The organism is Massilia brevitalea, assembly GCF_030711405.1.
GTDB lineage: Bacteria > Pseudomonadota > Gammaproteobacteria > Burkholderiales > Burkholderiaceae_D > Telluria > Telluria brevitalea.
This window is the reverse complement of the sequence record NZ_JAULSI010000041.1, coordinates 1-50,493: the sequence shown is the minus strand read 5'-3', so window position 1 is coordinate 50,493 and position 50,493 is coordinate 1. Positions and strand designations below refer to the sequence as shown.

Below are 50,493 nucleotides of genomic sequence, written 5' to 3'. Positions count from 1 at the left end.
GGAGTCCATCACATTAGGGTGGGCACTCCGTGCCCACGCGGAACGCCGCGTTATCAGCGGCTGTTGCAGGATGGTTGGCAGACGCTTGTTGATCAGGTTCGAAAGAGATACGTTAGCGCTAATCCCTCCATACGCCAACTCGACGCAGCCTTCCTGGCGAGCTCCAGTGAATTGTTGTGCACGCTTCCGCGTGGGCACGGGGTGCCCACCCTACAGCCGAGTCCGCGTGCTCCGATTAATGCGGGATTGGATCGAAACGTGCGATTCCTAGCGCCGCAGCGCCGTAAACGCCGCAAACTCCCACGACCTGAACCCTACCACCAGGCTCATCCCATCCCGCTCATCGGCCGGTAGCCGGCGGTCGTGCTTGTGCAACCTTGCCAGCTCGGCCGCCAACTGGGCGATCTTCTGCGCCACTTCAGCGGCGCTGGCGGCCGACAGCCGTGCAGGCAAGCACATCAGCGTCTCGCCCGGCCCATCGAAACGGCCCGCAAAATAATCCGGCACCATGTGTTCGCGGAAGAATTGTTGCACCGGCCCATCCGGCAGCCAATGGAAGGCATGCGAGACGCGCATGCCGTAGCGGTTCAGCGGACGCAGTTCGATCAGGCCCAAGCGGTCGAGCTCGGCCATGGCGGCGATGCATTCGGCCTGGGTCAGACGGTAATTCTCGACGATCTGCTCGAAGGTCCAATGGCCCAGGCAGCAGATCGCCACCAGCAGCAGGTGAGGCTTGGCAACCAGCGCGGTTTCCTGGGTCAGGGTCAGGGCATCGGCCTGCGGACGAGCATCGGCTGCGCGGCGCAGCACGTCTTCCAGCGCAATGCCCCCCGCCTGGCAGATCTGCGCCAGGCGCGACAGCGGCATGTCTTTCTGCCCGAACAGGCGCTTGACGCTCGACTCGCTCATGTCGATGCGCTCGGCCAGGGTTTTATAGGTAAGATTCGCCGCACGCAGCTCGGCGCGCAGCACATCGACGATCAGCTCGGGTGAGCTCATGGGGGTCCTGTTGGGTGGCGGTTAGCGCCGCACAATGTACAGGTGAATTGTTAGACAGGCAAGATGGTGGGGGCGAAGATGGCAGCGCTCGCGACCGGAGTGTAGTGCGCCCCTGTTCAAATGATGAGACCGCGTGGGCTCAAGAGCCCACCCTACAAAATCGTACGTAGGGTGGGCACTCGTGCCCACGTGGTCTTCGTGTCGATGAAAAACCCGACGATATGCAAGGTACCGAATACCGGGAGCCGAAACTCCCAGTGAACTCACTCGTCCTCGTCCACCGTCAGCTTCGCCTTCTTCAACTGCCGCTTGGCATCCTGGCGCTCGCTCGACAAAGGCTTGGCGTGCGGTCCGGCGGCCCGGGCCTTGGCCAGCGCGGCGATCGGGTTGCGCGGCTTGCCGAACTGCTGCGACGGTTCGATGCGCAGCCGCATCTTTTGCCGGGTTGCGAGTGCCTTGTTCGCCATGCTCGCCTCCGTTACAGCACGTAGCGCGACAGGTCTTCGTTGGCCGACAGCACGTCCAGGCGCAGATTGACGTAAGCCATGTCGACCGTTACCAGCTTGTCCTGCCTGTCGCTGGCGTCGAAGGACACTTCCTCGAGCAGCTTTTCCATTACCGTGTACAGGCGGCGCGCGCCGATGTTCTCGGTGCGTTCGTTGACCGAGAAGGCGATCTCGGCCAGACGGTGAATGCCGTCTTCGGTGAAGTCGACCTTGATGCCCTCGGTGCCCAGCAGGGCTTCGTACTGGGTCGTCAGGCAGGCGTCGGTGCTGGTGAGGATGCGCTTGAAGTCGTCGATCGACAGCGATTCGAGTTCCACGCGGATCGGGAAGCGGCCCTGCAGCTCGGGAATCAGATCCGACGGCTTCGACAAGTGGAAGGCGCCCGAGGCGATGAACAGGATGTGGTCGGTGCGGATCATGCCGTACTTGGTGTTTACCGTCGTGCCCTCGACCAGCGGCAGCAAATCGCGCTGCACGCCGGCGCGCGAGACGTCGGCGCCGCCGTGCTCCGAGCGGGTCGCGATCTTGTCGATCTCGTCCAGGAAGACGATGCCGTTGTTCTCGACATTATGGATCGCCTTCTGCTTCATCTCGTCTTCGTTGATCAGGCGCGCCGCTTCTTCCTCGGCCAGCACCTTCATCGCTTCCTTGATCTTCATCTTGCGCGCTTTCTTGCGCGTGTTGCCGACGCCGGCGAACATCGACTTGATCTGCTCCGTCATTTCTTCCATGCCCGGCGGCGCCATGATTTCCATCTGCGGCGCGGCGTCAGCCACTTCGATCTCGACCTCGCGGTCGTCGAGCGAGCCTTCGCGCAGGCGCTTGCGGAAAGTCTGGCGCGTGCTGTCGCCTTCCTTCGCCTCGGCAGCGGCGCTGACGTTGAAGCCGAAATCACGTGCGGGCGGCACCAGGATGTCGATGATGCGGTCTTCGGCCGCGTCTTCAGCGCGCTGGCGCACCTTTTTCATTTCGGAAGCGCGGGTCTGCTTGACGCCGATGTCGATGAGGTCGCGGATGATGGTGTCGACGTCGCGGCCGACATAGCCAACCTCGGTGAACTTGGTCGCTTCGATCTTGATGAAGGGCGCGTCGGCGAGTTTCGCCAGGCGGCGCGCGATTTCGGTCTTGCCGACGCCGGTCGGGCCGATCATCAGGATGTTTTTCGGGGTGATCTCGTGGCGCAGCGGCTTGGCCACCTGCTGGCGGCGCCAGCGGTTGCGCAGGGCAATAGCGACGGCGCGCTTGGCCTTGCCCTGGCCGACGACGTGCTTGTCCAGTTCCGACACGATTTCGAGAGGAGTCATGTTCATGATATGCATGCCGTTCAATCCAGCGTTTCGATGATGTGGGACAAATTGGTGTAGATGCACAGCTCGCCAGCAATCGTCAGCGCTTTCTTGACGACCTCGGCAGGGGACAGCTCGGTATTTTCCTGCAGCGCCTTGGCTGCGGACTGGGCATAGATGCCGCCCGAACCGATCGCGCCGATGCCGTCTTCCGGCTCGAGCACGTCGCCATTCCCGGTGATGATCAGAGTCACTTCCTTGTCGGCCACCAGCAGCATGGCTTCGAGCTTGCTCAGCATGCGGTCTGTGCGCCAGTCCTTGGCCAGCTCGACCGAGGAGCGCAGCAAATTGCCTTGATGCTTTTCCAGCTTCGCTTCGAAGCGGTCGAGCAGGGTAAAGGCGTCGGCGGTGGCGCCGGCGAAACCGCACAGGACCTTGCCCTGGTAGAGTTTGCGCACCTTGCGCGCCGAGCCCTTCATGACGACGTTCCCCAGGGTGACCTGGCCGTCGCCGCCCAATGCGACTTGCGCGCCGCGACGTACACTCACAATGGTGGTGCCGTGAAATTGTTCCATATCTGCCTCGTGGTTGACTAGCCCTCCGCAAGTGGGGCTGTTGCACAAAATTGCAAGACAGGATGACACCAAAGCTCAGCAGTATCCGCGCAGCTGCGGTCCGGCAAGCCGCTCACTATGCAGTTCAATACTTGTGCGCATACAGGCGCGCGCAGTCGCCATAGTTCAGCAGGCGCAGCAGGGCCGCCACCATGTGGTTCAGGTCGCGCAGCTCGACCGGATGCCCTGTGCCGGCCAGGCTGCGCAGCCGTACGTGCAGGGCGCCGGCCGCGCTGAATCCGATGCGCGCCAGGCGCGAGCAGTCGAGCACGACCGGCGCTGCACCTGCCGTCTGGACGGATGCCGCCTGCGCCGACGACGCATACGCATCGATGGCCGCCAGCAGCGCGCCGATATCGCCGTCTACCAGCGGCGGCAACAGGAAACGCTGTTCGGCATCGAGCGCCACCGCAAGGGCAGGCGCCGCATTGCCCCGATTGGCCGCAGCACCGGCATCCGCCACAGCGCGCAGCGGCGTCTCGAACGAAGGCGGCGATACTTCGAAGGTCACGCAATAGTCCATCGCGGTTTCCTCGAAGTCCTTTTCGCGGTCCAGCAATTGCAGCAGTTCGAGCAGGAGCAGCCAGGGCGCTTCGCCACTGCCGCGTTCGCCAATCGCCAGCATCGGCCGCAGCACCGCCAGCAACGCATCGGCGCCGGCCAGCACCACCGGACGCCCTGCGCGGCGCAGGGCTTGCAGGCTGGCGAGCAGGGCGGCGCAGCCTGCCGCATGCGCGCTGCGCACGGCGCCGAAGTCGAGCCGCACGGGCGTGCCTGGCAGCGCCGGCCTGTGCAGGGCCGGCAGGTGGGCGCCAAGGCCGGCGTCGAGCGCGGCCGGCAGGCGCAGGGTGGGCGCCGCGCCGGCAAAGGCTTCTTGCGCCTGGCGCGGGAGACGGTCGGTATAGGCGGGCGGGGAGGTCTCGAAATGGCTGGCGTAGTCGATGGCGATGCTGTCGAATTCCTGCTCACGGCCCTGGGACTGGTAAAGATCGAACAGCATCCACCAGGGCAGGCGTTCGGACCGTCCGAGTTCGCCCAGGCAATCGCGCAGCATGCCCTCGGCCAGGTCGGCCTGGCCGTTGGCGTAGAGGATGGCGCTTTCCTCAACCACGGGCGCATTCGCCGGCGCGAGGTCGGCTTCCAGCTGGCCGTCCAGGAGCCCAAGTTCGGTATCGGCGCTGGAGGCCAGCGGCGCGGTGGCCGCGGCCGGCGGGCGGTGGCTGCTGCCCCAGCCGGTGTCGCCGTCGTCGAGCAGGTCGGTGGTCATGGCCAGCTCGATGGCGTCGATCTTCGCGGCCGTGGCGCGGGCGATTTCGCGCTGGCGTTCGCGTTCGGCCTCGGCGGACAGGCGCGAAGGCTCACCCGCGCGCAGGCGCGTGGCCGGCGCTTCGGCGACCGGTTCGTTCTTTTTCTTCAGGAAGGAAAATAAGCCCACGTCGTTTCCGCCTATCGATTACCCCATGCTTATTGCTTGACGCGCAGCGGGACCCTGGCTCCCGAGCGCTCATCCATGACGGTAGCACGGACGCCCGCGGCACGCCCTGCGCACACGTGCGCAGGCTCAAACCTGCTGCGAGCCAGCGCTAGTGTATCCCATAGGAAAGATTCTGACGGTACGCCTGAGACGGGCGGACAGGTAAACAAGAAAAAAGCATGCGGTTGCGCGCATGCTTTTTCGGTAGGGGGGTGGAAGCGATCAGTCGCCGTACAGCTTTTGCTTCAGTTCGCGGCGCTGCTGGGCTTCCAGCGACAGGGTGGCGGTCGGGCGCGCGATCAGGCGCGGAATGCCGATCGGCTCGCCGGTTTCTTCGCACCAGCCGTATTCGCCGGCTTCGATGGAGGCCAGCGACTGCTGGACCTTTTTCAGCAGCTTGCGTTCGCGGTCGCGGGTGCGCAGTTCGAGCGCGTGCTCTTCCTCGATGGTGGCGCGGTCGGCCGGGTCCGGGACCAGGACGGTTTCGCGCAGGTGTTCCGTGGTCTCGCCGGCATTTTTCAGCAGCTCTTTCTCGAGCTGTTGCAGGCGGTCCTTGAAGAACGCGAGCTGGGCCGGGTTCATGTAGTCCTCGTCGCCCATCGCCCGAATTTCCTCTTCCGAAATGAGTCGGTCTTCGGACTGCGCGGCGGTATTCGATTTCGTTGTTTTAGTCATGTTGCCTTCGATACGACAGAGGTTTTCATTTTATCAGCTGGCTCAGCAGTACTGAGTTACCAACAGTGTGCACTGCCAACTGCCATGACGGCGCTGCAATCTGCCGTCTTCGCCTCCGGATTGGCCGGCGGCGGCTGCTCGACGGTACCTGTCGCGCCGTGGCACAAGGCGCAAGGGGTACCGTAAAACCGGGATAGTTTATACCAAACACTGTTCCAATCCGCGGATAAATACGTCTTTTGGTAAATTTTTACCAATAAACACCATTTTACTGCCACGGACTTCGCCAGCTTCCCACTTTGCGCCCAGGTCGCTGCCCATGATTTGATGCACGCCTTGGAACACGACTTTGCGGTCGGCGCCCTGCATCGACAGCACGCCCTTGTAGCGCAGCATGTTCGGGCCGAATACCTGCACCAGGCTGCCCAGGAACTGGTCCAGGCGTTCCGGGTCGAAGGCGCGCTCGCTCTTGAACACGAAGGCGGCGATGTCGTCGCTGTGGTGCGAATGGTGGTGGTCGTGGCTGCAGGCTTCGCCGTGTGCGTGGTCGTGGCCGCAGTGCGCATGGTCGTGATCTTGGCCTTGGTGCTCGTGTTCGTGTTCGTGCTCGTGCTCGTCGGCGCGCAGGAAGTCGGGGTCGAGTTCGAGCTTGTCGTTCAGGTTGAAGCCGCGCAGGTCCATCACCTCGCTCAGCGGCGCACTGCCGAAGTCCGAGGTCGAGATCGGCGCACGCGGGTTGATCCGTGCCAGGCGCGTCTTCAGGGCCTCGATGGCGGCGGCGTCGACCAGGTCCAGCTTCGAGAGCAGGATCTTGTCGGCAAAGCCAACCTGGCGCTGGGCTTCCTCGTGGCGGTCCAGCTGGTCCATTGCATGGCGCGCGTCGACCACGGTCACCACGGCGTCGAGCAGGTAGTGAGCGCCAACTTCCTCGTCGACGAAGAAGGTCTGCGCCACCGGGCCGGGATTGGCCAGGCCCGTGGTTTCGATGACCACGCGGTCGAAAGCGAGTTCGCCGGCCTCGCGCTTTTGCGCCAGGTTCGTCAATGCCACGATCAGGTCGCCGCGCACGGTGCAGCAGATGCAGCCGTTGTTCATCTCGACGATCTGTTCGCCGCTATCTTGGACCAGGATTTCGTTGTCGATGTTTTCCTGGCCAAATTCGTTTTCGATGACGGCGATGCGCAGGCCGTGCTCCTCGCGCAGGATGCGGTTGAGGAGGGTGGTCTTGCCGGCGCCGAGGAAGCCGGTCAGGATGGTGGCAGGGATCAGTGACATGGTCTTTACGTTGCGTTCAGCCCGGTTTGGGCGCGGAGAGTCGAAAGATTATGCCGTAATTTGCAATCTGCCACCATCAACCGTGCCTGCCTTTGCGCCAGCTCAGGCGAATCCTTGGCTATTTCGCTTTCGCGCGCGGATGGGCTTGGTCATACACCGCGGCAAGATGCTGGAAGTCGAGCGCCGTGTACACCTGGGTCGATGTGATGCTGGCGTGGCCCAGGAGTTCCTGCACTGCGCGCAAGTCGCCCGACGATTGCAGCAGGTGCGAGGCGAACGAGTGGCGCAGCACGTGCGGGTGCACGTGCACCGGGGTGCCGGCCTTCAGGGCATGCTGCTTGAGGCGGTGCTGCACCACGCGCGGCGTGACCCGGGTGCCGCGGCTGGACAGGAACAGGGCGGCGCTGCCGTCGCCCGCCGGTGGACGCACCGCCAGCCAGGCCGCCAGCGCCTCGCGCGCCGGCCCGCCCACCGGCACCCGGCGCATCTTGCCGCCCTTGCCGGTCACCACGACGTCGCCGGCGGCGGCATCGAACCAGCCGAGCGAGGCGCCATGCTTGTGGTCGGTATAGGCCAGGTCGAGGCCGGCCAGTTCGGATACGCGCAGGCCGCTCGAATACAGCAGCTCGAACATGGCGCGGTTGCACAGCTCGTCCGGTTCGGGATGGCCATGCCGGTTTGCTTCCAGCAATTGCACAGCATCGTCGACGGCCAGCGCCTTCGGCAGCGACTTGGCGCGGCGCGGGGCGCGCACGCCGTCGACCGGGTTGGCCGGCAGGGCGGCGTGCAGCGACAGCCATTGGTAGAAGCCGCGCCAGCCGGACAGCTTGCGGGCGATCGAGCGCGGATTCTGGCCGGCGCCATGCAGGCGCGCGGCGAAGCGGCGCATGTCGGCGTGGCTGAGCCTGGGCCAGTCGGTGTGGCCGGCCAGCTGCGCCAGTTCGGCCAGGTCGCGCCGGTAGGCGGCGATCGTGTGCGGCGACAGCTGGCGCTGGGTGAGCAGTTCACCCAGGTAGCGCTGCGCCCAGTCCGCGCCGCTGTCCATGTTCAGGCGCGCAGCGGGGCCAGCGCGGTGCTGGCGCTCTTGCCCAGCTGGACCAGGAAATCGGTGGCCATCACCGGGCTGAAGCGTTCGGCATCCGGCGAACCCAGCACCAGCAGGCCGAAGGTCTTGCCGTCGGCTACCAGCGGCAGCAGCACGGTCGAGCGCACCGCGGCCGGGTCATCCAGCCAGCGCACGGCTTCGAAGTCCTTGTTCGGGCCGCAATAGGGTGCGCGCAGGCCTGACGCGAACAGGCGCGCATCATCGGCCACGCCGGCCGCGAATGGGGCGTCGGCATGTTCCGTCGCCACATTCCACAGGCGCAGGGTGGCTTGCGGCACGCCGAAGTGTGTGCGCAGGCCGTCGACCAGGTCACGCGCCATTGCTGCGCCGCCTTGCGAACGCAGCAGCGTCAGCTGCCATTCGTGGAAATTGTTCAGGATCTTGGTGTTGTCGGCGGCCGTACGCAGCAGCTCGGCCATGCGCAGCTCGAGCGCGTTGTATTTGGCGCGCATCACTTCCATCTGGCGCTCCTGCAGCGAGACCGCCTTGCCGGTCAGCGGACTCGACAGTTTGACTTCGCCCAGCAGGCCGGCATGTTCTTCGAAAAAGCGGGGGTGGTCGGCCAGGTATTGGGCGACAGCGGCGGAATCCAGGGTGGCGGTCATCTCAGGCTTGCAGTAATGGTGTGGGCACAATTCTACCCGAGCACGGCAGGGCGGCGGGCAGAAAAACGGCCCTGCTGTTCCTGCAGCAAAGGCAGGCCTGCAACGAAAAAAGGCGGACACCGTTGCCGGTGTCCGCCTTCCTTATCCATTCTGCCGGGCCGGAGCCCGCATCAGCTTAGAACGAGTGGTTGATGCCCAGGTCGTAGTAGTTGACCGAGCGATCCACGCCGAACTGGCCCTGAGCGCCGGTCTTGCGCGATGCGTCGATGTACACGTAGGTACGCTTCGACAGGCTGTACTCGTAGCCCAGCGACATTTGCTTGGTCTTGATCCAGTTGTCTGGATCTTTCTGGCCGTAACCGACCAGGACCTTGCCTGGGCCCATGGTGTAGTTGGCGCCCAGGACCCATGCGTTGGTCTCAGGACCGACACGGACACCGTTCGCCAGCACTGGCAGCGCGGTGAAGGCGTTGCCCTGGTCCTGGTGGGTGTACAGGGCCATCAGTTTCAGTTGCGGGGTTGCCATGAACGAACCGGCAGCCGACCAGACCTTGGTTTCGACGGCGTTACGCTCGTAGCCCAGCATCAGGGCTGCAGGACCATTGTTGTAGGTGGTCGAGATCGAGAACGGGTTGGCCGAAGCTTCGGCGCCGACAGGGTATTGGGTGCCGACAGCGCGGCCGTTGGCGCCTGCGCCTTCCTTGGTGGCGATCGCAGCGTTCACCTGGAAGCCGCTGGTGACAGGCGAGTTGTACCAGAAAGCGTTCGACCAGCGGTTGTTCGACGAGTTGGCCGGCTCCAGCGGTGCCGAGTTGTAGCCGGCAACTGCCAGGTCGGTGTAGAAACCGCCCTGGTTTGGCAGTGCGTGCCATGGCTCGAAGGCGCCGATGGTTTCCTGGTACGGGGTCAGGCCACGGCCGATGCGGACCATACCGAAGTCGCCCTGCAGGCCGACGCGGCTCTGGCCCTGGAACAGCGGACGCGAACCGTTTTCGACGGTGCCGGTATCCGACTCATAGCGGATTTCCAGTTGGAACAGTGCTTTCAGGCCATTGCCCAGATCTTCGGTGCCCTTGAAGCCCAGGGTGTTGGCGGCGCGCTTGCCGATCGACAGGGTGTTGCCGGACTGCTTCTGGACGCCTGCGTCCAGGGTGCCGTAGATTTGAACAGCGGTTTGTGCGTGGGCAACGCCGGCGAAAGCGCCAACAAGAGCGACTGCCATCAGTGACTTTTTCATTTATTCGTATCCTTCTTATAGGTGAATCGGGATCCAGAGAGCATTGAGACTTTATAGTTTGCTGAACACTCGGACGAGTGAACAGTAATTGCTTAACGCGTCAAGATTGTCGGATTGGTTAATTATGCGTGCTGGACTTGGTGGAAAGCCAATTTAACCAATCGTGCTGTTGTATTTTCGAAACGCTGAGTTCGCCTTGTTGCACCATCGGAGTGCTTGCCGCACTGCAATGTGGCTGAGTTCCGCTTCGTTTCGGTGCCCTTGTTCGATATCAATCATTGGACGGTTCGGCACATGACGGGCCCGGTGCTGGCTTAGACTTTTCCCAAACCGATGCAGTGTGGGCGCGATCTGAGCGATTCTTGTATATTGGCAACTTTGGCCGCGGCACCGAACCGCCGGTCACCGCCTTGCCGGTCCTGATCGCACTCCTGCTGCCCCCATCCCACTAGTAAAGACCCGAACGATGGCTAATCGTGAAGAACTGGCGATCATCCGCGGCGCCCGTGCCGGCCGCGCCGATGCCCAGCTCGCGCTCGGCAAGCGCTACCTGTTCGGCAGCGCCGGCCTGCCGCAGAGCCTGCCCACCGCGCTGCACTGGCTCGACCGCGCCGCCCACCAGGGCTGCCTGGAGTCCTGCCAGCTGATCGGCAATCACGTGCCGGTCGAGCTGGCGCGCCAGCATGCGGGCCCGCTGGCGCCCTGGTACGAGCGCGCCTACGATGCAGGCAACACGCGCGCCGGCCTGGTGTTGGCCCAGCTGCTGCTTCAGGAGCCGGGCGCGGCCATGCCGGCGCTGCGCGCGAAAGCCCTGCGCGCGCTCGAGGATGCGGCCCGCGCCGGCTTTGCCGAGGCCCAGTGGCTGCTGGCGCGCCAGCCCGAAGCCGCCGCCGGCAGCGTCGTGCAGGCAACCGGCCCGTCCGTGCGCAGTGCGCCCGGCGCGGCTGCGGGAACGGCCGGCCCCGGCCAGCCCTGGCTGCACCGCGCTGCCGACAATGGCCTGGCCGAAGCCCAGTTCGCCCTGCTCGGGCAAAGCTGGGAAGCCGGGCGCTGGACGGATTACCTCGAGCGCGCCTTGCCCCTGGCGCGTGCGCTGGCCAAGGGCGGCAAGGAGCAGGCCCAACGCCTGACCCCAGGCGAAGTCGGCCTGCTGTCGCGGGTGGCGCGCCTGCTCGAACACGGGGAAGGCGCTGGCAGCGTCGATGAAGTCGAACTGCACACTTTCTGGGAACTCGCCGCCGCCGAACACGACCGGCACGCCCAGCTGGCCATGGGCCTGTGGTATGCGCGCATGCAGGTCGACGGCACCCGGGTCGCCGGCGGCGCCGGTGCGGCGAATTTCAAGAAGGCGATCCGCTGGCTGATGCTGGCCGGCGAGCAGGGCCTGGCCGCGGCCTGGTATGCCCTGTCGCGCATCTACATCAAACCTGAATTTTCCCAGCGCAATGTGGCCGACGCCCAGCGCTACCTGGAAAGGGCGGCCGAGATGGGGTACCGGGTGGCGCAGCTCGAGTGCGGCAACAACGCCTGGCGTGCGCGCCGCGAAAACGAAAGCAACGACGTGCGCGCCGTGTACTGGCTGCAGCAGGCGGCGGCCGGCGGCTGTCCGGAGGCTGCGGAGGCGCTGCACAAGATCGCCCCGCGCCTGCTCGACGCCGTGCACACCGAAACCGGTGCATTGCTGGACTATTCGATCGACCTCTCCAGTCATCCCTTGCTGGCCGCAAGGCTGGAACTGGCGGCGCTCTTCAGTCTCAGCCGCGCCGAGGCCCTGCTGGTCGACCTGCATGCCGCCGACCAGGGGCATTGCCTGGTCATCGATATCCGTGCCAGCTACGGGCGCAGCAAGCGGCGCCTGGTCATGATCGACACCGCCCAGGAACGCCAGGCGCTCGATCGCATCGTGGCCCTGTTCGAGCACATCGATTGCGGCCCAGGTGGGCCGGAAGGCAACTACCGCCAGCGCCTGTACCGGCTGCGCACCGTGGTGGCCGAGGCCGGCCCCGGGCTCAACCCTGGCGGGCCGGGGGCGCGACGCAACGGCGCGCCCTACGGCATGGCGGCCTGAAACGGCAAGGGGCCAACTCCACTGTTATATAGCGGCTTGTTTGGTTGCATTACAAATCGATCTCGCCTTCGAACACGGTGACGGCGGGACCGCTCAGGTACACCGGCTGGCCTTCGCCGGCCCAGGCGATCGACAGTTCGCCGCCGCGCGCCGACACCCGTACCGGCGAATCCAGTAATCCGCGGCGGATGCCGGACACCACCGCCGCGCAGGCGCCCGTGCCGCAGGCCAGGGTTTCGCCGGCGCCGCGCTCGTACACGCGCAGCTTGACGTAATTGCGTTCGACCACCTGCATGAAGCCGGCGTTCACGCGCTTCGGAAAGCGCGGGTAATGTTCGATCTGCGGGCCGAGCTCGGCCACCGGGGCCGTGTCCACATCCTCGACCACCTGCACTGCGTGCGGATTGCCCATCGACACCGCCGATACCAGCACGGTGTGCCCGGCGCCATGCAGCTGCAGGTCCAGCGGCCACAGGGTATCGCGGCCTTCGGGCTGGCCCGCCAGGCCGGTATTGTCGAAGGGCACGGCCAGCGCATCCAGCACGGGGGCGCCCATGTCGACCGTCACACTGCCGTCGTCTTCCAGGCGCGGCTCGATGATGCCGGCCATGGTTTGCACGCGGATGCTGCGCTTGTCGGTCAAGCCCTTTTCGCTGACGAAACGGACAAAGGCACGCGAGCCGTTGCCGCACTGCTCGACCTCGCCGCCATCGCTATTGAATATGCGGTAACGGAAATCGCAGCCGGGTTCAAGCGGCCGTTCGACTACCAGGATCTGGTCGGCGCCCACGCCGAAGCGGCGGTCGCCCAGCTTGCGCCATTGCTCGGTGCTGAAATCGATGTCCTGGTTGATGGCGTCGATCACGACGAAGTCGTTACCGGCGCCGTGCATTTTGGTGAACTTGAGTTTCATTTATTCGTCGTACAAAGAAGGTTCGCCGGGTGGACGCGTCTTGAAGCGTTTATGGGTCCAGAAGTATTCGCTTGGAGCCTCGCGCACGCGCTCCTCGATAAAGGCGTTCATGCGCCGCGTCGCTTCGACCATGTCGGTGCCGGGATAATTTTCCCAGGCAGGATAAAAGCGCACGCGCCAGCCCTGGTAGTTCGGCAGGAAGGTGGCCACCACCGGGATCACCTTGGCGCCGGTAGTCGCGGCAATGCGGCCGAGCGCGGTCAGCGTGGCCGCCGGCACGCCGAAGAAGGGCACGAACTCGGCATCTTTTTCGCCGAAGTCCATGTCCGGCAGCATGAAGTAGGGCAGGCCGTCGCGCAGCGCGCGCAGGATCGGCTTGATGCCTTCCTTGCGCGTGACCAGGCGCACCGGGCCATAGCGTTCGCGGCCATGGCGCAGCAATTTATCGAAGGCGGCGTTCTTTTGCGGTACGTACATGCTGCACACCGGGATCACCCGCGAGGCGACGCCGGCCACGTCCAGGCAGACGAAGTGCGGACACAGCAGGATGGTCGGGCCGGCTTCCATCTCGGCCTGGGGCACCGCCGGCTCGATGTGGATGAGTTTACGCACGCGCGCTTCCGGCGCCCACCACAGGATGGAGCGCTCGAAGATGCTGCGTGAATAGCCGCGGAAGTGCTGGCGCGCAATCGCATGCCGTTCCTTGTCGGACAGTTCGGGCAGGCAGAGGCGCAAATTGGTCAGGGCGATCCGGCGGCGCTTGCCGAGGATCAGGAACATCAGGCTGCCGATGGCTTCGCCGAAACGGCCGAGGATGGGCAGCGGCAGCCAATGCAGCAGCCATAGGAAAGCAATCAGGACCCTCATGCGACGGCCTCGGCTTGCGGCGCATTGACGCCTTGCGGTTTTTTATAGCGGTTATAGCTCCAGAAATACTGGGCCGGGGCACGTGCAATCAGTTGTTCCATGGCGCGGTTGATGCTGGCGGCCTGCTCGGCGGCGCTACCCGTCAATTCACCCTCGAACGGCACGAAGCGCACCACGTAGCCACGTCCCTGCGGCAAGCGCTCGGCATACACCAGCAGGATGTCGGCCTTGCCCAGCTGGGCCAGCTTGGCGGGCAGGGTCATCGTATAAGCATTGCGACCGAACCATGGCGCCCAGGTGCCTTCTCCTTCCTGCGGCACCTGATCGGGCAGCAGGCCGATCGGCTGGCCGCCTTTCAGCGTCTTCGCCAGGATGCGCACGCCCGACAGGTTGGCCGGCGCCAGGTGCAGGTTGTGGCGCGCACGCGCACCTTCGACCAGCGGCCGCAAGGCGTCCTTGCGCGGCGGGCGATACATCACTGTCAAGGCTGTGTGCAGGGCGATTTGCTGGGCTGTCATTTCAAAACAGCCAAGGTGTGGCGTCAGGAACACAATCCCGCGGCCGGCATCGAGCACGCGCTGGACCATGTCCCAGTTTTCCACTGTTGCATGACGTGCCACGCGTTCCGGCTTGCCGCACCAGACAAACGCCAGCTCGACGATGGCCTTGCCGGCCTCGGCGACAGCAGCGCGTCTATAGGCGCCGTAGCCGGCCTGGGCCAGGTTGGCGTCGAGGCGGCGGCGGTAGGAAGGGGACAGTAAATAGACCAGCCAGCCCAGCGCTGCGCCCAGGGCGTGCAGCATGCGCAGGGGGAAAATTGACAGGACTCTGAATAAAATAACTAGCATGCGTTTGATCGGTGTTGAGGACGAGACGGCCCCCTCCGCCAAAAATTTCTTAAAGGAGCGTAAAATACCACTTTACGCAGGATCCGCCGAGTTAATAGACAACTTGCGAAGCGGAATATAAATGTCGCTAAAGCGTCGCAGGCTTGTTGCTGCGGCAGTTTTATGAACCGTAACAGGAGCCTTCATGTCCAACGATTATCTCTTCACTTCCGAATCCGTCTCGGAAGGCCATCCCGACAAAGTCGCCGACCAGATTTCGGACGCGATTCTCGACGCCATCCTCGAGCAGGACCCGCGCGCGCGCGTCGCTGCCGAAACGCTGTGCAATACCGGCCTCGTCGTGCTGGCAGGTGAGATCACGACCCACGCGAACGTCGATTATATCGGCGTCGCACGCAACACCATCAAGCGCATCGGCTACGACAACACCGACTTCGGCATCGACTACAAGGGCTGCGCGGTCATGGTCTGCTACGACAGGCAGTCCCCTGACATCGCCCAGGGCGTCGACGAAGGCGCTGGCCTCGATCTCGACCAGGGCGCCGGCGACCAAGGCCTGATGTTCGGCTACGCCTGCGACGAAACCGCCGAGCTGATGCCAGCCGCCATCCACTACGCCCACCGCCTGGTCGAGCGCCAGTCGCAGCTGCGCAAGGACGGCCGCCTGGCATGGCTGCGTCCGGACGCCAAGTCGCAGGTCACCCTGCGCTACGTCGACGGACGCCCGGTCGCGGTCGACACCGTGGTCCTCTCCACCCAGCACCACCCGGACGTCACCCACTCGCAGATCGAGGAAGCGGTGATCGAGGAAATCATCAAGCCGATCCTGCCGCGCGAATGGCTGCAGGGCACCAAGTACCTGGTCAACCCGACCGGCCGTTTCGTCATCGGCGGCCCGCAGGGCGACTGCGGCCTGACCGGCCGCAAGATCATCGTCGACACCTACGGCGGCGCAGCCCCGCACGGCGGCGGCGCGTTCTCGGGCAAGGACCCGTCGAAGGTCGACCGCTCGGCCGCCTACGCCGCACGCTACGTGGCGAAGAACATCGTTGCCGCCGGCCTGGCGCGCCAGTGCCAGGTGCAGGTCAGCTACGCGATCGGCGTGGCGCGTCCGATCAACATCACCGTGTACACCGAAGGCACCGGCGTGATCTCCGACGAGAAGATCGCCAAGCTGGTGATGGAACACTTCGACCTGCGCCCGAAAGGCATCGTGCAGATGCTCGACCTGCTGCGCCCGATCTACCAGAAGAGCGCCGCCTACGGCCACTTCGGCCGCGAAGAGCCCGAGTTCACCTGGGAGCGCACCGACAAGGCAGCGCTGCTGCGCGCCGAAGCCGGCCTGTCGTAATTGGTAGGGTGGGTTCTCGAACCCACCTTTCGATATGAGTGGGTTTGCCCTTGTAGGGTGGGCACCTGTGCCCACGCGGTATGGTACGCATGCATACCACTGGTATTGACGAAGGTTCGATACGTTCGACCCTCAGCTTGGAAGGCTGATGCTCTGACGGCTTCGGTCATGCCCGACTACTCAACGGTGCCACACCGCGTGGGCTCAAGAGTCCACCCTACGACATCCCGCCACATAATCATGTTGCAGGCGCAGCAAATCGGGCACCGCTGAGGTTCCTGAAACCGCCATCCGTGCTAAACTACTCCGTTCCGAGGAGCGTTGCGACGAAAAGATTCCTTTTCGCCAGGCTCGGACATCAACACCGCGCTCACGTTACTTTTTTCTAAACATTGAAAGGAGGGCGTGATGAACGCCGTACTGAAAGACACCCAAGACTTCCTCGTTGCAGACATCTCCCTGGCCTCGTGGGGCGAGAAGGAAATCCGCATCGCCGAAACCGAAATGCCGGGCCTGATGGCGATCCGCGAGGAATACGCCGCGACCCAGCCCCTGAAGGGCGCACGCATTGCCGGTTCCCTGCACATGACCATCCAGACCGCCGTGCTGATCCGCACGCTGGAAGCCCTCGGCGCGCAAGTGCGCTGGGCATCGTGCAATATCTACTCGACCCAGGACCACGCCGCCGCCGCCATCGCGTCGGTCGGCACGCCGGTGTTCGCCATCAAGGGCGAAACCCTGGACGAATACTGGGAATACACCCACCGCATCTTCGAGTGGCCAGGCGACAACCATGCGAACATGATCCTCGACGACGGCGGCGACGCAACCCTGCTGCTGCACCTGGGCACCCGCGCCGAAAAAGACATCTCCGTGCTGGCCAACCCTGGCTCGGAAGAAGAAATCTGCCTGTTCAACGCCATCAAGGGCCGCCTGGCGAAAGACCCGTCGTGGTACTCGAAGCGCCTGCCATGCATCCTGGGCGTGACCGAGGAAACCACCACCGGCGTGCACCGCCTGTACCAGATGCACCAGGAAGGAAAGCTCGCCTTCCCGGCGATCAACGTCAACGATTCCGTCACCAAGTCGAAGTTCGACAATCTGTACGGCTGCCGTGAGTCCCTGGTCGACGGCATCAAGCGCGCCACCGACGTGATGATCGCCGGCAAGGTTGCCGTCATCGCCGGTTACGGCGACGTCGGCAAGGGCTCGGCCCAGGCCATGCGCGCCCTGTCGGCGCAAGTGTGGGTCACCGAAATCGACCCGATCTGCGCACTGCAGGCGGCGATGGAAGGCTACCGCGTCGTGACCATGGACTACGCTGCCGAACACGGCGACATCTTCGTCACCTGCACCGGCAACTACCACGTCATCACCGAGCAGCACATGCTCAAGATGAAGGACCAGGCGATCGTCTGCAACATCGGCCACTTCGATAACGAAATCGAAGTCGCGGCGATCAAGAAGTACGAGTGGGAAAACATCAAGCCGCAAGTCGACCACGTGATCTTCCCGGATGGCAAGCGCATCATCCTGCTGGCCGAAGGCCGCCTGGTGAACCTGGGCTGCGGTACCGGTCACCCGTCGTACGTGATGAGCTCGTCGTTCGCGAACCAGACCATCGCCCAGATCGAGCTGTTCGCCAACACGGCCAACTACCCGGTCGGCGTCTACACGCTGCCGAAGCACCTGGACGAAAAGGTCGCGCGCCTGCAGCTGAAGAAGCTCAACGCCCAGCTGACCACGCTGACCGAAGAGCAGGCTGCCTACATCTCGGTAAGCCAGGCTGGTCCGTACAAGCCGGATCACTACCGCTATTAATTAACAACGGCGCGGTAGCGGCGCTAAGTAGCAGTAATGCGGGCGCCGCGTGCGCCCGCGCATGGGCAGGCATGGCCGCCCATGGCGGATCATGCCCTTGTCATATGGCGATGGCATGATCCGTGTCTTCCTACCCAATAACAAGAAACGCACCACGAAAGAAGTTGAACATGCGCCTGCTCCTGACCTGGCTGATCAACGCTGCTGCGCTGATGGCCCTGCCTTACCTGATGCACTCCGTCGCTGTCAGCAATGTCGGCACCGCCCTGATCGCCGCGCTGGTGCTGGGCCTGGTCAACACGCTGATCCGGCCCCTGCTGGTATTGTTGACCTTGCCCGTCACGCTGCTGTCGATGGGCTTGTTTATCCTGGTTATCAACGCCTTGCTGTTCTGGCTGGTGTCGCACTGGGTGAGCGGTTTCGAGGTGGCGGGTTTCTGGTCGGCCTTCCTGGCAGCTATCCTGTACAGCATCATTTCGTGGGCACTTTCTACCTTGCTCCTGAAAGACGATGGAAACGCATAATTTCAGCATCGAGTTCTTCCCGCCCAAGACCCCCGAAGGCGTGGAAAAACTGCGCGTCACGCGCCGCAAGCTGGCCGAACTGAACCCGACGTATTTTTCGGTGACCTTCGGCGCCGGCGGGTCGACCCAGCAGGGCACCCTCGATACCGTGCTCGACATCATGGCCGATGGCCATGCCGCGGCGCCCCACCTGTCCTGCATCGGCGCCACGCGCGCGTCGATCCGCGCCATCCTGCAGCAATTCCAGCAGCAGGGCATCCGGCGCCTGGTGGCGCTGCGCGGCGATTTGCCGAGCGGCTATGGCGGCGCCGGCGAACTGCGCTACGCCAATGAACTGGTGGAATTCATTCGCCAGGAAACCGGCGACTGGTTCCACATCGAGGTGGCGGCCTATCCGGAAATGCATCCGCAGGCCCGTTCGCCCCAGGACGACCTGCAGAACTTCGCACGCAAGATCGGCGCCGGCGCAAATGCCGCGATCACCCAGTACTTCTACAATGCCGACGCCTATTTCCAGTTCGCCGACAATGTACGCAAGCTGGGCATCGAGGTGCCGATCGTGGCCGGCATCATGCCGATCACGAACTACACGCAGTTGATGCGTTTTTCCGACATGTGCGGCGCCGAGATTCCGCGCTGGGTGCGTTTGAAGCTGGCCAGCTTCGGCGACGACAGCGCCTCGATCAAGGCCTTTGGCCTGGACGTGGTAACGGACCTGGCCGAGCGCCTGCTGGCCGGCGGTGCGCCCGGCCTGCACTTCTACAGCATGAACCAGGCGGCGGCCACCACCGCCATCTGGCAGCGCCTGACGGGAAAATAAGTCGTTCCGGCAGAAGCACCGCAATACGATAATCCCGGCAGCGCGGCAAGCGTTGCCGGGATTTTTTATGCGACGCACTTTCCACGGCTTTGTTTCACCGCTTATTCGGCTGCTTATTCCACATCCGTCGCTTCGGTCACGATCAGGTCGAGCGGCAGGTCGTGCACATCCACCTCGAACTGCGCCGTCTGGCAGTCATAGGCCACGCCCAGCGTCGCCGGCCGTATGTCGCCGGCCAGGGTCCGGTCATAGAAGCCGCCGCCATAGCCGAGCCGGTAGCCGTTTGCGTCGAAACCAAGGCAGGGTACCAGCAGCGCCGGCGGCCGGTCGACGAAGCGCAAACTGGCCGGCACCGCAATGCCGGTCAAGTCCGTTCCCATCGCTTCACCCGGCGTCCAGGCGGCAAAAGCCAGTGGCGCATGGCGCTGCAGCACTACCGGCAAGGCCAGTGCCGCGCCGTCCAGGGACAGGGCGCGGTAGAGATCGTGCAGATCAGGCTCCCCGCCGAGCGGCCAGTATACGGCCAGCAATGGTGGACGGGTACGGCGCCACCAGGCCAGCACCTGCGCGCCGATGCGCCGGTCGGCATCGCGCTTGTCGTCACCAGCCAGCGCGGCACGTTGGGATTTGAGGTGTTTGCGCAACGCTGCCTTGGCCGCAGCTGCGGTTGCCTGGTCCAGGCTCGTCCCGCTTGAGGCGTTCTCTGGCGGCACGATTGATGTGCGTGGTATTCTTGATTCGCCGGTCATGTTATCGAATGAGGGTAGAACAGCTGTGTTTTTGCTTCCAAGGAAATTGATCTCCGGCGCAGTGCTTGCAACCATCAGTGTTGCATCCACCAGTTTCGCCGCCGCTACCGTTGCCGCCGCCAATCTTGCCATCGAGGCCGAGGCACCGCCGGCGGCAACTTCTCCCGTACCGGGCGCTACCGCGGTTCCTGCCGCGCCTGCCTCTATCTCGGCCGCCGTATCGGCCAACGAGGCATCCCGCGCCGACGACGACACCTTCCTGCTGCTGCGCGAAGCCGCGCGCCAGAACAACGCCGCCCGCACGCATGCCCTGGCGTCGCGCCTGCCGAACTACGTGTTGCCCGGCTACGTCGAATATTATCGTCTGAAACCGCGCTTGCGCGAGGCCACGCAGGATGAGGTCCTCGGCGTGCTGCGCCGTTTCGAGGGCAGCGCCGTGGCCGACCGCCTGCGCACCGACTGGATGCTCGAACTCGGGCGCCAGCGCGAATGGAACCTGTTCGAGCGCGAAATGGCCCTGCTCACGCGCAGCGACGACCTGCAAGTGCGCTGCTATGCCTTGCTGGCGCGTGCCCTGCGTGGCGAGCGCGTGGCCGATGAAGCGCGTGCCTTGCTGGTCAACCCGCCTGCCTACGGCGAAGGCTGCGCGGCACTGATGACCCAGCTGTCGCAATTGAACGGGTTCAGCCAGGCCGACCTGCTGGCCCAGCTGCGCCTGGCCGGCGAAACCGGCGCCACCGGCCCCTCGCGCCGCATCGCCGCGCTGCTCGGCGCCTCCGACACGCGCGCCGCCCAGGCGGTCGACGTGCCGGCCGTGGCCATGGCGCGCGGCATCGGCGCGAATCGCGTCGAACACGAAATCTACCTGGTGGCCCTGGGCCGCATGGCGCGCACCAGCCTGAAGCTGGCCACCGTCGCCCTGGAAAAGAACAGCAGTAAACTCAGCGCGGAAGAAAGGGCAATCGGCTGGGCGAATGTGGCGCTGGCTGCGTCGATCGTCCTGTCGAACGATGCCCATGATTACTGGAAGCGCGCCGCCGGTGCACCGCTGACCAATTTCCAGCTCGAATGGAAAACCCGCATGGCGCTGCGCCGCGGCGACTGGGCGACGGTGGCCGCCACCATCGACGCCATGCCGCCGGCGCTGGCCGCCGAGTCCGGCTGGATCTATTGGCGCGGCCGCGCCCACGATGCCCAGGGCCGCAAGGAAGATGCGCAGGCCCTGTACCGCCGCATCGCGACCCCGAACAATTTCTATGGCCAGCTGGCGACCGAAGAATTGGGCGAACTGGTGAGCACGCCGCCGCTGGCCGCGCCGCCCACGCCGGGAGAAGTGGCCTACGTGGCGGCGCTGCCGGCGATGCGCCAGGCCCTGAAGTTCTACGAACTGCGTTTGCGCGCCGAGGGCAACCGCGAATGGAACTGGGCGCTGCGCAATTTGTCGGAGCGCCAGCTGCTGGCCGCCGCCGAGTATGCGCGCCGCAACGAGCTGCTCGACCGCATGGTCGAAACCTCGCTGCGCACGCGTAACGAGCTCGACTTCAACCAGCGCTTCCCGGCCCCGCACAACGACATCCTGCAGCCGGCAGCTAAAAACCTTTCGCTCGACACCGCCTGGGTCTACGGCCTGATCCGCCAGGAATCGCGCTTCGTCAGCGATGCACGCTCGGGCGTGGGCGCCGCCGGCCTGATGCAGGTGATGCCGGCCACCGGCAAGTGGGTGGCGGCAAAGATCGGCTTGACCGACTTCGTGCACGACATGCTGCACGACGCGCGCACCAACATTACGCTGGGCACCAACTACATGAACATGGTGCTGGAAAACAATGGTGGTTCGCAGGTGCTGGCCACTGCCGCCTACAACGCCGGCCCGGGGCGTTCGCGCACCTGGCGCGGCGTGCTCGACGCGCCGATGGAAGGCGCGGTCTTCGTCGAGTCGATTCCGTTCTCGGAAACCCGAACCTATGTGCGCAACGTGATGTCGAATGCAACGAACTATGCCGCTTTGTTCGACAAGCGGCCGCAATCGCTCAAGGCGCGCCTGGGCACCATCGCACCGCGGGGAGGCTCGGGCGCCTTGCCTTGATTTGCCCTGAGTTATCCTGCATTGCCTTTTTGGCGAGGCCTCCATGCGCGACCTGTCGGTGGTGGTATTCGGCGGTACCGGTTTCATCGGCAACCACTTGCTGGCGCTGCTGGCCGAGGAGAGCATCCCGGTACTGGTCGCCGCGCGCCACCCCGAGCGCGTGCGCCACCTGAGCATGCTGCCCGGTGTCGACGTGGTCGAGGCCGACATCCACGACGACGCCACCCTGCGCCGCCTGCTGGCCGGGCAGACGAGCGCAATCAACCTGGCCGGCATCCTGCACGGCAGCCGCGGCCGTCCCTACGGCCCCGAATTCCGGCGCCTGCACGTGGACCTGCCGCGCCGCATCGCCGAAGCCTGCGCGGTAAGCGGGGTCGGGCACTACCTGCACATGAGCGCCCTGGGGGCCAACATCGACGGCCCCTCGATGTACGCGCGCTCGAAGGCCGACGGCGAACTGGCCGCACGCAGCCAGCCCGAGGTTGCCGCCACCATTTTCCGCCCCTCGGTGGTGTTCGGGCCGGGCGACCATTTCCTCACCGTGTACACGCGCCTGCAGCGGCGCTTCCCGGTGATTCCCCTGGCCTGCGCGAATGCCGTGTTCCAGCCGGTCTACGTGTGCGACGTGGCCCGCGCCTTTTTGCATGCGCTGCGCGACCCGGCCACGCGCCAGCAGGTGTACCAGCTCGGCGGGCCGAACGTCTACACGCTGGCCGAGCTGGTGCGCCTGGCCGGGCGTTATGCCGGCTGCGAGCGTCCCATCGTCGAATTGCCCGAGCGGCTGGCGCGTCTCCAGGCACGGCTGTTCGAGCGGCTGCCGGGCGAACCTGTCCTCACCCGCGACAACCTCGACTCGATGCGCGTCGATAACGTGATCGACCCGGCGGTCCAGGACTTGACAGCGGCGGCGCTGGGAATCAAGCTCACTCCGCTCGAGTCGGTCGCCCCGCATTACCTGGCGCCGGGCGAACCCCTCGACCGCCTGCGCGCCCGCGCCGGCCGCTAACCGTATTTATTCTTTCTCCCTGGACAGGAACCCCATGCAGACCACGGAACTCGACCCGACCCTCAGCGATGCACTGAACAAGGCGCGCCAGCCCGGCCTCACGCTCGTCATCGGCAACAAGAACATCTCGTCGTGGTCGATGCGGCCCTGGGTGGCGGCGGTCGCCTTCAACATTCCGTTCACCGAAGTGCGCCTGCTGCTCGACCAGCCCGACACCGCCACCAACATCGCCAACTATTCGCAGGCGGGCCGGGTGCCGGTGCTGCTGGCCGGCGAGATGACGATCTGGGACAGCCTGGCCATCTGCGAATACCTGGCCGAGCAGTTCCCCGACAAGCACCTGTGGCCGCAGGACGTGGCCGCGCGCGCCATGGCGCGTTCGATCAGCGCCGAGATGCACGCGGGCTTCGCCGCCCTGCGCAACGACATGTCGATGAACATCCAGGCCAGCTTGCCGGGCCGCGGCCGCACGCCGGGCGCCCAGGCAGACATCGGCCGCATCTGCGAGATCTGGGAAGAATGCCTGGCGCGCTACGGCCACCACGAATACCTGTTCGGCGACTTTTCCATCGCCGACGCCTTTTATGCGCCGGTGGTCACGCGCTTCAAGACCTATGGCGTGGCGCTGGCGCCGGCCCTGCAGGCGTATTGCGACCGCGTGCTGGCCCACCCTGCGGTGGCGCGCTGGGTGCGCGAAGCCATGCTGGAAACCGATCCGACCCCGCTCCACGACGCGGACCTGCCGCGCGCATGAGCATGAAGATCTACGTTGTCGGCGGCGCCGTGCGCGACGCGCTGCTCGGCCTGCCGGTGCAGGACCACGACCACGTCGTGGTCGGCGCCACCCCCGAGCAGATGGTGGCTGCGGGTTTCCGCCCGGTGGGCAAGGACTTTCCCGTGTTCCTGCATCCGAAGACCCAGGAAGAATATGCGCTGGCGCGCACCGAGCGCAAGACCGCGCCGGGCTACCACGGCTTCGTATTCCACACCTCGCCCGACGTCACGCTGGAAGACGACCTGGTGCGGCGCGACCTCACCGTCAACGCCATGGCCCGTGGCGACGATGGCATCGTCGTCGACCCCTACGGCGGGCGGCGCGACCTGGAAGCGCGCCTGTTCCGCCATGTGTCCGAGGCCTTTGCCGAAGACCCGGTGCGCATCCTGCGCGTAGCGCGCTTCGCGGCCCGCTTTGCCGACTTCCGCGTGGCCGAGGAAACGAATGCGCTGATGCGCGCCATGGTGGAGGCGGGGGAGGCCGATGCGCTGGTGCCCGAGCGCGTCTGGCAGGAGATCGCGCGCGGCCTGATGGAAGAGCGGCCCTCGCGCATGTTCGCGGTGTTGCGCGACTGCGGCGCGCTGGAGCGCATCATGCCCGAACTCGATGCGCTGTGGGACATGCCGCACCCGCTGGAAGCGGACAGCGGTGTCCGCGCCATGCGCGTGATCGACCATGCCGCCGCGGGCGGACACACGCTGGCGGTGCGCTTAGCCGCGCTGGTGCTGGACGTGGCGGCCATCGACAGCCTGTGCGCGCGCCTGAAAGTGCCGAACGACTGCCGCGACCTGGCCCTGATGACGGCGCGCGAGCATGGCGCCATCGGCGCCGTCCAGGGCGAGCCGGCCGAGCGCCTGGCCGCGCTGTTCGCGCGCTGCGACGCCTACCGCAAGCCGGAGCGTTTTGCCGACATGCTGCTGGCGCTTGAGTGCGCCACGCTGGGCGGCGCCTATCCACAGCGTCCCTGGCTGCTCGGCGCCCTGGGCGCGGCGCGCGGCGTGAACGCCGGCGAGGTCGCCGCCCGCTGCGGCGCGGACAAGGCGAAGATTCCGGAAGCCGTGCTGGCCGCGCGTGTAGAGGCCGTGCGCACGTGGATGGGGCAGGCGCCCGAATCTGCGACCTAAGGCGGCTGCATAAAATATAGACAGCCGCGTCCGCACTTCGTATAGTCGAGCTCTTCATGGGCTTGCGGAGAAGCGGATGAACCGGATCGGCGCAAAAGCGGGCTGGCAGGCGGTGCCCGGCGGGGTTTATGGCCTGGTGCTGGCCTTTGCCGCCGTGTCGTCGCTGGTGCGCGCCGCCGCCATGTTCGGGCCCACTGCCTGGCGCGGCCTGTTCATGCTGGTGTGTATCGCCATGGCGCTGCTGCCCTGGCTGCTGCTGGACCGCAGCGGCCGGCGCGCCATCGGCCTGCAGCGTCCCATCCACCCGTCCTGGCTCCTTGCCGGCTTGGCAGTCGGCGCCCTGGCGGCCAGCTTCTGCTACTGGCTCGGCGCCACGCTCTACGGCACGGGGCCGGACAATTGGTACATCAGCGTCGCCCGCAACTACCAGCTGCAGCCGACCGCCGGCTGGAGCCTCGTGCAGCTGCACCTGGTATTCACCTCGGTGGCCATCCTGTTCAGCCCCATCGGCGAAGAGATCTTCTTTCGCGGCCTGCTGCAACAGGTGCTGGAAGAACGCCATGGCGCCACCCGCGCCACCCTCGGCGAGGCCGCCTGGTTCGCCCTGGTCCACCTGTGCCACCACGGCATCCTGGCAACGAGCTTGGGGTGGACCATCCTGCCGGTATCCGGCGCCCTGTGGGTGGCACAGATGTTCCTGCTGTCGCTGGCTTTTGCCTGGCTGCGCAGGCGCAGCGACTCCATCTGGTCCGCCGTCCTGGCGCACGCCGCCTTCAACGCCGCCATGAACGGCTGGATATTCGCCCGCCTCTGGCCGGCCTGACGCGTCGCTCGATTTGTACTGGGCTCGTCGCTCAACTCTTCCGTTAACTCTTGTTACAAGCGCGTGCGCGAACGGCCCCACGCTTGCGCTATGCTCCTCCCACTATGGGTAAATTGTTACGTTGGTCGGACCAGGTATTTGCCGGCACCATGCGCCGGATGGAGGCGCTGCATCCACGCAGGCGTCTGCAGTTCGTCGCGGGCGCGGCGGCGGTGCTGATCGCGCTGCTGGCGGTGCTGTACACGCGCACCACCGGGGTCGACGTCGACAACCAGAACCGCGTGATATTCCAGCTGCACGAGCTGCAGCAGCTCGACGCCGGCTGGGATGCCGACCTGCTGCGCGCCCACATCGGCAGCGGCCTGGCCGACGCGCGCCTGGCCGCGCCGGTGGCGCAGATGCGCGAACTGATGGGCGACCTGGAAGACGCGCTGCCGCCCACGCGCGACCGCGCCGCGCGCCAGGCGCATACGGCGCTGGCCGCGTCGCTGCGCATGAAGGCCGACCTGGTGGCCGAGTTCCGCAGCCTGAACCCGCCGCTGCGCGCCGCCCTGCAGTCGCTGCCGCCGGCGCTGGCCGACCTGAAGACGGAACTGGGCGGCATCGAGGGCGCGCTGGCGCCGGGCCGCGTGGTGGTGCGCATCGACGCGCTGCTCAACGACCTGCTGGCCGACACCCTGCGCTACAATCTGGCGCCGACCCCGGGCCTGGCCCGGCGCATCGAGATCACCCTGGCCCAGATCGAGCCGCAGAAGTCGCGCTTTTCGCAGGCCATCATGGACGGGATCGACGCCCTGGCGCGCGACACCCGCACCATCCTGGCCAACCGCCCGCGCGAGAACGAACTCGAGGCGCAGATCGCCGCACTGGGCACCGGCGAAGCGATGGCGCGCCTGGGCCGCGAATTCGACCGCGCCTTCCAGGCCGAGGTGCTGGAGCGCCAGCGCTACCGCGGTTTCCTGTTCGGCTATTCGATCCTGCTGCTGGCACTGCTGGCCTATGCCGGCTGGCGCCTGCGCCGCAGCTACCGCATCATCAACGACGTCAACCACCGTTTGAAGGCGGCCAACGACACCCTGGAACACCGCGTGGCCGAGCGCACCGCCGAGCTGGAAGAGCAGTCGAAGAAGCTGGCGCGCCTGGCCCAGCACGACAGCCTGACAGGCCTGGTGAACTATGGCCAGTTGACCCGGCTGCTGGAACTGTCGCTGGTGCGCGCGGCGCGGCGCGACAGCACGGTGGCCGCCATGTTCATCGACCTCGACGGCTTCAAGGGCGTGAACGACACCTGGGGCCATGCCACCGGCGACCTGGTGCTGCAACTGGTGGCGCGCCGCGTGCAGAAGGTGCTGCGCGCCGAGGACGTGCTGGCGCGCCTTGGCGGCGACGAATTCGTGATCATGCTCGAAGGCGTCGGCACGCCGGACGGGGCGCTGCGCGTTGCGCAGACGGTGCTCAATGAAATCGAAGGCATCGTGGAAGCCGACGGCAATCCGGTGCGGATCTCGGCCAGCATCGGCATCGCCAGCGCACGCGGCCGCGCCGGCGCCGAGAGTGGCGCGGCGGCCCTGCTGGCCGACGCCGACAAGGCCATGTACGCGGCAAAGCAGGCCGGCAAGGGTACCTTCATCATCGGCCCGAATGCGCAGTGGGGCAGCCTTGATACCGATGCGGGATCCGGTAAGTGATGGGCTAGAATAGGGGCATGTCCGAGAACCCGCGCCGCGCAAATCCACTCACGCATTGGCTGGCCAGCCTGGCCGGCAAGACCGACCGTCCGGCTGTCCTGGTCAAGGCGCTGGGCAAGCGCGACCGCCGCCGCATGCTCAAGCATTTTTTGGCGCTCGACACGAGCGACCGCCTGCTGCGCTTCGGCACCGTCCTGCCCGACGAGCAGGTCCACGCCTATGTGAACAAGATCGATTTTTCGCGCGACATCGTGTTCGGTGTGTTCAGCAATGTGTTCCAGCTGGTCGGCGTCGGCCACCTGGCCTTCGGGCCGGCCGAACCGGGGCGCTCGGCGAATACGAGCAAGGCGCGGGTGGCCGAATTCGGCGTGTCGGTCTCAAACAGCGCGCGCGGGCAGGGCGTGGGCACGCGCCTGTTCCAGCGCGCTTCCATCCACTGCCGCAATTCCGATATCGACACCCTGTACATGCAGTGCCTGTCGACCAACCGCACCATGATGCACATCGCGAAGAAGGCGGGCATGGAAATCAAGCGCGAATACGGCGAGGCCGACGCCTACCTGCACCTGCCACCGCCCAGCCCGGGCAGCGTGATGCGCGAGGCGCTGGACGAACAGCTGGCGGTGATCGATTACACCGTGAAGGCAAATGCGAGGGCGGCGGTGAAGTGGTTTACGCCCAGGAAGCGCACCAAGTAAGGCGTTTGCCGTTGTAGGGTGGGCACCTGTGCCCACGCGGTAGAACGCATGATGAATCGAAAAGCGTCGCGAAGCCGCCGTTTCCGCCGCCTGGCGGGATACATTTCGAGGTGTATCCGTGGTACCGCGTGGGCACAGGTGCCCACCCTACGACACCCACGAACATCGACGCAACCGCGATCACCTTGTCGGCGGCGCCTCGATCGGCAGCGCCGTCGTCTCCTTGATCCGCTGCAGCGCAAAGCTCGACTTCACGTCCAGCACCGACGGGTGGCGCAGGAGCGTGGCCATCATGAAGCGCGAGAAGTGGTCCATGTCTTCCACGTGCACGCGCAGCAGGAAGTCCATGTCCCCGGTCATCGCATAGCAGGCCACCACTTCCGGCCAGGCCGCCACTGCCTGGGCGAATTCGAAGCGCGGCGAGGTGGCCGGCACGCGCGAGTTGGCCGGGCCTTCGCTGTGCTTTTCCAGGCGCACGTTCACATAGGCCAGGAGGCCCAGCCCGATCTTGTCGGGGTCGACCAGGGCCACGTACTGGCGGATCACGCCGGCTTCTTCGAGGCGCTTGATGCGGCGCAGGCAGGGCGAGGGCGACAGGTTCACGCGCTCGGCCACGTCCTGGTTCGACAGCCGTCCATCGGCCTGGAGGATTTCCAGGATCTTGCGGTCTGTTTTATCGAGCTCGATCTTTGACATAAATTTTCCTTCCATTCTATACAGCCGCAATTTTATTGCGCATTAGCTCCGGCGTGGGGAATTGATTGGTATTTAATGCCGGGGGCACGAGACTATACTGTCGCCATTCACGGAGGAGACATCTCCGTCGGCGCCACCAACAATAAAAACCGGCGCCAACACTGGAGGACGAGGGAAAAACAAGCGGGAACAGCCAGCCTGCCCGGCAGGATGGCTGTTCCCGCCTTCTCCCATGTTCTGCACACCACCACGGAGACACAATGAACGCACCCCTCGACCCCTCCCAGCTGCAGCCATCCGAGCCGGAGCACGCCATCTCGCTCGACGACAAATGGACGCTCGAACGCGGCCGCGCCTTCATGACCGGCACCCAGGCCCTGATCCGCCTGCCGATGCTGCAGCGCGAGCGCGACCTCAAGGCCGGCCTGAACACCGCCGGCTACATCACCGGCTACCGCGGCTCGCCGGTCACCGCCGTCGACCAGACCGCGATGAAGGCGAAGAAGCACCTCGACGCCCACCACGTGAAATTCCATCCCGGGATGAACGAAGACCTGGCGGCCACCGCCGTCTGGGGCACCCAGCAGACCAATTTGTACAAGGATGCCAACTACGACGGCGTGTTCGCCATGTGGTATGGCAAGGGCCCGGGCGTAGACCGCTGCGGCGACGTTTTCAAGCACGGCAACAACGCCGGCTCGGCCAAGCACGGCGGCGTGCTGGTGCTGGCCGGCGACGACCATGCGGCCAAATCCTCGTCCACCGCGCACCAGTCGGATCACATCCTGACCGCCTGCGGCATCCCGGTGCTGTACCCGTCGTCGGTGCAGGAATACATCGACTACGGCCTGCACGCCTGGGCCATGAGCCGCTACACCGGCCTGTGGGTGTCGATGAAGTGCGTCACCGACGTCATCGAATCCGGCGCCGTGGTCGACCTCGACCCGGACCGCGTGCAGACCGTGATCCCCACCGACTTCGAAGTCCCCGAGGGTGGCCTGAACATCCGCTGGCCCGACGCCGTGCTGGACCAGGAAGTCCGCATGAACAACCACAAGTGGTATGCGGCCCTGGCCTATGCCCGTGCGAACAAGCTAAATAAAATCATCTGGGACAGCCCGATGCCGAAGATCGGCATCATCACCGCCGGCAAGAGCTATGTCGACACGCGCCAGGCGCTGGCCGACCTCGGCATCGACGAGCAAGCAGCCAGCGACATCGGCATCCGCCTCTACAAGATCGGCATGACCTGGCCGCTCGAATCCGAAGGCGTGCACGACTTCGCGCGCGGCCTCGACGAAATCCTGGTCGTCGAAGAAAAGCGCCAGGTGATGGAGTACGCGCTCAAGGAAGCGCTGTACAACCTGCCCGACGGCGAGCGTCCGCGCGTGGTCGGCAAGTTCGACGACACCGGCGAGTGGAGCAACAAGGACCGCAAGGGCCACGGCGACTGGCTGCTGCCGGCCACCTATGAACTCAATCCGGCCCAGATCGCGCGCGCCATTGCTTCGCGCATCACGCACTACTGCGCCGGCCATCCGGTGGCCGAGCGCGTGCGCGAACGCATCGCCTTCCTCGAAGCGAAAGAGCTGGTGCTCAGGAACATCCCGGCCAAGGCGAATCCCGAGACCGACCGCATCCCTTACTTCTGCTCGGGCTGCCCGCACAACAGTTCCACGAAAGTGCCGGAAGGCTCGCGCGCCATGGCCGGCATCGGCTGCCACTACATGGTGCTGTGGATGGACCGCGAAACGTCCACCTTTACCCACATGGGCGCCGAGGGCACGACCTGGATCGGCCAGTCGCCGTTCACCAGCGAGAAGCACGTGTTCGTGAACCTGGGCGACGGCACCTACTTCCACTCCGGGATCCTGGCGGTGCGCGCGTCGGTGGCGGCCAAGGTGAACATCACCTACAAGATCCTCTACAACGACGCGGTCGCCATGACCGGCGGCCAGAACGTCGACGGCCCGCTCGACCCGGGCATGATCACGCGCCAGATCGCCGCCGAAGGCGTGGGCCCGATCATCGTCGTCACCGACGAACCGGACAAGTACCCGAGCGACTATGACTGGGCCGCCGGCGTGACCGTGCGCCACCGTTCCGAGCTGATGGACGTGCAGAAGGAACTGCGCGAACTGCCGGGCGTCACCGCCGTGATCTACGACCAGACCTGCGCCTCCGAGAAGCGCCGCCGCCGGAAGGCGAGCGCCAACGGGGCGCTTGCCGGCGGTTACCCCGACCCTGCCAAGCGCGCCGTCATCAACGAGGCCGTGTGCGAAGGCTGCGGCGATTGCTCGGTACAGTCGAATTGCCTGTCGGTCGAGCCGCTGGAAACGGAACTGGGGCGCAAGCGCCAGATCAACCAGTCCTCGTGCAACAAGGACTTCTCGTGCGTGTCCGGCTTCTGCCCGAGCTTCGTCACGGTGGAGGGCGGCGGCTTGAAGAAGCCAAAGCCGGCGGCGCAAGCCGTCGGCGCCGCGGCTGCTTCTCCTCCAAGCCTGCCTGCGCCGCGCATCCCGGAAATTGGCGCACCGTTCGGCATCCTGGTGGCCGGCATCGGCGGCACCGGCGTGGTGACCGTCGGCCAGATCCTGGCGGTGGCGGCCCACGTCGAAGGCAAGGGCGCCATCGTGCTCGACCAGTCCGGCCTGGCCCAGAAGGGCGGCCCGGTGATGTCGCACGTGCGCCTGGCCCGGCAGCAGTCGGACCTGTATTCCACCCGCGTCGGCACCGGCAGCGCGGACCTCGTGATCGGCTGCGACCAGATCGTCGCCGCCAGCCGCGATGCGCTCTCGCGCATGGGCGAAGGCCGTACCTGGGCCGCCGTCAACAACACCGGCGCCACCACCGCGGCATTCGTGAAGAACCCGGACTGGCAATTCCCGGCCGAGGGCTCGCGCGGCGCCATCCTGCAGGCCTGTGGCGCGGACAACGTCGACTTCATCGACGCCGGCCGCATCGCCACTGCACTGCTGGGCGATGCGATTGCCACCAACATGTTCATGCTCGGCTACGCCTTCCAGAAGGGCCGCGTGCCTTTGAGCGAAGCGGCGCTGATGAAAGCCATCGAGCTGAACGGCGTCTCGGTGCCCTTCAACAAGGCCGCCTTCCACTGGGGCCGCACGGCCGCGCACGACCTGGCATCGGTGAGCCGGCTGGTCACGCCGGCCAAGGTGGTGGAATTCAAGCGCACGCAAACGCTGGACGAGTTGATCGCCCGCCGCGTCGAGCTGCTCACCGCTTACCAGAATGCCGGCTATGCCGCGCAGTACAAGGCCTTCGTGGATGGTGTGCGTCTTGAAGAAGCGAAGCTGGGCAAGGGCACGCGCCTGACCGAGGCGGTGGCGCGCTACCTGCACAAGCTGATGGCCTACAAGGACGAGTACGAGGTCGCACGCCTGCACACCGACCCGGCCTTCCGCGAAAAGATCGCCAACATGTTCGAGGGCGACATCACCGTGAAATTCCACCTGGCGCCGCCGCTGCTGGCGAAACACGACAAGGAAGGCCGCGCGATCAAGCAGGAATACGGCCCGTGGATGCTGAAGGTCTTTGGCGTGCTGGCCAAACTGAAAGGGCTGCGCAACACCCCGTTCGACGTGTTCGGCTATACCGAGGAGCGCAAGCTCGAGCGCGCGCTGATCGCCGACTACCGCGCCACCGTGGGGGCACTGCTGCCCAAGCTCTCGGGCGAGAACCTGGCCCAGGCGGTGGCGATTGCCAGCATCCCGGAAGACATCCGCGGTTATGGCCACGTGAAGGCGCGCCATTTGAAGACGGCGAAGGAGAAAGAGGCGAATCTGTTGTCGGCTTTCCACAACCCGGCGCCGGCCACCCGCGCTGCCTGATCCGCCGCTCGGCGTCGCTTTGCGCGCCTGACTACGCCGGTGCTGGCACTCTGCCAACCCGGCGTTTTTTTTTCGTCCAGGAAAACGTCAGGATGTGAAAGTTATGCAAAATAAATTTAAAAAAAGCAATCGTGCGCTCTTCTCAAAGTGACAAGCTTGTCTTACTCTTTCTTAACAAACTTGTCCATTACTTAACGAATACCATGAAGACGACAACCACTTCCAAGGGTCAGATGACCACTTCGCTACGCCTGATCTGCGCCGCCGTCGTGGCCGCATCCGCGCTTGCCGCCTGCGGTGGTGGCGGCGGCGGTGGTGGTGGTGGTTCGACCACGAATCCGCCGGTCGGCACGAACCCACCGGTAACGAACCCACCGGTAACGAACCCACCGGTAACGAACCCACCCGTAACGAATCCGCCGGTAACGAATCCGCCGGTCGCCAGCAACCCGACCGGCCCGGCCAACCCGACCGCGCCTGATCCGGACATCGCGACCCTGGGCGACGCCTTCGACACCTACTGGAACTACTGCGCCACCCCGCGCACCGGCACCGATCCCTACACCGGCAAGGCCTATCCGGACAAGCAGGGCACCCTGCGCGACGAGCTGACCTTCCTGCGCGCCTGGTCGGACCAGTACTACCTCTGGTACAACGACATCCCGACCGACTTCAAGATGGCCGATTTCGCCAAGCCGGTCGACTACTTCAGCAAGCTGCGCTCGTCACGCGACAAGGACGCCTACCACTTCACGTATCCGTCGGCGGAGTGGGATAAGCTGAGCAATTCCGGCATCGAACTGGGCTATGGCTTTGCCCTGGCGATCGACCAGGCCCAGGCGCCGCGCAACTGGATGCTGACCATCGTCGAAGCGAATTCGCCGGCCAGCCGGGCAGGCCTGCGCCGTGGCGACCAGGTGATCCGGGTCGATGGCGTCGACCTCGTCAACGCTACCGAAGCCGCACAGGTGGCGACCCTGAATGCCGGCCTGTTCCCGTCCGCCGTCGGCGAACAGCACAGCATGACGGTCAAGCGCGCCGGTGTCGAGATGACGGTCACCCTGACGGCGCAAGACGTGCAGGCGCTGTCGGTGAAAAACACCAAGGTGATCGAGACCGCGACCGGCAAGGTCGGCTACCTGAGCTTCGAGAACCACAACGCGGTGGCGGAGCGCCAGCTGATCAATTCGTTCAATTCCCTGAAAGCGCAAGGCGTGAACGACCTGGTGCTGGACATGCGCTACAACGGCGGCGGCCTGCTGAACATCGCCAGCGAGCTGGCCTACATGGTGGCCGGCCCGACGTCGCAAGGCCAGGTGTTCGAGCGCCTGGTGTACAACAACAAGATCGAAGCCAAGCAGTCTTCCGAGATCATCCGCTTCGAGCCGACCGCGTATGGCTTCGCCGCCGGCACGGACAGCGTCGCGAAGGGCACGGCCCTGCCTTACCTGGGCCTGCGCCGCGTCACCGTCCTGACCTCGCCGGGCACCTGCTCGGCCAGCGAAGCGGTGATCAACGGCCTGCGCGGCATCGACGTCGAAGTCAACGTGATCGGCGGCCAGACCTGCGGCAAGCCGTACGGCTTCACCCCGGTCCCGAACTGCGGCACGACCTACTTCTCGGTCGAGTTCCAGGGCGTGAACGCGAAGGGCTTCGGCGACTACGCGAACGGCATCGCCCCGACCTGCGCCGTGGCCGACGACCTGACCCGCGAACTGGGCGACCAGAACGAAGCCATGCTGGCAACCGCCCTGAGCTACCGCGCCAACGGCGTCTGCCCGGCCCAGGCCCGCAGCTCGGCACAGGCGATGAAGGCACGCTACCCGATCCAGTCTGCCCCATCGCAGATCGCGGTGTATCACAAGGCACGTTGATCGAGCGCGCAGCGTGAGCTGCGCTGTCCGGCACAACGATGCGCCACCTTCGGGTGGCGCATTTTTTTGGCCGGTGCCTACATTAATTTGTCAGCACCGCCACGATCACCATGACGGCGCCAGCACCAAGGTCCAGGCCAGGATCGTCAATTCGGTCGTCATCGTTTTCTCCATTGATTGTCAATACGGCCGACGATAGCAAGGCGCAGGTCAAGCATCTGTGGGCACGCGAACACGACTATAATTTTCTTCTTTGCATCTCGCTTTGTATCTTCCTTCTGCCGGAGCCCCTTCGATGATTCGTTCTGCGTTACTGCTTGCCCTGCTTGCCGCCTCACCTTTTGTCCACGCTGCCCCGGACCTGACCACCATCTCCGAGCGATCCGGCTTCCAGGCCACCGGCCGCTACGACGAAGTCGTCAAGCTGTGCGCCGACTTCCAGAAGGCCTACCCCAAGCAGGTGAAGTGCATCGAATTCGGCCGCACGCCGGAAGGCCGCCCGATGCTGGCGCTGGTCGTGACCCGCAGCGGCGCGTTTACCGCGCAGGCGGCGGCCAAGGCGAACCTGCCGGTGACGCTGATCCAGGGCGGCATCCACGCCGGCGAGATCGACGGCAAGGACGCCGGCTTCCTGGCGCTGCGCGAGATGCTCGAAGGCCGCCTGGCCAAGGGCGCGCTCGACAAGCAGGTCCTCCTGTTCGTCCCGGTCTTCAACGTCGACGGCCACGAGCGCTTCGGCCAGTGGAACCGCCCGAACCAGCGCGGCCCGGTCGAAATGGGCTGGCGCACCACGGCCCAGAACTTCAACCTGAACCGCGACTACGTGAAGGCCGACGCGCCCGAGATGCAGGCCATGCTGGCGCTGGTGAACGCCTGGGACCCGCTCACCTACGTCGATTTGCACGTGACCGACGGCGCCAAGTTCCAGCACGATGTGTCGATCCAGGTCGAGCCGGTGTACTCGGGCGACCCGGAATTCCGCAAGGCCGGCCTGGCGCTGCGCGACAACGTGATCGCCGATATCGCAAAACAGGGCTCGACCCCGCAGTCCTACTACATGTCCTTCGTGAAGACCGACGACCCGATGTCCGGCTTCATGGACGGCGTGTCGGACCCGCGCTTCTCGACCGGCTACTTCCAGCTGCGTAACCGCATGGCGATGCTGGTCGAGACCCACTCGTGGAAGGATTACCCGACCCGCGTGCGCATCACCCACAACAGCTTCGTGTCGGTGCTGGAGCAGGTGGCGAAGCACGGCAAGGAATGGCAGCAGGCCGCGCGCGCGGCCGACGCGCGCGCCGCTCAATTGAACGGCGCGCTGGTGCCGCTGACCTGGCGGACCACCGACAAGGAGACCATGGTCGACTTCAGCGGCTACGAATACACGCGCACGCCGTCGGATGTCTCGGGCATCCTGATGACGCGCTACGACGAAAGCAAGCCGCAGGTCTGGCGCGTGCCGCTGCGCGATGAAGTGGTGGCCGATCTGCAGGTGGCGGCGCCGCGCGCCGGCTACATCGTACCGGCCGCGCATGCGGCGATGGTGGCTGCCAAACTGACCCAGCACGGCATCGCCTTCCGCAAGCTGGACAAGGGCATCGACCGCTTCGAGGCCGAGACCTTCCGCGCCGACAAGGTCACCTTTGGCGTGAAGTCGCTCGAATCGCACCAGCGTTTGACGGTCGAAGGCAATTGGAAGGCGGAGGCAAGGGGCGTGGGCCGCGGCGCCCTGTTCGTGCCGATCGCCCAGCCGAAGGCGCGCCTGGTGATGGCGATCTTCGAGCCGCAGGCGCCAGACTCGCTGCTGGCCTGGGGCATGTTCAACAATGCCTTCGAAGCCAAGGAGTACATGGAGGAATACGTGGCCGAAGACGTGGCGCGCGAGCAGATGGCCGCCGACCCGGCCGTCGCCGCCGAGTTCAAGCGCCGTATCGACAGCGATCCGGCGTTTGCCAAGAACCCGCACGCGCGCCTGGAATTCTTCGCCCGCCGCCATGCATCGTGGGACGAGCGTTTGAACCTGTACCCGGTGCTGCGCGCGAACGTGGCGCCGTAAAAAATGGCCGGGTCATCCCGGCCGTTGTACGTCGCGCCGTAAAAGATGGCCGGGTCATCCCGGCCGTTGTAGGGTGGGCACTTGTGCCCACGCGGTATGGCACGGGTGCGTGTCGAAACGCTTTTTCGATTTGCAACAGGGGTACAGCGTGGACACAGGTGTCCACCCTACGCACTTCAGTCGTAGGGTGGGTTCTCGAACCCACCTGGACGGTATCACCATGCTCACAATGGTGGGTTCAAGAACCCACCCTACGGCGCCGCACCTGTCTCTGGCAGCGACGTGAACACCACCGTGCCCACGCTCCCGTTCGCAGCGGGCACCAGCTGGTACACCCGGTCATACTCGTTGTCCGCAATCTCCGCCCCAGGCTGGCCGCCGAACAGCCGCACCAGCTCCGACAGCGTGTTCGAATGCCCGACCACCAGCACCGGCCCATTCAACGCCTTCACCTGCGCCACCAGCGCCTGCGGCTTGCGCGGGTCGTAAAGCGCCACCTCCACCTTATTCCGCTCGGCCAGTGGCTGCGCCGTCTGCCGCGTACGCTTGGTCGGCGTGCTGAAGATGTGGGCGATGCCCGCCTTGTTCAGCATCGCCGCAATGTTCTGCGCACGCTGCCGGCCCTGCGCCGTGAGCGCCGGGTCCTCGCCGGCCGCCTCCTTCTCGCCATGGCGCACCAGGTAGATGGCGGCAGGGTCGGCAAGGGCAGCGGCGGAAGACATCAAGGCAATGGCGAATGCGAAGACGGCGGACAGGCGTGGCAGCAGGGGCATGGATTCACCTCGGGTTGGATTCAGCAGATTGTAATACCGATAACGCGCGATACGCCGCGTTTTGAACTTACAATTCAACTTACAATCGCAGCATGGACCGTCACGCCCACACCGGATCGACCCTGCCATCCGGCCCGCGTTCGCTCGCGGCCCGGCGCCCCTTGCTGACCGCCTTTGCCCTGTCGCTCGGCGCCGCAATCTCTCTGGGCCTGACGCGCTTTTCGTATGCGCTGCTGCTGCCGCCCATGCGCGCCGACCTCGGCTGGTCCTACTTCCTGTCCGGCGCCATGAATACCGGGAACGCCCTCGGCTACCTGCTCGGCGCCCTGGCCACGCCGGCCCTGATGCGGCGTTACGGCGCGCAAACCGCCCTCGTCGGCGGCGCGATCCTGGCCAGCCTGTTCATGCTGCTGTCCGGCTTCGTGGTCGACGCCGGCCTGCTGATCGGTCAGCGCATCCTGGCCGGTATCGCCAGCGCCTTCATTTTCATCTCTGGCGGGCTGCTGGCGGCAAGGCTGGGATTGCTGCACCCCGAACGTTCCGGCCTGCTGCTCGGGATCTATTACGGCGGCACCGGCCTGGGCATCGTCGCGTCCGCGTTGCTGGTGCCGCTGGCGATGGACAGCGCCGCCGCCCGTGGCGTACCGCACACCTGGCAATGGGCCTGGATGGCACTGGCCGCGCTCTGCCTGCTGGCGACGCTGGCGATGCTCAAGCGTGCACGCCAGGTCGACGGCGCCCCGGCCAAGGCGAGCGGGCAGGGCGGCTTCAGGCTAAAACCTTTCGGTTTCGGTCTGGCCGGCTACCTGATGTTCGGCGTCGGCTACATCGGCTACATGACCTTCGTGATCGCCCTGCTGAGGGAACAGGGCATGGGCGCCGGCACCATTACGCTGTTCTACGCCATGCTGGGCCTGGCCGTGATGGCGTCGTCGCGCATCTGGGCGCGCATGCTCGACCGTTTCAAGGGCGGGCAGGCGATGGCGATGTTGAATGGCTTGCTGGGCGTGGCGACCATCCTGCCGGCACTGACCAGCTCACCGGCGCTGATGTTCGTTTCGGGCCTGATGTTCGGCGCGATCTTCCTGTCGGTGGTGGCCTCGACCACGGCCCTGGTGCGCCACAACCTGCCCCAGCATGCGTGGTCTTCCGGGATCAGTGCGTTCACGATCGTGTTCGCGCTGGGCCAGATCGTCGGCCCGTCGGTCATCGGCTGGATTGCCGACGGCCCTGGCGGCCTGCAGCACGGCCTGGTGTTTTCCGCAATGGCGCTGTTTGCCGGGGCACTGCTGGCGTCGCGCCAGCGGCCCCTTGGGAACTGAAGAGTTACAGCTGAAATTACAGCTGAAATTAAAGCTGACTAAGCGAAATCGTATTCGCCACCGGCGTCGAGCAAGGCTCTTCGTCAAAGGCGATATCGCCCAGCGGATTCGGCACGCCATCGGTCTTCAGGTCGACAAAGCCGAACAGGTTCCGGTCCTGCAAATGCGACGGCACCACCGTCGATAGCGACGAGAACACGCTCTCCACGCGCCCCGGATGCTTCTTTTCCCAGTCGCGCAGCATGGCCTTGATCTGCTTGCGCTGCAGGTTTTCCTGCGAGCCGCACAAATCGCACGGAATGATCGGAAAGCCCTTCACCTCGGCATAGCGCTCGGTGTCGGCTTCCTTCACATAGGCCAGCGGGCGGATCACCATGTGCTTGCCGTCGTCGGACACCAGCTTGGCCGGCATGCCCTTCAGCTTCCCGCCAAAGAACATGTTCAGGAAGAAGGTCTCGAGGATGTCGTCGCGGTGGTGGCCGAGGGCGATCTTGTTGCAGCCGAGTTCATCGGCCACGCGGTACAGGATGCCGCGGCGCAGCCTGGAACAGAGCGAGCAGGTGGTTTTACCCTCCGGGATCAGGCGCTTGACGATGCTGTAGGTGTCCTGGTTCTCGATGTGGTACGGCACGCCCAGTTTATCGAGGTAGGCCGGCAGCACTTCCGGCGGGAAGTTCGGCTGCTTCTGGTCGAGGTTCACCGCCACGATATCGAAATGGATCGGCGCGCGCTCGCGCAGCGTCATCAGGATGTCGAGCAGGGCGTAGCTGTCCTTGCCGCCGGACAGGCAGACCATCACCTTGTCGCCGTCCTCGATCATGTTGAAGTCGCCGATGGCCTGGCCGACCAGGCGGCACAGGCGCTTGTGCAGCTTGTTGTTTTCGTAGGTAATTTTTTCGGCCTTCTTGGCGTCCGCGCCTTCGGCAGACAGCTCATTCGATACGGCACCATTCAATACTGCACTCATGCTTCTTCCTTGATTTTGAATACTTCCACGCCGACGCCTTCGCAGTCGGGATACACGTCCGGCTTCATCGTCGACAGGCCCACGGCGCGCACGCGCGGGTGGGCCAGCAGGGCCTGCACCAGGTCGTCGACCAGGGTTTCCTGCAAATGCACGTGGCCCTGCGCCATGCGCTTCGCCACCGTCTCGCGCATGAAATCGTAGTCGACCACTTCGTCGAGCTGGTCCGCTGTCGGCGTCGATTCGGCCAGCGGGATGTACAGGTCGACGTTGATCAGCACGCGCTGTTCGCCCTTTTTCTCGAAGTCGTGGACCCCGATGTTGATCATCACTTCGTAATTGCGCAGGAACAGCCGGCGGCAATCGCGCAAGCTCGGGTGGGTCAGGGCGGACAGCATAAGGAGCCTTGTTAAGTTCTGGGTAGGTTATTTGGTAAGGAACATCACGTCGCGCGACAGTGGCAGCAGGTGCTGGCCGCCGTCGACCACCAGGGTAGTGCCGGTCAGGGCGCGCGCCGCGGCCGCGTACACGACGGCGCCGGCAATATCCTCCGGCGTCGAGGAGCGTCCCAGCGGCGTGGCCGTGTGCGCCTGGGCGAAACCCGCTTCGCTCTGCTCGCCCGACACCATGGTGATGCCGGGCGCCACGCCGACGATGCGCAGGCGCGGCGCCAGCGCCTGGGCCAGCATGGTGGTGGCGGTCTCGAGCGCCGCCTTCGACAGCGTGTACGACAAAAAATCCGGGTTGAGATTGTACAGTTTCTGGTCCAGCAGGTTGATCACCACCGCCTGCCCGTTTTCCGGCGTGGCCGCGTGCAGGGCCTGGGCCAGCAGCAGGGGCGCAGCCAGGTTGGCGCTCATGTGGGCACTCAGCAAGGCCGGAGAAAATGTCGTGGCGTTGTCGTATTCGAACAACGAAGCGTTATTCACGATGCAAGTGATGCGGCCCAGGGCGGCGGCCGCGCGGCCGGGCAGGGCGCGCACCGCCGCTTCGTCGGCGAGGTCGCATTGGAGCAGAGCGGCGCGCCGGCCAAGGGCGCGAATGGCGTCGGCGACTTCCTCGGCTTCGCGCTCGGAATGCCGGTAATGGACGGCGACGTCCCAGCCGGCGGCGGCCAGGCCGAGGGCGATCTCGCGGCCGATGCGCCGGCCGGCGCCGGTGACGAGCGCAGTCCGTGTCGGGTGATGCGGCGTTGTGTCATGCATGGTCATGGATGCGAGCAGTATGGCTTGCCTGAAATTGTTGAACCCTGCCGATCTGGCTACAATGCCGGAATGTCCCTACCCCTTCCCGACAGCGACGCGCTGGCAGCGTCCCACGCCTTGCAGCAACTGATTGCCCTTGAAATCGAACAGCAGGGCGGCGCGATTGCCTTTTCGCGTTTCATGGAGCTGGCGCTGTACGCGCCCCGGCTCGGCTATTACAGCGGCGGCGCCGCCAAGCTGGGCGCCGATGGCGATTTCACCACCGCGCCCGAGATCACGCCCCTGTTCGGCGCGGCGCTGGCGCGCGCGGCAGCCGCTATTATCGCCCAAAGCGCGCCCAACATCATCGAATTCGGGGCCGGCACCGGCAAGCTGGCGCGCGACGTGTTGACGGCCCTGCAAGCCGATGGCGTTCAGGTAGACAGCTACACCATCATCGAACTCTCGGGCGAACTGTGCGCGCGCCAGCAGGAAGCGCTGCGCGATTTCCCGCAGGTGCGCTGGATCGACGGCTTCCCGGATGCGTTCAGCGGCGTGGTGCTGGCCAACGAGGTGCTCGACGCCATGCCGATCGAGCTGGTCGTCAAGACGGCTCAGGGCTGGCGGCGCCAGATGGTTACCGTCGAGGCCGGGCGTTTTGCTTACGTCCAGCACGAACCCGATGCGGCACTGATGGAGCAGCTGGCGCGCCAGGTGCCAAGCGCCGACACGCTGCCGGAAGGCTACCTGACCGAGATCCACCCGGTCGCCTGCGGCTTCATGGCCTCGCTGGCGCAGATGTTCAAAGGTGGCAAAGGCGCAGCCCTGCTGTTCGACTACGGCTTCCCGGCCCACGAATACTATGTCGACCAGCGCAGCGGCGGCACCCTGATGTGCCATTACCGTCACCATTCCCACCCGGAACCCTTCTATTTGCCCGGCCTGCAGGACATCACCGCCCACGTCGATTTCACGGCCATGGCAGTCGCCGCGCAGGACGCCGGCCTGGACGTGCTGGGCTACACCAGCCAGGCCGGCTTCCTGCTTGGCTGCGGCATCGGCGAGCTGCTGATGCGCACCGATCCGGAAGACGCGATACGCTTCCTGCCGCAGTCGAAGGCGGTGCAGAAGCTGGTGTCGCCCGCCGAAATGGGCGAGCTGTTCAAGGTGCTGGCCGTGGGCCTGGGAGTGGAACTGCCGGCGGCGTTGCTGCAGGCCGACCGCAGCCACAGGTTATAAGACTAAATCTTGCTTTAGAGACACAAGTCCGGCTATGCTGTGCCGATGAGCCGGGCCTCGTTTCGGCTATCATCTAGACTGAAATCCGGAACTGACATCCGTAGCTGAAATCCGGAACTGAACAGACGCTTCCGCCTTACCGACCCCAGCGCAGACCATGGCCAAGATCCACACCCATTACGACAACCTGAAGGTGGCGCGCGGTGCGCCCGGGGAAGTCGTGCGTGCGGCCTACAAGGCGCTGAGCCAGAAATACCATCCCGACAAGAATCCGGGCGACGAAAAGGCCGCCCGCATCATGGCGATCGTCAACACCGCCTACAACACTCTGTCCGACCCGGTGCGCCGCAAGGAGCACGACGAGTGGATTGCGGCCGAGGAGTGGGAAGTCGAATGGCTGGAAAGCAGCGGCGAAGAGGGCGGACGGACGCGCGAGGGCGGCTGGGAAGCCCCGCCGGCGCTGGCCCTGGCGCGCCCCAGTGTGCTGCGCAGCCCGGCATGGTGGCTCGGCATCCTGGGCGGCGTCACCGTCGGCGCCGGCGCGGTGTTTCTGCTGCTGCAGCCTGTCGGCATGCTGCCGTCGGCGCTGGCCTTCCACGCCAAGCCGGCTGCTCCCAGGACCGAGAGCGCAGCATCCACGCCGTCTTCTGCACCGACTCCCGCGCCGGTAGCCGAGGCCGAACCCGACGTCTGGGCCGGCCTCGACGGCGCGCGCCTGCCGGCCAGCCAGGTCAAGGCCCTGGCCGTGACCCAGCTGGTGGTGCCGCCGCGCCAGCCCGACTGCGCCACCGATCTCGCCACGCCCGGCGCGCCGAACGGCGAACCCTGGCCGGCCGACTCCGGCTACATCGCCGGCTATCCGATCGGTAACCAGGGCAAGGAAATGTCGGTGGTGGTCGACAACAGCGCCAACGAGGCGCCGGTCTTCGTCAAGATCCACGACCTCGACCGCCGCTCGAACGTGCGCCATGCCTACGTGGAGTCGCACGCCACCCTCACCATCGACGCACTGGCCGCCGGCCGCTACGAAGTGCGCTACCAGAACGTGGTCACCGAGGCCGCGCACGCCGCCTGCGCCAGCGCCAAACCTCTGCGCCAGGCCTTATAAGACAAGCTTCTGTCTCATTTTCCCCATCGGCCGCCCGCTTTTATGGCAGGCCCTGACCCGATTTAACTAATTCTTTTCCCTGCCGTAATATACTTGGTTGCGCAGCGGCCAACGTAGTCGCGCCGGCCTGCCGAGCCCGGCATGCAATCAGGCCCACCCCGCGGCCGAACGGAAAACAATTCTCATGAATGAACTAGACGGCCTCACCGCACTCCTGATCGAGCCCCATGCCGGGATGCGTGCGAACATCCACAGCATGCTCGCCATGTGCGGCCTGACCCGCATCGACCACGCCAGCAGCGCCAACCTCGCCGTCAAGCAGCTCGGCCTGAAAAGCTTCGACCTGGTGCTGTGCGAATACGACCTGGAAGGCGGCCAGGATGGCCAGCAGCTGCTGGAAGACCTGCGCCACCACAAGCTGATCTCGCTGTCGACCATGTTCTTCATGGTCACCGCCGAGGGCGACTACGGCAAGGTGGTCAGCGCCGCCGAGCTGGCCCCGACCGACTACATCCTGAAACCCTTCACGGCCGACCGCCTGCTGGACCGCATCGCGCGCGCCCTGGAGCGGCGCAACGTGCTGCTGCCGGTCTACCGCCTGATGGAAGCCGGGGCCCAGCACGAAGCCATCGAGGCCTGCATCGAGGGCGAGACCGTGTACCCGCGCTACACCGTCGACTTCCTGCGCCTGCGTGCCGAACTGCACCTGTTCCTGGGCGAAGCAGCCCAGGCCGAGCCGATCTACCGCAGGCTGGCCGAAAGCCGGGCGATCGCCTGGGCCCGCCTGGGCCTGGCGAAAACCCTGTACCTGCGCGAGGAATACGAGGAAGCCGGCAACCTGCTCACCGAACTGGTGCAGACCAACACGAATTTCGTCGACGCCTACGACTGGCTGGCGCGCACCCATACCGCCATGGGCGAGCTGGAGAAATCGCAGCAGGTGCTGACGAAGGCGGTGGCGGTCTCGCCGCATGCGGTGCGGCGCCTGCGCACGCTGGGCGAAGTCGCCTTCGAGGCGGGCGACAACGACACCGCCGAAAAGGTGCTGAAGCAGGTGGTCCACAAAGCCAAGTACTCGGAGTTTCGCGACCCCGAGGACCACGTGAAGCTGGTGCGCACCCTGGTGCGCAAGGGCGATCCGGTGGCGGCGGCTTCGGTGATCCGCGAACTCGACCGCTCGATGGGCGGACGCCAGCACGCCGACGCCTGCAGCGCGATTTCCTCGGCCCTGCTGCACGAATACACCGGCAACGAGGAGCGCCTGGCGCAAGCCCTGACGGCGGCGGTGGCGGCCAGCCGCGACATCCCGGCGATGTCCTCGGACTTGAAGCTGGAGCTGGCGCGCAGCTGCCTCGACCACAACATGGCCGAAGGCGCGGCCAGCATCGTGCGCGAGGTGATGCGCAACGCCAGCGACGCCACCGCCATGGACCGCGCCATGAGCGTGATGGCCCAGGCCGGCCAGGCGGAACTCGGCGCCAGCCTGGCCCAGGAAGCGCGCCAGCACGTGGTCGACCTGGTCGCCGGCGGCGCCGAGCGGGCCAAGAGCGGCGACTACATCGGCGCGGTCAGCCTGATGCAGGAAGCGGCCCTGCGCATGCCGGGCAATCCGCAGGTGGCCTTCAATGCCGCGCTGGCGCTGCTGCGCTGCCTGGAGCACACCAGCTGGGACGACAAGCTCGGGCAGCAGGCCCTGGCCCAGATGGCGGCGGTGCGCCGGCTCGACCCGCGCAACCCCAAGCTGCCGGCGCTGAGCGCGCTGCACCAGGCGGTACTCAAGAAATACGACAAGGGCGCACGCGCCAGGAAAGCCGGGTAACAGAACATGGCAGCAGTCCCTCCAGCCGCGGCCGCGGCGGCATCCCCGATCCAGGACGAACAGGCGACCCGCCGCGTGCGCGCGGCCCTGATGCAGAAGGTATGCGGCGAAGAAGAGATGTTCGCCCTCGGCAGCGCGGTGGCGCGCGTGATCGAACTGGCGTCCTCGGACGACCAGGGCACCCACGATCTTGCCTACTTCGTGCTGTCCGACCTGGCGCTGACCCAGCGCATCCTGCGCCTGTCGAACACGGTGCAGTACCGCACCGTGGCCGGCACCGTGGTCACCACGGTCTCGCGCGCAATCGCGCTGCTCGGCTTCGACAACGTGAAGACCACGGCGCTGGCGATGCTGCTGGTCGACACCCTCGACAACGGCGCCCACGCCGGCGCCGTGCGCGCCGAGCTGGAGGCGTCGCTGTGCGCCAGCCTGGTGGGGCGCGAGATGGCGCGCCTGTCGTTCTACCAGGGCGCCGAGGAAGCGGCCATCGGTGCGCTGTTCAAGAACCTGGGCGCGCTGCTGGTGGCCTCGCACGAGCATGAGCGCTACCGCGAGATCCGCCAGATCGCCGCCGCCGGCAAGCACACCCCGGCCCAGGCCTCGCAGCTGATCCTCGGCTGCAGCTACGACACCCTGTCGGCCGCCGTGCTGGCCGAATGGAAGATCCCCGACGTCATCGTGCGGGCCCAGGCGGCGCTGCCGGCAGGCACCCTGAAGGTGGCGGCGAACCGCGGCGAATGGATGCGCCAGGTGGCCTCGTTCAGCCTGGACGTGGCGCGCCTGCTGGCCAAGGTATCCGATCCCGCCGGTTCGCCCGAGGCGCGGGCGCTGCTGGCGCGCTACGGCGCCGCCTTCGAACTCGACGCGGCAGGGCTGGACCAGCTGTTCGCGAACGTGGCCGAGGGCATGCAGGGGCTGATGGAGAGCATGAATCTGCAGCCCCTGGCCATCCCGGAACCGGACGAAGGCGAGGGCTTGCCGAACGTGCTGCTGCTGGCCACGCTCGACGCCGGCGAAGAAGAAGCGGGCGCCCACCCGAGCGGCAAGCCGAAGAATGCGCGCGAGCTGCTGCTGGCCGGCGTGCAGGACGTGACGCAATTGCGCGCCGGCGGCACCGCGCGCCTGAACGACGTCATCCTGGCCGTGCTCGAAACCCTGTACAGCGCGCTCGGTTTTCGCTTCGCCACCGTCTGCCTGAAGGATGCGCGCCAGAACCTGTACCGCGCCCGCGTCTCGTTCGGCGAGGACCACGCGCGGGTGCAGGCCGGCTTCAGCTTTCCGGTGAGCGCCAATGGACCCGGGCGTGATTTGTTCCTGCTGGCGCTGGAAAACGACGCCGACCTGATGATCTCGGACGCCGCCAGCCCGAAGATCCGCGAATTGCTGCCCGCCTGGCACCGCACCTTGCTGCCGGACGCGAAAAGCTTCATCGTGCTGCCGCTGGTGGTCGGCAAGGCCCGGCTGGGCTTCTTCTATGCCGACCGCGCGGCGGTCGCGCCGGAAGGCGTGCCGCCCGACGAAACGGCGCTGATCCGCGCCCTCAAGCGCCAGGTACTGGCTGCGCTTGCCGCTGGATGAATTCGCGGAATTCCGACGCCGGCATCGGCCGCGCGAACAGATAGCCCTGGGCTTCGTCGCCCAGCTTGTCGCGGAGAAAACCCCACTGGGCCTGGGTTTCCACCCCTTCGGCCACCACGGCCAGGCCCAGCGCATGGGCCAGGCCGATGGTGGCGGCGACGATCACCGCGTCGTTCGGATTGTGCTCGATGTCCTTCACGAAGCCGCGGTCGATCTTGATGCGGTCGATTGCGAACAATTTGAGGTAGGCGAGCGACGAGTAACCGGTGCCGAAGTCGTCGATCGCCAGCTTGAAGCCGCGCGTACGCAGTTCGCGCAGCAGCTCGCGCGTGTTTTCCGGGTCGCGCATGGCGGCCGTTTCCGTGATCTCGAGTTCCAGCCGGGCCGGGTCGATGCCGTAGCGCGCCACCAGCTGGTCGAGCCGTTCGAGCAGTGCGCCGCCCGAGAACTGGCGCGCCGACAAATTCACCGCCAGGCGCAAGTGGTCCAGGCCGTCGCGCTGCCATTCGGCCAGCAAGGCCATGGCCTGGGCCAGCACCCAGTCGCCCAGCGGCACGATCATGCCGCTTTCCTCGGCCACCGGAATGAAGCGGCTCGGCTCCACGCTTCCCAGTTCGCTGTCGTTCCAGCGCAGCAGCACCTCGGCGCCGATCACGCGCCCGGTGTCGAGCGCCACTTGCGCCTGCAGGTGCAGGCTGAAGCCCTCGGCGTTCAGGGCGCTCCACATGCGGTTTTCCAGCAGCAGGTGCTCGTGGGTGGCCGCATTCATCGCCGGCGAGAAGAACTGGAAGTTGCCGCGTCCCTCGTGCTTGGCCGCGTACATCGCCATGTCGGCGTGGCGGATCAGGGTGGCGGCATCCTCGCCGTCGTCCGGGAACAGGGCCACGCCGACGCTGGCGCCGCTGTGCGCGGTATGCCCGGCCAGTTGATAGGGCTGGGACAGCGATTCCACCAGCCGCACCGCCACGCCGGTCACGCTGTCGGGCGTGAGCGGGCCGGCCAGCACGATGATGAATTCGTCGCCGCCCAGGCGCGCCAGGGTGTCGACGTCGCGCAGCAGGTCTTTCATGCGCTCGGCCGCGCCCACCAGCAGCTTGTCGCCGGCCGCGTGGCCGAGCGAATCGTTGATCTTCTTGAAGTGATCGAGGTCGATGAACAGCACCGCCGCCGGCTCGTTGTGGCGGCGCGCCGTGGCCAGTTGCTGCTCCAGGCGCACGTTCAGGGCCACGCGGTTTTCCAGGCCGGTGAGCACGTCGTGGTGGGCCAGGCGGTAGATGTGCTCCTGCGAGCGCTGCTGCTCGGTCAGGTCGCGCAGGATGCACACGAAAAACTGCTCGCGCTGGAGCTGGACCGGGGCCACCGAGATCGACAGCGGAAACACCTCGGCGCGCGCATTGCGGCCTTCCAGCACGCAGTCGTCGGGCGTGGACTGCGACAGGCGCGTGAGCTGGACGCTGGCGTCGCCGTCGACGCCGGCCGGCACCAGCGAGCCGAAGGGCAGGCCGACCAGGTGCTGGGCCGGGTAGCCGAACAGGCGCGCGGTGGCGGCATTCGCCGACACCACGGTGCCGTTCGCATCGACGGTGAGCATGGCGTCGGCCGCGTTGTCGAGGATGGCCTCGAGGCGCGCCTCGCGGTCGCGCAGGCGCGCGGTGCGGTCGAGTACTTGCGCTTCCACGGCGGCGCGCTCGCCGCTCACCAGCAGCAGCAGGGCGCCCAGCAGGCCGGTGAGCAGCAGGCCGGCCGACAGCATGGTCCAGCTGGCCACGCCGCGCTCGCTGGCGGCATAGGCGGCGGTGGGGTGGAAGGCCACCACGTAGCTGCGTCCGGCAAACGACAGGCCGACCCGGTATTCGTCGGGGTGGACGCGGTCGATATCGCCCACCAGCGGCAGCACGGCGCCGCCGGTGACGTCGACCAGCGACGCATGGAAGCCATCGAAGGCGGCGCGCGCGATCGCCTGCTCGAGCAGGATCTCGGCGTTCAGCACGAACATCACGGCGCCGCTGGCCGGCGCATCCGGGTCGCCCACCGAGCGGAACAGGCCGATGCCCAGGTCGCCACTCAACACCAGGCGGAAGGGTTCGGTCGCCAGCGGCGTGCGCAACAGGAGTGCGCGCGCCGCCGTCTCCGCGCGTCCGGGCGCGGTGAGAAAATCGACGCCGCGCAGCGCCGTGTTCGAGGGCGGCCAGGCATAGAGCACGGGCAGGTAGCGTTCGCGCAGGGGTGCCGGCTCCAGGCGCAGGCCGGGCGTGACGTCCAGGATGCCGGTAAAGGAAGCGTCGAGGGTGGCACGCACCCAGTCCTCGAAGCCGCCACGCTCGCTTCCCTTCACCGGCACCGCCCAGTTCACGCCCTGGATTTCCGGGCGGCCGTCGACATAGCCGCTGGCCACGCGCAGGAACTTGTCGCGCGCCAGGATGTGCTCGGTATCGGCCAGGGTGCGCGCAAAGGTGCCGACGAAGCGCACGTGCTCGTTGAACTCGGCCTGCAGCACGTCCGCCGTCTGTTGCGCCTTCAGGCGGTAGGGCTGCAGGTGCTGCTGGTGCTCCCAGCCGAGCGTGAGGCGGTAGATCGTCACCACTGCCGCGCTGGCCAGCAGCAGGGGAAAGCCGACGACCGGCGCACGCGCGCGCCACAGGCGGCGCGGCTGGCCGCACACGATCCAGCACAGGGGCGCCGCGAGCAGCACGCCGATGGTGTCGCCGGCCCACCAGCCCAGCCAGTTCAGCACGCGTTCCGGTTCGGTGATCGCGCCCAGCAGGTACAGCGAGGGCACCGCCACGCTGGCGCTGACCAGGCAGATCACGGGCGTGAGCAGCAGGAAGGCGAACACGTCGCGCCCGGAGTCGATGGCCGGGCGCATGCGGCGCCGGAACTGGCGCGCGCCGAGCCAGGCCTGCAGGGTGGCGCCAATCAGCTCGGCAAAGGTGGCCAGCAAGGCCTGCGCAAGAGAGAGGGCCGGATTGTCGAGGTGGCGCGGCAGGATCGCGACCAGGATGCCAAGCGCGATGCCGGGCAGCACGCGCACCCCCGCGGCGGTGGCCAGGGCCAGCGCCACGCCGGCCGGCGGGAACATGGGCAGGGCGTAGCCCGCCGGCAGCGCGAGCGCGTCCGCAACCAGCCGCGTAGCCACGTAGGCTGCGACGATCGCCAGGTTGGCCAGCAGCAGCGGCCGCCAACGCCAGCGGGGATAAGCAGGCTTCTTGGTGTCCATGCGCCCCGTATTTACAGATGCTTTAGGCGTACAGTACCGCAGCCCAAAAGCGCGCAGCGCACCGCTTGCGCATCGACTTGAAAAAAGACTCTTGCAGGTTTGCCGATGCTACGGTTACAATCACGCCCCGAAGCAACGCTGCTATTGAGCCAGGTTGGTAGTGATGGCAAAAATAGTTGACAGCATGTTGAGCTTGCTTCATACTCTGCGGTTCTTCGCGGTGGGGTGGCCGAGTGGTTAAAGGCAGCAGACTGTAAATCTGCCCTCTCTGAGTACGCTGGTTCGAATCCAGCCCCCACCACCAAAAAGAAGAAGTCGTGAAGTCGGATTGAAGTTGTAACTCGCGGGTGTAGCTCAATGGTAGAGCAGAAGCCTTCCAAGCTTACGACGAGGGTTCGATTCCCTTCACCCGCTCCAGTAAATTGCGGTGCAGTTTGTGTATCGCAAGTCATCANGTAACTCGCGGGTGTAGCTCAATGGTAGAGCAGAAGCCTTCCAAGCTTACGACGAGGGTTCGATTCCCTTCACCCGCTCCAGTAAATTGCGGTGCAGTTTGTGTATCGCAAGTCATCAGCCCTTGTAGCTCAGTGGTAGAGCACTCCCTTGGTAAGGGAGAGGCCACGTGTTCAATCCACGTCAAGGGCACCAGAATTTAACGCGGCAGTACAGTGTGCTCGTCCGTCAGGTGTGCCTGGTAATTCTCAAAATATCGTTAGGAGTCTCAAATGGCAAAAGGTAAATTCGAACGGACCAAGCCGCACGTCAACGTCGGCACCATCGGTCACGTTGATCACGGCAAAACCACCCTGACGGCTGCAATCGCAACCGTTCTGTCGAAGAAATTCGGCGGCGAAGCAAAAGCATACGACCAGATC

The 50,493-nt window shown here is 65.7% G+C and carries 41 protein-coding genes, 4 tRNA genes and 1 riboswitch; of the genes, 25 read left to right on the top strand and 20 right to left on the bottom strand.

Going from position 1 to position 50,493, the window contains the following annotated elements; translation table 11 throughout:
• Positions 1-267: 267 nt before the first annotated feature.
• From QWL29_RS21580 to QWL29_RS21535, 10 genes are all read right to left on the bottom strand, one after another.
• Complete coding sequence (locus tag QWL29_RS21580; protein ID WP_305824933.1) at positions 268-999, bottom strand: helix-turn-helix domain-containing protein; 732 nt, start codon at positions 997-999, stop codon at positions 268-270.
• A 263-nt stretch (positions 1,000-1,262) separates the two neighbouring features.
• A complete protein-coding gene (locus QWL29_RS21575) occupies positions 1,263-1,466 on the bottom strand; it encodes a hypothetical protein (protein ID WP_305824932.1) in 204 nt (67 codons plus the stop codon).
• Positions 1,467-1,477: 11 nt separating this feature from the next.
• A complete protein-coding gene (gene hslU / locus QWL29_RS21570) occupies positions 1,478-2,815 on the bottom strand; it encodes an ATP-dependent protease ATPase subunit HslU (RefSeq protein WP_305824931.1) in 1,338 nt (445 codons plus the stop codon).
• Between the two features lie 14 nt (positions 2,816-2,829).
• Positions 2,830-3,366 carry an ATP-dependent protease subunit HslV gene (gene hslV / locus QWL29_RS21565; protein WP_305824930.1) on the bottom strand — a complete coding sequence of 179 codons (537 nt, stop codon included), beginning with the start codon at positions 3,364-3,366 and terminating at the stop codon, positions 2,830-2,832.
• A 124-nt stretch (positions 3,367-3,490) separates the two neighbouring features.
• The gene (locus QWL29_RS21560) at positions 3,491-4,840 is read right to left on the bottom strand and encodes a hypothetical protein (protein WP_305824929.1); all 1,350 of its coding nucleotides are present in this window, start codon (positions 4,838-4,840) and stop codon (positions 3,491-3,493) included.
• A gap of 261 nt (positions 4,841-5,101) precedes the next feature.
• Entirely contained in the window at positions 5,102-5,554 is a 453-nt protein-coding gene (dksA, locus tag QWL29_RS21555; RefSeq protein WP_305824928.1) for an RNA polymerase-binding protein DksA, read from the bottom strand.
• A gap of 198 nt (positions 5,555-5,752) precedes the next feature.
• Positions 5,753-6,829 carry a CobW family GTP-binding protein gene (locus QWL29_RS21550; protein ID WP_305824927.1) on the bottom strand — a complete coding sequence of 359 codons (1,077 nt, stop codon included), beginning with the start codon at positions 6,827-6,829 and terminating at the stop codon, positions 5,753-5,755.
• Between the two features lie 118 nt (positions 6,830-6,947).
• Entirely contained in the window at positions 6,948-7,874 is a 927-nt protein-coding gene (locus QWL29_RS21545; protein ID WP_305824926.1) for a tyrosine recombinase XerC, read from the bottom strand.
• A 2-nt stretch (positions 7,875-7,876) separates the two neighbouring features.
• The gene (locus QWL29_RS21540; RefSeq protein WP_305824925.1) at positions 7,877-8,539 is read right to left on the bottom strand and encodes a DUF484 family protein; all 663 of its coding nucleotides are present in this window, start codon (positions 8,537-8,539) and stop codon (positions 7,877-7,879) included.
• 175 nt (positions 8,540-8,714) lie between these two features.
• The gene (locus QWL29_RS21535; RefSeq protein ID WP_305824924.1) at positions 8,715-9,776 is read right to left on the bottom strand and encodes a porin; all 1,062 of its coding nucleotides are present in this window, start codon (positions 9,774-9,776) and stop codon (positions 8,715-8,717) included.
• Positions 9,777-10,242: 466 nt separating this feature from the next.
• Here QWL29_RS21535 and QWL29_RS21530 point away from each other — a divergent pair, with 466 nt between their 5' ends.
• The gene (locus QWL29_RS21530) at positions 10,243-11,844 is read left to right on the top strand and encodes a tetratricopeptide repeat protein (protein ID WP_305824923.1); all 1,602 of its coding nucleotides are present in this window, start codon (positions 10,243-10,245) and stop codon (positions 11,842-11,844) included.
• Between the two features lie 49 nt (positions 11,845-11,893).
• Here QWL29_RS21530 and dapF read toward each other — a convergent pair whose 3' ends face one another.
• From dapF to QWL29_RS21515, 3 genes are read right to left on the bottom strand one after another with little or no spacing between them, the layout of a single operon-like run.
• The gene (gene dapF / locus QWL29_RS21525) at positions 11,894-12,757 is read right to left on the bottom strand and encodes a diaminopimelate epimerase (protein ID WP_305824922.1); all 864 of its coding nucleotides are present in this window, start codon (positions 12,755-12,757) and stop codon (positions 11,894-11,896) included.
• Positions 12,758-13,624: an LpxL/LpxP family acyltransferase gene (locus QWL29_RS21520; protein ID WP_305824921.1), complete on the bottom strand. Its 867-nt coding sequence runs from the start codon at positions 13,622-13,624 to the stop codon at positions 12,758-12,760.
• Positions 13,621-14,472 carry a lysophospholipid acyltransferase family protein gene (locus tag QWL29_RS21515; RefSeq protein ID WP_305824920.1) on the bottom strand — a complete coding sequence of 284 codons (852 nt, stop codon included), beginning with the start codon at positions 14,470-14,472 and terminating at the stop codon, positions 13,621-13,623. The genes QWL29_RS21520 and QWL29_RS21515 overlap by 4 nt, the downstream gene beginning before the upstream one ends.
• Positions 14,473-14,656: 184 nt before the next feature.
• Between QWL29_RS21515 and metK the strand changes: the two genes are divergently transcribed.
• The 4 genes from metK (at position 14,657) to metF (ending at position 18,988) form a co-directional block, all read left to right on the top strand.
• Positions 14,657-15,823: a methionine adenosyltransferase gene (gene metK, locus QWL29_RS21510; protein ID WP_305824919.1), complete on the top strand. Its 1,167-nt coding sequence runs from the start codon at positions 14,657-14,659 to the stop codon at positions 15,821-15,823.
• A 307-nt stretch (positions 15,824-16,130) separates the two neighbouring features.
• Positions 16,131-16,202, top strand: a riboswitch (S-adenosyl-L-homocysteine riboswitch).
• 29 nt (positions 16,203-16,231) lie between these two features.
• Positions 16,232-17,644: an adenosylhomocysteinase gene (gene ahcY / locus QWL29_RS21505; RefSeq protein ID WP_305824918.1), complete on the top strand. Its 1,413-nt coding sequence runs from the start codon at positions 16,232-16,234 to the stop codon at positions 17,642-17,644.
• Between the two features lie 170 nt (positions 17,645-17,814).
• A complete protein-coding gene (locus QWL29_RS21500) occupies positions 17,815-18,168 on the top strand; it encodes a phage holin family protein (protein ID WP_229436013.1) in 354 nt (117 codons plus the stop codon).
• Positions 18,155-18,988, top strand: coding sequence for a methylenetetrahydrofolate reductase [NAD(P)H] (gene metF / locus QWL29_RS21495; protein WP_305824917.1), 834 nt, complete (start codon positions 18,155-18,157; stop codon positions 18,986-18,988). The genes QWL29_RS21500 and metF overlap by 14 nt, the downstream gene beginning before the upstream one ends.
• A 113-nt stretch (positions 18,989-19,101) precedes the next feature.
• Here the strand turns inward: metF and QWL29_RS21490 are convergent, their stop codons facing one another.
• Complete coding sequence (locus tag QWL29_RS21490; protein ID WP_502572779.1) at positions 19,102-19,737, bottom strand: 5-formyltetrahydrofolate cyclo-ligase; 636 nt, start codon at positions 19,735-19,737, stop codon at positions 19,102-19,104.
• A gap of 61 nt (positions 19,738-19,798) precedes the next feature.
• On the opposite strand from QWL29_RS21490, the gene QWL29_RS21485 reads away from it, so the two are divergent.
• The 7 genes from QWL29_RS21485 (at position 19,799) to QWL29_RS21455 (ending at position 27,937) form a co-directional block, all read left to right on the top strand.
• Positions 19,799-21,823, top strand: a complete 2,025-nt coding sequence (locus QWL29_RS21485; RefSeq protein WP_370663730.1) for a lytic transglycosylase domain-containing protein — start codon at positions 19,799-19,801, stop codon at positions 21,821-21,823.
• A gap of 43 nt (positions 21,824-21,866) precedes the next feature.
• Complete coding sequence (locus tag QWL29_RS21480; protein ID WP_305824914.1) at positions 21,867-22,829, top strand: complex I NDUFA9 subunit family protein; 963 nt, start codon at positions 21,867-21,869, stop codon at positions 22,827-22,829.
• Positions 22,830-22,863: 34 nt separating this feature from the next.
• A complete protein-coding gene (locus QWL29_RS21475) occupies positions 22,864-23,583 on the top strand; it encodes a glutathione S-transferase family protein (protein ID WP_305824913.1) in 720 nt (239 codons plus the stop codon).
• 2 nt (positions 23,584-23,585) lie between these two features.
• Positions 23,586-24,728 (top strand): tRNA nucleotidyltransferase/poly(A) polymerase-related protein, encoded by a 1,143-nt coding sequence (locus tag QWL29_RS21470; RefSeq protein ID WP_305824912.1) that lies wholly within the window; start codon positions 23,586-23,588, stop codon positions 24,726-24,728.
• Between the two features lie 76 nt (positions 24,729-24,804).
• Complete coding sequence (locus QWL29_RS21465) at positions 24,805-25,551, top strand: CPBP family intramembrane glutamic endopeptidase (protein ID WP_305824911.1); 747 nt, start codon at positions 24,805-24,807, stop codon at positions 25,549-25,551.
• A gap of 104 nt (positions 25,552-25,655) precedes the next feature.
• Complete coding sequence (locus tag QWL29_RS21460; protein ID WP_305824910.1) at positions 25,656-27,239, top strand: DAHL domain-containing protein; 1,584 nt, start codon at positions 25,656-25,658, stop codon at positions 27,237-27,239.
• Between the two features lie 17 nt (positions 27,240-27,256).
• Complete coding sequence (locus QWL29_RS21455; protein WP_305824909.1) at positions 27,257-27,937, top strand: GNAT family N-acetyltransferase; 681 nt, start codon at positions 27,257-27,259, stop codon at positions 27,935-27,937.
• Between the two features lie 180 nt (positions 27,938-28,117).
• On the opposite strand, the gene QWL29_RS21450 is transcribed toward QWL29_RS21455, so the two are convergent.
• Positions 28,118-28,633, bottom strand: a complete 516-nt coding sequence (locus tag QWL29_RS21450; protein ID WP_305824908.1) for an Lrp/AsnC family transcriptional regulator — start codon at positions 28,631-28,633, stop codon at positions 28,118-28,120.
• Positions 28,634-28,893: 260 nt separating this feature from the next.
• On the opposite strand from QWL29_RS21450, the gene QWL29_RS21445 reads away from it, so the two are divergent.
• From QWL29_RS21445 to QWL29_RS21435, 3 genes are all read left to right on the top strand, one after another.
• Positions 28,894-32,484, top strand: a complete 3,591-nt coding sequence (locus QWL29_RS21445; RefSeq protein WP_305824907.1) for an indolepyruvate ferredoxin oxidoreductase family protein — start codon at positions 28,894-28,896, stop codon at positions 32,482-32,484.
• A 203-nt stretch (positions 32,485-32,687) separates the two neighbouring features.
• A complete protein-coding gene (locus QWL29_RS21440) occupies positions 32,688-34,358 on the top strand; it encodes a S41 family peptidase (RefSeq protein ID WP_305824906.1) in 1,671 nt (556 codons plus the stop codon).
• 295 nt (positions 34,359-34,653) lie between these two features.
• On the top strand, positions 34,654-36,414 hold the full coding sequence (locus tag QWL29_RS21435) for a M14 family metallopeptidase (RefSeq protein ID WP_305824905.1): 1,761 nt from the start codon (positions 34,654-34,656) through the stop codon (positions 36,412-36,414).
• 251 nt (positions 36,415-36,665) lie between these two features.
• On the opposite strand, the gene QWL29_RS21430 is transcribed toward QWL29_RS21435, so the two are convergent.
• Positions 36,666-37,187 carry a SixA phosphatase family protein gene (locus tag QWL29_RS21430; protein ID WP_305824904.1) on the bottom strand — a complete coding sequence of 174 codons (522 nt, stop codon included), beginning with the start codon at positions 37,185-37,187 and terminating at the stop codon, positions 36,666-36,668.
• Between the two features lie 92 nt (positions 37,188-37,279).
• Here QWL29_RS21430 and QWL29_RS21425 point away from each other — a divergent pair, with 92 nt between their 5' ends.
• Complete coding sequence (locus QWL29_RS21425) at positions 37,280-38,509, top strand: YbfB/YjiJ family MFS transporter (protein WP_305824903.1); 1,230 nt, start codon at positions 37,280-37,282, stop codon at positions 38,507-38,509.
• Positions 38,510-38,537: 28 nt separating this feature from the next.
• Here QWL29_RS21425 and ttcA read toward each other — a convergent pair whose 3' ends face one another.
• From ttcA to QWL29_RS21410, 3 genes are read right to left on the bottom strand one after another with little or no spacing between them, the layout of a single operon-like run.
• The gene (ttcA, locus tag QWL29_RS21420) at positions 38,538-39,476 is read right to left on the bottom strand and encodes a tRNA 2-thiocytidine(32) synthetase TtcA (protein WP_305824902.1); all 939 of its coding nucleotides are present in this window, start codon (positions 39,474-39,476) and stop codon (positions 38,538-38,540) included.
• A complete protein-coding gene (locus QWL29_RS21415) occupies positions 39,473-39,871 on the bottom strand; it encodes a dihydroneopterin aldolase (protein WP_305824901.1) in 399 nt (132 codons plus the stop codon). The genes ttcA and QWL29_RS21415 overlap by 4 nt, the downstream gene beginning before the upstream one ends.
• Positions 39,872-39,898: 27 nt before the next feature.
• On the bottom strand, positions 39,899-40,684 hold the full coding sequence (locus QWL29_RS21410; protein WP_305824900.1) for an SDR family oxidoreductase: 786 nt from the start codon (positions 40,682-40,684) through the stop codon (positions 39,899-39,901).
• 63 nt (positions 40,685-40,747) lie between these two features.
• Here QWL29_RS21410 and QWL29_RS21405 point away from each other — a divergent pair, with 63 nt between their 5' ends.
• The 4 genes from QWL29_RS21405 (at position 40,748) to QWL29_RS21390 (ending at position 46,401) form a co-directional block, all read left to right on the top strand.
• Complete coding sequence (locus QWL29_RS21405; RefSeq protein ID WP_305824899.1) at positions 40,748-41,896, top strand: class I SAM-dependent methyltransferase; 1,149 nt, start codon at positions 40,748-40,750, stop codon at positions 41,894-41,896.
• 157 nt (positions 41,897-42,053) lie between these two features.
• Positions 42,054-43,004, top strand: a complete 951-nt coding sequence (locus QWL29_RS21400) for a J domain-containing protein (protein ID WP_305824898.1) — start codon at positions 42,054-42,056, stop codon at positions 43,002-43,004.
• A 184-nt stretch (positions 43,005-43,188) separates the two neighbouring features.
• A complete protein-coding gene (locus QWL29_RS21395) occupies positions 43,189-44,823 on the top strand; it encodes a tetratricopeptide repeat-containing response regulator (RefSeq protein WP_305824897.1) in 1,635 nt (544 codons plus the stop codon).
• A gap of 6 nt (positions 44,824-44,829) precedes the next feature.
• Positions 44,830-46,401, top strand: coding sequence for an HDOD domain-containing protein (locus tag QWL29_RS21390; RefSeq protein ID WP_305824896.1), 1,572 nt, complete (start codon positions 44,830-44,832; stop codon positions 46,399-46,401).
• Here QWL29_RS21390 and QWL29_RS21385 read toward each other — a convergent pair.
• Positions 46,364-49,618 carry an EAL domain-containing protein gene (locus tag QWL29_RS21385; protein ID WP_305824895.1) on the bottom strand — a complete coding sequence of 1,085 codons (3,255 nt, stop codon included), beginning with the start codon at positions 49,616-49,618 and terminating at the stop codon, positions 46,364-46,366. The genes QWL29_RS21390 and QWL29_RS21385 overlap by 38 nt on opposite strands.
• A 219-nt stretch (positions 49,619-49,837) precedes the next feature.
• Here QWL29_RS21385 and QWL29_RS21380 point away from each other — a divergent pair.
• The 5 genes from QWL29_RS21380 to QWL29_RS21360 form a co-directional block, all read left to right on the top strand.
• Positions 49,838-49,922: transfer RNA gene (locus QWL29_RS21380), tRNA-Tyr, on the top strand.
• 39 nt (positions 49,923-49,961) lie between these two features.
• A tRNA-Gly gene (locus QWL29_RS21375) sits at positions 49,962-50,035 on the top strand.
• 45 nt (positions 50,036-50,080) lie between these two features.
• Positions 50,081-50,154 (top strand) — tRNA-Gly (locus QWL29_RS21370).
• Between the two features lie 37 nt (positions 50,155-50,191).
• Positions 50,192-50,266 (top strand) — tRNA-Thr (locus tag QWL29_RS21365).
• Positions 50,267-50,343: 77 nt separating this feature from the next.
• Positions 50,344-50,493 (top strand): GTP-binding protein (locus QWL29_RS21360; protein ID WP_017455025.1); only part of this gene is annotated, 150 nt, incomplete at its 3' end.

Excerpts from the sequence above, each read along its gene's own strand:
- QWL29_RS21455 (WP_305824909.1), top strand. The coding sequence starts at position 27,257 with ATGTCCGAGAACCCGCGCCGCGCAAATCCACTCACGCATTGGCTGGCC.
- hslU (WP_305824931.1), bottom strand. The coding sequence starts at position 2,815 with ATGAACATGACTCCTCTCGAAATCGTGTCGGAACTGGACAAGCACGTC.
- QWL29_RS21460 (WP_305824910.1), top strand. The coding sequence starts at position 25,656 with ATGGGTAAATTGTTACGTTGGTCGGACCAGGTATTTGCCGGCACCATG.
- QWL29_RS21395 (WP_305824897.1), top strand. The coding sequence starts at position 43,189 with ATGAATGAACTAGACGGCCTCACCGCACTCCTGATCGAGCCCCATGCC.
- QWL29_RS21475 (WP_305824913.1), top strand. The coding sequence starts at position 22,864 with ATGCAGACCACGGAACTCGACCCGACCCTCAGCGATGCACTGAACAAG.
- QWL29_RS21450 (WP_305824908.1), bottom strand. The coding sequence starts at position 28,633 with ATGTCAAAGATCGAGCTCGATAAAACAGACCGCAAGATCCTGGAAATC.
- QWL29_RS21575 (WP_305824932.1), bottom strand. The coding sequence starts at position 1,466 with ATGGCGAACAAGGCACTCGCAACCCGGCAAAAGATGCGGCTGCGCATC.
- QWL29_RS21480 (WP_305824914.1), top strand. The coding sequence starts at position 21,867 with ATGCGCGACCTGTCGGTGGTGGTATTCGGCGGTACCGGTTTCATCGGC.
- ahcY (WP_305824918.1), top strand. The coding sequence starts at position 16,232 with ATGAACGCCGTACTGAAAGACACCCAAGACTTCCTCGTTGCAGACATC.
- QWL29_RS21520 (WP_305824921.1), bottom strand. The coding sequence starts at position 13,624 with ATGAGGGTCCTGATTGCTTTCCTATGGCTGCTGCATTGGCTGCCGCTG.
- QWL29_RS21540 (WP_305824925.1), bottom strand. The coding sequence starts at position 8,539 with ATGACCGCCACCCTGGATTCCGCCGCTGTCGCCCAATACCTGGCCGAC.
- metF (WP_305824917.1), top strand. The coding sequence starts at position 18,155 with ATGGAAACGCATAATTTCAGCATCGAGTTCTTCCCGCCCAAGACCCCC.
- QWL29_RS21410 (WP_305824900.1), bottom strand. The coding sequence starts at position 40,684 with ATGACCATGCATGACACAACGCCGCATCACCCGACACGGACTGCGCTC.
- QWL29_RS21470 (WP_305824912.1), top strand. The coding sequence starts at position 23,586 with ATGAAGATCTACGTTGTCGGCGGCGCCGTGCGCGACGCGCTGCTCGGC.
- QWL29_RS21465 (WP_305824911.1), top strand. The coding sequence starts at position 24,805 with ATGAACCGGATCGGCGCAAAAGCGGGCTGGCAGGCGGTGCCCGGCGGG.
- QWL29_RS21580 (WP_305824933.1), bottom strand. The coding sequence starts at position 999 with ATGAGCTCACCCGAGCTGATCGTCGATGTGCTGCGCGCCGAGCTGCGT.
- QWL29_RS21490 (WP_502572779.1), bottom strand. The coding sequence starts at position 19,737 with ATGACCGGCGAATCAAGAATACCACGCACATCAATCGTGCCGCCAGAG.
- QWL29_RS21415 (WP_305824901.1), bottom strand. The coding sequence starts at position 39,871 with ATGCTGTCCGCCCTGACCCACCCGAGCTTGCGCGATTGCCGCCGGCTG.
- QWL29_RS21515 (WP_305824920.1), bottom strand. The coding sequence starts at position 14,472 with ATGCTAGTTATTTTATTCAGAGTCCTGTCAATTTTCCCCCTGCGCATG.
- QWL29_RS21500 (WP_229436013.1), top strand. The coding sequence starts at position 17,815 with ATGCGCCTGCTCCTGACCTGGCTGATCAACGCTGCTGCGCTGATGGCC.
- QWL29_RS21530 (WP_305824923.1), top strand. The coding sequence starts at position 10,243 with ATGGCTAATCGTGAAGAACTGGCGATCATCCGCGGCGCCCGTGCCGGC.
- QWL29_RS21445 (WP_305824907.1), top strand. The coding sequence starts at position 28,894 with ATGAACGCACCCCTCGACCCCTCCCAGCTGCAGCCATCCGAGCCGGAG.
- QWL29_RS21425 (WP_305824903.1), top strand. The coding sequence starts at position 37,280 with ATGGACCGTCACGCCCACACCGGATCGACCCTGCCATCCGGCCCGCGT.
- QWL29_RS21430 (WP_305824904.1), bottom strand. The coding sequence starts at position 37,187 with ATGCCCCTGCTGCCACGCCTGTCCGCCGTCTTCGCATTCGCCATTGCC.
- QWL29_RS21390 (WP_305824896.1), top strand. The coding sequence starts at position 44,830 with ATGGCAGCAGTCCCTCCAGCCGCGGCCGCGGCGGCATCCCCGATCCAG.
- hslV (WP_305824930.1), bottom strand. The coding sequence starts at position 3,366 with ATGGAACAATTTCACGGCACCACCATTGTGAGTGTACGTCGCGGCGCG.
- QWL29_RS21435 (WP_305824905.1), top strand. The coding sequence starts at position 34,654 with ATGATTCGTTCTGCGTTACTGCTTGCCCTGCTTGCCGCCTCACCTTTT.
- QWL29_RS21535 (WP_305824924.1), bottom strand. The coding sequence starts at position 9,776 with ATGAAAAAGTCACTGATGGCAGTCGCTCTTGTTGGCGCTTTCGCCGGC.
- dksA (WP_305824928.1), bottom strand. The coding sequence starts at position 5,554 with ATGACTAAAACAACGAAATCGAATACCGCCGCGCAGTCCGAAGACCGA.
- metK (WP_305824919.1), top strand. The coding sequence starts at position 14,657 with ATGTCCAACGATTATCTCTTCACTTCCGAATCCGTCTCGGAAGGCCAT.
- QWL29_RS21385 (WP_305824895.1), bottom strand. The coding sequence starts at position 49,618 with ATGGACACCAAGAAGCCTGCTTATCCCCGCTGGCGTTGGCGGCCGCTG.
- QWL29_RS21405 (WP_305824899.1), top strand. The coding sequence starts at position 40,748 with ATGTCCCTACCCCTTCCCGACAGCGACGCGCTGGCAGCGTCCCACGCC.
- QWL29_RS21400 (WP_305824898.1), top strand. The coding sequence starts at position 42,054 with ATGGCCAAGATCCACACCCATTACGACAACCTGAAGGTGGCGCGCGGT.
- dapF (WP_305824922.1), bottom strand. The coding sequence starts at position 12,757 with ATGAAACTCAAGTTCACCAAAATGCACGGCGCCGGTAACGACTTCGTC.
- QWL29_RS21550 (WP_305824927.1), bottom strand. The coding sequence starts at position 6,829 with ATGTCACTGATCCCTGCCACCATCCTGACCGGCTTCCTCGGCGCCGGC.
- QWL29_RS21440 (WP_305824906.1), top strand. The coding sequence starts at position 32,688 with ATGAAGACGACAACCACTTCCAAGGGTCAGATGACCACTTCGCTACGC.
- QWL29_RS21545 (WP_305824926.1), bottom strand. The coding sequence starts at position 7,874 with ATGGACAGCGGCGCGGACTGGGCGCAGCGCTACCTGGGTGAACTGCTC.
- ttcA (WP_305824902.1), bottom strand. The coding sequence starts at position 39,476 with ATGAGTGCAGTATTGAATGGTGCCGTATCGAATGAGCTGTCTGCCGAA.